Origin of the sequence: Streptomyces sp. NPDC046931 (genome assembly GCF_040644655.1) — a bacterium.
In the GTDB taxonomy this organism is placed as follows: domain Bacteria; phylum Actinomycetota; class Actinomycetes; order Streptomycetales; family Streptomycetaceae; genus Streptomyces.
Map to the genome: position 1 here is coordinate 226,797 of NZ_JBEYWX010000009.1, position 55,922 is coordinate 282,718.

The 55,922-nt window shown below is 71.9% G+C and carries 54 protein-coding genes and 2 pseudogenes (2 of these 56 cut by a window edge); 15 read left to right on the forward strand and 41 right to left on the reverse strand.

Going from position 1 to position 55,922, the window contains the following annotated elements; translation table 11 throughout:
* Window positions 1-38, reverse strand: partial view of an N-acetyl-gamma-glutamyl-phosphate reductase gene (argC, locus tag ABZ876_RS18835; RefSeq protein WP_361781906.1) — the 5' portion only. Its footprint begins 991 nt before the window's first position; 38 of the gene's 1,029 nt are visible here — the first part of the coding sequence; the start codon lies at window positions 36-38; its stop codon lies off the left edge, out of view.
* A 44-nt stretch (window positions 39-82) separates the two neighbouring features.
* Window positions 83-555: pseudogene (locus ABZ876_RS18840) on the reverse strand (GtrA family protein).
* Window positions 556-975: 420 nt separating this feature from the next.
* On the opposite strand from ABZ876_RS18840, the gene ABZ876_RS18845 reads away from it, so the two are divergent.
* Window positions 976-1,494, forward strand: coding sequence for a DUF6314 family protein (locus ABZ876_RS18845; protein ID WP_361781909.1), 519 nt, complete (start codon window positions 976-978; stop codon window positions 1,492-1,494).
* Here ABZ876_RS18845 and ABZ876_RS18850 read toward each other — a convergent pair.
* Window positions 1,427-2,014: a histidine phosphatase family protein gene (locus ABZ876_RS18850; protein ID WP_361781912.1), complete on the reverse strand. Its 588-nt coding sequence runs from the start codon at window positions 2,012-2,014 to the stop codon at window positions 1,427-1,429. The two genes, ABZ876_RS18845 and ABZ876_RS18850, sit on opposite strands and share 68 nt — an antisense overlap.
* A gap of 66 nt (window positions 2,015-2,080) precedes the next feature.
* Window positions 2,081-3,586, reverse strand: a complete 1,506-nt coding sequence (locus ABZ876_RS18855) for a PLP-dependent aminotransferase family protein (protein ID WP_361781915.1) — start codon at window positions 3,584-3,586, stop codon at window positions 2,081-2,083.
* Between ABZ876_RS18855 and ABZ876_RS18860 the strand changes: the two genes are divergently transcribed.
* Both ABZ876_RS18860 and ABZ876_RS18865 read left to right on the forward strand, forming a co-directional pair.
* Window positions 3,585-4,517 carry a DMT family transporter gene (locus ABZ876_RS18860; RefSeq protein WP_361781918.1) on the forward strand — a complete coding sequence of 311 codons (933 nt, stop codon included), beginning with the start codon at window positions 3,585-3,587 and terminating at the stop codon, window positions 4,515-4,517. The two genes, ABZ876_RS18855 and ABZ876_RS18860, sit on opposite strands and share 2 nt — an antisense overlap.
* 93 nt (window positions 4,518-4,610) lie before the next feature.
* The gene (locus ABZ876_RS18865; RefSeq protein WP_361781921.1) at window positions 4,611-4,817 is read left to right on the forward strand and encodes a DUF1918 domain-containing protein; all 207 of its coding nucleotides are present in this window, start codon (window positions 4,611-4,613) and stop codon (window positions 4,815-4,817) included.
* 71 nt (window positions 4,818-4,888) lie between these two features.
* Here ABZ876_RS18865 and ABZ876_RS18870 read toward each other — a convergent pair whose 3' ends face one another.
* Window positions 4,889-6,109 (reverse strand): family 10 glycosylhydrolase, encoded by a 1,221-nt coding sequence (locus ABZ876_RS18870; protein WP_361781924.1) that lies wholly within the window; start codon window positions 6,107-6,109, stop codon window positions 4,889-4,891.
* A gap of 219 nt (window positions 6,110-6,328) precedes the next feature.
* Between ABZ876_RS18870 and ABZ876_RS18875 the strand changes: the two genes are divergently transcribed.
* A complete protein-coding gene (locus ABZ876_RS18875; protein WP_361781927.1) occupies window positions 6,329-7,189 on the forward strand; it encodes a 3-hydroxybutyryl-CoA dehydrogenase in 861 nt (286 codons plus the stop codon).
* 200 nt (window positions 7,190-7,389) lie between these two features.
* A complete protein-coding gene (locus tag ABZ876_RS18880) occupies window positions 7,390-7,647 on the forward strand; it encodes a hypothetical protein (RefSeq protein WP_234517192.1) in 258 nt (85 codons plus the stop codon).
* Here ABZ876_RS18880 and ABZ876_RS18885 read toward each other — a convergent pair.
* The 10 genes from ABZ876_RS18885 to infC all read right to left on the reverse strand — a co-directional run bounded on the left by ABZ876_RS18885 (window position 7,644) and on the right by infC (window position 18,966).
* The gene (locus tag ABZ876_RS18885) at window positions 7,644-8,210 is read right to left on the reverse strand and encodes an NUDIX domain-containing protein (RefSeq protein WP_361781931.1); all 567 of its coding nucleotides are present in this window, start codon (window positions 8,208-8,210) and stop codon (window positions 7,644-7,646) included. The two genes, ABZ876_RS18880 and ABZ876_RS18885, sit on opposite strands and share 4 nt — an antisense overlap.
* A gap of 160 nt (window positions 8,211-8,370) precedes the next feature.
* Window positions 8,371-9,711 (reverse strand): transcriptional regulator, encoded by a 1,341-nt coding sequence (locus ABZ876_RS18890; RefSeq protein ID WP_361781934.1) that lies wholly within the window; start codon window positions 9,709-9,711, stop codon window positions 8,371-8,373.
* 272 nt (window positions 9,712-9,983) lie between these two features.
* A complete protein-coding gene (locus ABZ876_RS18895) occupies window positions 9,984-11,006 on the reverse strand; it encodes a PP2C family protein-serine/threonine phosphatase (RefSeq protein WP_361781937.1) in 1,023 nt (340 codons plus the stop codon).
* Between the two features lie 387 nt (window positions 11,007-11,393).
* Window positions 11,394-13,913 carry a phenylalanine--tRNA ligase subunit beta gene (gene pheT, locus ABZ876_RS18900; RefSeq protein WP_361781940.1) on the reverse strand — a complete coding sequence of 840 codons (2,520 nt, stop codon included), beginning with the start codon at window positions 13,911-13,913 and terminating at the stop codon, window positions 11,394-11,396.
* Window positions 13,913-15,034 carry a phenylalanine--tRNA ligase subunit alpha gene (pheS, locus tag ABZ876_RS18905; protein WP_361781943.1) on the reverse strand — a complete coding sequence of 374 codons (1,122 nt, stop codon included), beginning with the start codon at window positions 15,032-15,034 and terminating at the stop codon, window positions 13,913-13,915. The genes pheT and pheS overlap by 1 nt, the downstream gene beginning before the upstream one ends.
* 148 nt (window positions 15,035-15,182) lie before the next feature.
* The gene (locus tag ABZ876_RS18910) at window positions 15,183-16,337 is read right to left on the reverse strand and encodes an ATP-binding protein (protein ID WP_361781946.1); all 1,155 of its coding nucleotides are present in this window, start codon (window positions 16,335-16,337) and stop codon (window positions 15,183-15,185) included.
* Window positions 16,338-16,428: 91 nt separating this feature from the next.
* A complete protein-coding gene (locus tag ABZ876_RS18915) occupies window positions 16,429-17,289 on the reverse strand; it encodes an RNA methyltransferase (protein ID WP_361781949.1) in 861 nt (286 codons plus the stop codon).
* A gap of 102 nt (window positions 17,290-17,391) precedes the next feature.
* The gene (gene rplT / locus ABZ876_RS18920) at window positions 17,392-17,775 is read right to left on the reverse strand and encodes a 50S ribosomal protein L20 (protein WP_003977226.1); all 384 of its coding nucleotides are present in this window, start codon (window positions 17,773-17,775) and stop codon (window positions 17,392-17,394) included.
* 98 nt (window positions 17,776-17,873) lie between these two features.
* On the reverse strand, window positions 17,874-18,068 hold the full coding sequence (gene rpmI / locus ABZ876_RS18925) for a 50S ribosomal protein L35 (protein ID WP_059125647.1): 195 nt from the start codon (window positions 18,066-18,068) through the stop codon (window positions 17,874-17,876).
* A gap of 187 nt (window positions 18,069-18,255) precedes the next feature.
* Complete coding sequence (gene infC, locus ABZ876_RS18930) at window positions 18,256-18,966, reverse strand: translation initiation factor IF-3 (protein ID WP_234517184.1); 711 nt, start codon at window positions 18,964-18,966, stop codon at window positions 18,256-18,258.
* A 349-nt stretch (window positions 18,967-19,315) separates the two neighbouring features.
* Between infC and ABZ876_RS18935 the strand changes: the two genes are divergently transcribed.
* Window positions 19,316-19,729: a DUF1844 domain-containing protein gene (locus tag ABZ876_RS18935; protein WP_361781953.1), complete on the forward strand. Its 414-nt coding sequence runs from the start codon at window positions 19,316-19,318 to the stop codon at window positions 19,727-19,729.
* Window positions 19,730-19,754: 25 nt separating this feature from the next.
* Here ABZ876_RS18935 and ABZ876_RS18940 read toward each other — a convergent pair whose 3' ends face one another.
* Window positions 19,755-20,486, reverse strand: coding sequence for an SseB family protein (locus tag ABZ876_RS18940; protein ID WP_361781955.1), 732 nt, complete (start codon window positions 20,484-20,486; stop codon window positions 19,755-19,757).
* A 150-nt stretch (window positions 20,487-20,636) separates the two neighbouring features.
* Between ABZ876_RS18940 and ABZ876_RS18945 the strand changes: the two genes are divergently transcribed.
* Window positions 20,637-21,599 (forward strand): serine hydrolase, encoded by a 963-nt coding sequence (locus tag ABZ876_RS18945; RefSeq protein WP_361781958.1) that lies wholly within the window; start codon window positions 20,637-20,639, stop codon window positions 21,597-21,599.
* Window positions 21,600-21,652: 53 nt separating this feature from the next.
* On the opposite strand, the gene mycP is transcribed toward ABZ876_RS18945, so the two are convergent.
* Window positions 21,653-22,828 carry a type VII secretion-associated serine protease mycosin gene (mycP, locus tag ABZ876_RS18950; protein ID WP_361781961.1) on the reverse strand — a complete coding sequence of 392 codons (1,176 nt, stop codon included), beginning with the start codon at window positions 22,826-22,828 and terminating at the stop codon, window positions 21,653-21,655.
* Window positions 22,825-23,760: a hypothetical protein gene (locus ABZ876_RS18955; protein ID WP_361781964.1), complete on the reverse strand. Its 936-nt coding sequence runs from the start codon at window positions 23,758-23,760 to the stop codon at window positions 22,825-22,827. Before ABZ876_RS18955 ends, mycP begins: the two co-directional genes overlap by 4 nt.
* Window positions 23,761-24,764: 1,004 nt before the next feature.
* On the opposite strand from ABZ876_RS18955, the gene ABZ876_RS18960 reads away from it, so the two are divergent.
* Window positions 24,765-25,967, forward strand: coding sequence for an amino acid deaminase/aldolase (locus ABZ876_RS18960; protein WP_361781967.1), 1,203 nt, complete (start codon window positions 24,765-24,767; stop codon window positions 25,965-25,967).
* 99 nt (window positions 25,968-26,066) lie between these two features.
* Here the strand turns inward: ABZ876_RS18960 and ABZ876_RS18965 are convergent, their stop codons facing one another.
* Genes ABZ876_RS18965 through ABZ876_RS18975 form a run of 3 tightly spaced genes read right to left on the reverse strand, consistent with a single transcriptional unit; the run spans window position 26,067 to window position 29,616 of the window.
* Window positions 26,067-26,858, reverse strand: a complete 792-nt coding sequence (locus ABZ876_RS18965) for a 3-oxoacyl-ACP reductase (protein WP_361781970.1) — start codon at window positions 26,856-26,858, stop codon at window positions 26,067-26,069.
* Window positions 26,855-28,234, reverse strand: a complete 1,380-nt coding sequence (locus tag ABZ876_RS18970) for an aldehyde dehydrogenase family protein (RefSeq protein ID WP_361781973.1) — start codon at window positions 28,232-28,234, stop codon at window positions 26,855-26,857. Before ABZ876_RS18970 ends, ABZ876_RS18965 begins: the two co-directional genes overlap by 4 nt.
* 11 nt (window positions 28,235-28,245) lie before the next feature.
* Window positions 28,246-29,616 carry a glutamine synthetase family protein gene (locus tag ABZ876_RS18975; protein ID WP_361781976.1) on the reverse strand — a complete coding sequence of 457 codons (1,371 nt, stop codon included), beginning with the start codon at window positions 29,614-29,616 and terminating at the stop codon, window positions 28,246-28,248.
* Between the two features lie 75 nt (window positions 29,617-29,691).
* Between ABZ876_RS18975 and ABZ876_RS18980 the strand changes: the two genes are divergently transcribed.
* Both ABZ876_RS18980 and ABZ876_RS18985 read left to right on the forward strand, forming a co-directional pair.
* Entirely contained in the window at window positions 29,692-30,429 is a 738-nt protein-coding gene (locus ABZ876_RS18980; RefSeq protein ID WP_361781983.1) for an FCD domain-containing protein, read from the forward strand.
* 89 nt (window positions 30,430-30,518) lie between these two features.
* Complete coding sequence (locus tag ABZ876_RS18985; RefSeq protein ID WP_361781986.1) at window positions 30,519-31,208, forward strand: gamma-glutamyl-gamma-aminobutyrate hydrolase family protein; 690 nt, start codon at window positions 30,519-30,521, stop codon at window positions 31,206-31,208.
* Between the two features lie 26 nt (window positions 31,209-31,234).
* Here ABZ876_RS18985 and ABZ876_RS18990 read toward each other — a convergent pair whose 3' ends face one another.
* A complete protein-coding gene (locus ABZ876_RS18990) occupies window positions 31,235-32,158 on the reverse strand; it encodes a LysR family transcriptional regulator (RefSeq protein ID WP_361781989.1) in 924 nt (307 codons plus the stop codon).
* A gap of 70 nt (window positions 32,159-32,228) precedes the next feature.
* On the opposite strand from ABZ876_RS18990, the gene ABZ876_RS18995 reads away from it, so the two are divergent.
* Window positions 32,229-33,392, forward strand: a complete 1,164-nt coding sequence (locus ABZ876_RS18995) for a TDT family transporter (protein WP_361781992.1) — start codon at window positions 32,229-32,231, stop codon at window positions 33,390-33,392.
* Here ABZ876_RS18995 and ABZ876_RS19000 read toward each other — a convergent pair.
* A complete protein-coding gene (locus tag ABZ876_RS19000; protein WP_361781995.1) occupies window positions 33,319-34,038 on the reverse strand; it encodes a helical backbone metal receptor in 720 nt (239 codons plus the stop codon). The genes ABZ876_RS18995 and ABZ876_RS19000 overlap by 74 nt on opposite strands.
* 45 nt (window positions 34,039-34,083) lie before the next feature.
* Entirely contained in the window at window positions 34,084-34,662 is a 579-nt protein-coding gene (locus tag ABZ876_RS19005) for an XRE family transcriptional regulator (protein WP_361781998.1), read from the reverse strand.
* Between the two features lie 509 nt (window positions 34,663-35,171).
* On the opposite strand from ABZ876_RS19005, the gene ABZ876_RS19010 reads away from it, so the two are divergent.
* Together ABZ876_RS19010 and ABZ876_RS19015 are read left to right on the forward strand one after the other, a co-directional pair.
* Entirely contained in the window at window positions 35,172-36,101 is a 930-nt protein-coding gene (locus ABZ876_RS19010) for a 5'-3' exonuclease (protein ID WP_361782084.1), read from the forward strand.
* A gap of 109 nt (window positions 36,102-36,210) precedes the next feature.
* Window positions 36,211-37,053 carry a siderophore-interacting protein gene (locus ABZ876_RS19015; RefSeq protein WP_361782001.1) on the forward strand — a complete coding sequence of 281 codons (843 nt, stop codon included), beginning with the start codon at window positions 36,211-36,213 and terminating at the stop codon, window positions 37,051-37,053.
* 93 nt (window positions 37,054-37,146) lie between these two features.
* Here the strand turns inward: ABZ876_RS19015 and ABZ876_RS19020 are convergent.
* Window positions 37,147-37,476, reverse strand: a pseudogene (locus tag ABZ876_RS19020) (ABC transporter permease); the annotation flags it as partial.
* A gap of 164 nt (window positions 37,477-37,640) precedes the next feature.
* On the opposite strand from ABZ876_RS19020, the gene ABZ876_RS19025 reads away from it, so the two are divergent.
* Window positions 37,641-38,582, forward strand: coding sequence for an RluA family pseudouridine synthase (locus ABZ876_RS19025; RefSeq protein WP_361782004.1), 942 nt, complete (start codon window positions 37,641-37,643; stop codon window positions 38,580-38,582).
* A gap of 4 nt (window positions 38,583-38,586) precedes the next feature.
* Here ABZ876_RS19025 and ABZ876_RS19030 read toward each other — a convergent pair whose 3' ends face one another.
* From ABZ876_RS19030 to ABZ876_RS19105, 16 genes are all read right to left on the reverse strand, one after another.
* Entirely contained in the window at window positions 38,587-40,092 is a 1,506-nt protein-coding gene (locus ABZ876_RS19030) for a cytochrome P450 (RefSeq protein ID WP_361782007.1), read from the reverse strand.
* Window positions 40,093-40,236: 144 nt separating this feature from the next.
* Entirely contained in the window at window positions 40,237-40,857 is a 621-nt protein-coding gene (locus ABZ876_RS19035; protein ID WP_361782010.1) for an ATP/GTP-binding protein, read from the reverse strand.
* Window positions 40,838-41,254 (reverse strand): DUF742 domain-containing protein, encoded by a 417-nt coding sequence (locus tag ABZ876_RS19040; protein WP_361782013.1) that lies wholly within the window; start codon window positions 41,252-41,254, stop codon window positions 40,838-40,840. The genes ABZ876_RS19035 and ABZ876_RS19040 overlap by 20 nt, the downstream gene beginning before the upstream one ends.
* Window positions 41,251-41,658 carry a roadblock/LC7 domain-containing protein gene (locus ABZ876_RS19045; protein ID WP_361782016.1) on the reverse strand — a complete coding sequence of 136 codons (408 nt, stop codon included), beginning with the start codon at window positions 41,656-41,658 and terminating at the stop codon, window positions 41,251-41,253. The genes ABZ876_RS19040 and ABZ876_RS19045 overlap by 4 nt, the downstream gene beginning before the upstream one ends.
* On the reverse strand, window positions 41,655-43,277 hold the full coding sequence (locus ABZ876_RS19050) for an ATP-binding protein (RefSeq protein ID WP_361782019.1): 1,623 nt from the start codon (window positions 43,275-43,277) through the stop codon (window positions 41,655-41,657). The genes ABZ876_RS19045 and ABZ876_RS19050 overlap by 4 nt, the downstream gene beginning before the upstream one ends.
* A 633-nt stretch (window positions 43,278-43,910) precedes the next feature.
* Entirely contained in the window at window positions 43,911-46,763 is a 2,853-nt protein-coding gene (locus ABZ876_RS19055; protein WP_361782022.1) for a DEAD/DEAH box helicase, read from the reverse strand.
* Between the two features lie 87 nt (window positions 46,764-46,850).
* Window positions 46,851-47,801, reverse strand: coding sequence for a twin-arginine translocase subunit TatC (gene tatC / locus ABZ876_RS19060; protein WP_361782025.1), 951 nt, complete (start codon window positions 47,799-47,801; stop codon window positions 46,851-46,853).
* Window positions 47,802-47,849: 48 nt separating this feature from the next.
* Window positions 47,850-48,131, reverse strand: a complete 282-nt coding sequence (gene tatA / locus ABZ876_RS19065; protein ID WP_361655157.1) for a Sec-independent protein translocase subunit TatA — start codon at window positions 48,129-48,131, stop codon at window positions 47,850-47,852.
* A 231-nt stretch (window positions 48,132-48,362) separates the two neighbouring features.
* Entirely contained in the window at window positions 48,363-48,557 is a 195-nt protein-coding gene (locus ABZ876_RS19070; RefSeq protein WP_361782029.1) for a hypothetical protein, read from the reverse strand.
* A 10-nt stretch (window positions 48,558-48,567) separates the two neighbouring features.
* On the reverse strand, window positions 48,568-48,828 hold the full coding sequence (locus tag ABZ876_RS19075; protein WP_361782087.1) for a hypothetical protein: 261 nt from the start codon (window positions 48,826-48,828) through the stop codon (window positions 48,568-48,570).
* Between the two features lie 77 nt (window positions 48,829-48,905).
* A complete protein-coding gene (locus ABZ876_RS19080; protein WP_361782031.1) occupies window positions 48,906-49,934 on the reverse strand; it encodes a WYL domain-containing protein in 1,029 nt (342 codons plus the stop codon).
* A gap of 17 nt (window positions 49,935-49,951) precedes the next feature.
* Window positions 49,952-50,905, reverse strand: a complete 954-nt coding sequence (locus tag ABZ876_RS19085; protein WP_361782034.1) for a WYL domain-containing protein — start codon at window positions 50,903-50,905, stop codon at window positions 49,952-49,954.
* A gap of 215 nt (window positions 50,906-51,120) precedes the next feature.
* The gene (locus ABZ876_RS19090) at window positions 51,121-51,492 is read right to left on the reverse strand and encodes an FKBP-type peptidyl-prolyl cis-trans isomerase (RefSeq protein WP_361782037.1); all 372 of its coding nucleotides are present in this window, start codon (window positions 51,490-51,492) and stop codon (window positions 51,121-51,123) included.
* A 71-nt stretch (window positions 51,493-51,563) separates the two neighbouring features.
* Window positions 51,564-52,568: an FKBP-type peptidyl-prolyl cis-trans isomerase gene (locus ABZ876_RS19095; protein WP_361782040.1), complete on the reverse strand. Its 1,005-nt coding sequence runs from the start codon at window positions 52,566-52,568 to the stop codon at window positions 51,564-51,566.
* Window positions 52,569-52,697: 129 nt separating this feature from the next.
* Entirely contained in the window at window positions 52,698-54,059 is a 1,362-nt protein-coding gene (gene pafA / locus ABZ876_RS19100; RefSeq protein ID WP_019754142.1) for a Pup--protein ligase, read from the reverse strand.
* 9 nt (window positions 54,060-54,068) lie between these two features.
* Window positions 54,069-55,328, reverse strand: coding sequence for an MFS transporter (locus tag ABZ876_RS19105; protein WP_361782043.1), 1,260 nt, complete (start codon window positions 55,326-55,328; stop codon window positions 54,069-54,071).
* 116 nt (window positions 55,329-55,444) lie between these two features.
* Between ABZ876_RS19105 and ABZ876_RS19110 the strand changes: the two genes are divergently transcribed.
* Window positions 55,445-55,922 carry the 5' end (the start) of a LacI family DNA-binding transcriptional regulator gene (locus ABZ876_RS19110; protein WP_361782046.1) on the forward strand. The gene runs 536 nt beyond the window's last position, so 478 of the gene's 1,014 nt are visible here — the first part of the coding sequence; it begins with the start codon at window positions 55,445-55,447; the stop codon falls past the right edge of the window.

Sequence of the window (55,922 nt, forward strand, 5' to 3'; positions counted from 1 at the left end):
TATCCGCTCGCTCCGGCGACCGCCGCACGTACCCTCATGGAACCTCCTCCTGGATGGCATGACTATACGTATCGCTGCACGTTTATGCAATCCTGAAGGCCGAGCCTCTCTCTCGATGGTGACGGCCGGAACGCGTCACCGCAGAGGAGCACGTGCGGGGGGCATCCCCGTCCTTGGGGAACATGATCGTGCGGGAGACGGCGAAGGTCGCGGGAATCGCGGCGGCGGAGGCGAGCAGCGGGGCGAACGTGCTCCCGGCGTGGAGGACGTCGACCACAACGCACATGCCTGCCGTCGTGACCAGGAAATTGGTGGCATTCGTCAGCGGGAACAGCAGGAATTTCCGCCAGGTAGGCCGCGTCCGGTAGGTGAACCGCGCGTTGAGGAAAAGGATCCGATCATACTGAAGACGAACGCGAGGACATGCGCGGCGAGATAGGTAGAACGGACGGGAAAGAGGAGGTAGGGTCCGTAATAGGTGAGCGTGTTGATCACGCCGACGATGGCGAATGTGAAGAGCCGCCTCGCCATCGGACGCGCGAGTAGGGTGCGCATCAGGGGATGAGGCCCTTCGCCGTGCCGTGCGCCGGGCAGTCGTCCGCTCGGTCCACGCTGGTCGCCTTCACCAGGAAGTGCGGGCGCCGTTTGGCCTCGTGGTCCGCGGTCGGATGAATCGACCGTGGACAGGGCCGGACAAAGCATTGCCGGCAGCCCCTCCCAGAGATTCCCCTCGTTTTCCTTGTTCCGCCCACATGGACAGGCGGTTCTTCCCGATGGTTGTGCCGCCTCCGAAAAGTGATGCGATTAATTCCGAATACAGAGCGGGTAGCGCCAGGGATTTCCGTGGCCATACGGGAAACAGAATTCGAACGACAGGTGACACGCGGCTGTCCTCGCCGAGGGTGCGCTGCCGCCCCTGGCGCGGCGGCCAGTGACCGGAACGCCGCCTCCGTCCGATCGCCTAGGCTCGCACGCATGGATCCCCGGTTCTGGCCCGTGCAGGACGTGCTCGCCCATCTCGCCGGGCGGTGGAACGTGGAGCGTGCCGTCCGCGACCTCGCGAGCGGTGAGGAAGGGCGTTTCACCGGGACGACGGTGTTCTCGCCGCTGGAGGACGGCGGCGACGGGCTTCTGCACCACGAGTCGGGCACGTTCCTCTGGCGGGGCACGCCGCGTCCCGCCGAGCGGACGCTGTGGTTCCTGCCCGGGGACTCCGCCGGCACGGCGCGGGTGCGGTTCGCCGACGGCCGCCCGTTCCACGACCTCGATCTGACCACCGGCCGCCATGTCGCCGACCATCCGTGCGCCGCGGACCTGTACCGGGGCGAGTTCACGGTCCAGGACGCGCACCACTGGCGCACGGTGTGGCGTGTCGGCGGGCCCGCCAAGGACCTGGTCCTGACGACCGACTACACGCGCGCCGGCGTTACCCCCGGGGGGCCGCCGCCTGCTCCAGGCGGAGGTTCCAGCGCCCGTCACGTCCGGCGAGCGTGAGCGTCGACAGGGGACGGACGTCGATGTTCCAGTACGACGACGGCTGGGCCCTCAGCGCGTACACCAGGGCGGCCCGCACCACCGACGGCTCCGCCACGGCCACGACGCGGCTGCCGTCGTCCACCGGGCGCGTCTCCAGCCAGCCGCCCACCCGCGAGATGAACGAGGCCAGCGACTCGCCACCGTGCGGCGTGGAGCGGGGGTCGGCGAGCCAGGCGTCCACCGCTGACGGCTCCCGGGCCATCGCCTCGCCCAGGGTGAACCCGCGCCAGCGGCCCATGTCGCAGTCCCGCAGCGCGAGCTGCACCAGCGGGGCGTACCCGAGCGCGTCCCCGGTCGCCCGGCTCCGCGGCGTCGGCGAGCAGTAGCGCAGCTCGGCCGCCGCCAGCGGCACCAGATCCCCGGCGGCCCGCTGTACCTCGTCCCAGCCCGCCTGGTCCAGCGGGTGGTCGTCCTGGAAACGCTCCGCGAGCAGCGAGGAGCTGCGCGCGGCGGCGACGAACGTGACCCGAACATGCACAGGCCGATCGTTCAACTCACAAGTACGCAGGTCAAGAGGCCGTTACGGAGGAGTTACCAAGGGTATTCAGCGCGCATCACCCGGGGCGTGAGGCAGCGCGTTGCCCGGCGCACGACCGCGGACCTCGTCCTTGCGGGGCCCGAACACCTCGTCGCATGCGGTACGCAGTCGCCGTACGCCCTCCATGATCTCCCCTGCCCCGGCGACGGCCGCGAAGCTCAGCCGCAGGTGGGCGGCGGGGGGTTCGGCGCTGAAGTAGGGGCGTCCGGGGGTGACCGCGACGCCCGCGCGCAGGGCGCCCGCGACGAGGGACGGCTCGTCGGTGCCGTCGGGCAGGCGCGTCCATAGGTGGTAGCCGCCGGAGGGAATGTGCGGCAGGGCGAGTTCGGGCAGGTGCAGGCGGAGGGCGGCGGTCATGGTGTCCCGGCGGTGCCTCAGCTCGGCGGCGACGGCACGCAGATGGCGGGGCCAGGCGGGCGAGCCGACGAGTTCGAGCGCGGCCTCCTGCAACGGACGGGGCACGAAGAAGGTGTCGACGACCTGGATTGCTCGCAGCCGCTCCAGGACCGGGCCGCGTGCGGCCAGCGCGCTGACCCGGAAGCTGGGCGAGGTGGCCTTGGTGAGCGAGGAGACGTGCACGACGACACCGTCGGGGTCCTCGGCGACCAGGGGGGCCTGCAGCGGACCGGCGTCCTCGTGCGCCAGCCGCCGTACGAAGTCGTCCTCGATGACGAACGCGCCGGACTCGCGCGCGATGTGCAGCACCTCGCGCCGGCGCTCCGGGGCGAGGACGGCGCCGGTCGGGTTCTGGAACAGCGGCTGACAGACGACGACACGGGCCCCGCTCGCCCGGAAGGCGTCCGCGAGCAGGGCCGGTTTCATCCCGTCCGCGTCGACCGGGACGGGCACGGGCCGCAGGCCCGCCGCGCGGGCGATGGCCAGCATGCCGGGGTAGGTGGGCGACTCGACCAGCACCGGCGCGCCGGGCGGTGCCAGTGCCCTCAGCGCGGTGGTCAGTGCGGACTGGCCGCCCGCCGTGATCAGTACGTCGGCTGCGGTGATCGCGCCGCCGATGCCGCGGGCGAACCACTCGCGCAGCTCGGCGACTCCCTCCAGGGGCGGCCGGGCCCACACACCGGGGCGACGCCCGGCCCGGGAAAGGGCCGCGCCCATCGCACGTTCCGGTTGCAGGGCCGGATGCAGATAGCCGCCGTTGAACTCGACCACGCCGGCCGGCGGGGCGGCCAGGGAGTCCAGCACGCCGGAGGCATCCACGCTCCTGGGCACGAGTTCGGCGGCGGCCTCCGCGCTGAGGGCGACCTCCTGCCAGGCGGTGTCACCCGCCGTCGGGGCGGCCGCACGCGGCTCGGCCCGGAAGGCGCCGGCTCCGGGCCGCGTCACCACGAGCCCCTCGGAGGCCAGCTGCGCGAGTACGCGCGACACGGTCACCGGGCTGACCCGGAACCGCTCGACGAGCGTCCGACTCGACGGCAGCTTCTCCCCCACGGAGTAGCGCTTCACTTCCGACCGCAGTATGCGAGCCAGATCGCCGACACTGCTACGCTCTTGCATGAGAGCACAGGATAGCGCTACCGGCCCGGCGACGATAGCGGCCACACAGACGGACGGTGGAAAGGCCCCGGCCCCCCGGTCCGCGGGCACGATCCTGGCCGCCCTCGGGGTCGTCGCCTTCTCCCTCACGTTTCCCGCCACCGCCTGGGGGCTGGAGGGTTTCGGGCCCTGGTCGCTCGTGGCGGTGCGCAGTGCGCTGGCCGCGATCATCGCCGGCGGCTGTCTGCTCGCGCTGCGGGTCCCGCTGCCCGCGCCGCCGCATTGGGCGGGTCTCGCCGTGGTCGCGGGCGGAGTCGTGCTGGGTTTCCCGCTGCTGACCACCCTGGCCCTGCGGAGCTCGACCACCGCGCACGCGGCGGTGGTCGTCGGACTGCTTCCGCTCACGACGGCCGTCTTCTCCGCCCTGCGCGTCGGCGTCCGCCCCTCCCGTACGTTCTGGCTGGCCGCGCTGGCCGGCGCCGCGGCCGTGCTCGCGTTCACCGTGCAGCAGAGCGGCGGCGCGCTGACCGGCGCGGACGCCTACCTCTTCGGGGCGCTGCTGGTCTGCGCCGCGGGCTACACCGAGGGCGGCCGGCTGGCCCGCGTGATGCCCGGCTGGCAGGTGATCGCATGGGCCCTGGTGCTGTGTCTGCCGCTGAGCGTGCCGGCCTCGCTCATCGCCCTCTCCTACGAGCCGGTCCACCTGACGGCGCACGCGGTGGCGGGACTGCTGTGGGTGGCGGCCGGCTCCCAGTTCCTCGGACTGGTCGTCTGGTACCGGGGCATGGCAGCCGTGGGAATCCCCCGTGCCAGCCAGTTGCAGCTGGCACAGCCGCTGCTCACACTGGTGTGGTCGGTACTGCTCCTCGGCGAGCAGCTCACCCCGGCCGCACCGCTGACGGCCGCCGCGGTGCTGGTGTGCATCGTGGTCACTCAGCGGGCGCGGGGCTGACCGGGGCGGGGCGCGCGGAGCAGGTCGGCCGGCGCCACGGGCCGTGGATCGCGGCCACGGACCGATACCGCATGTGACGAGGAGGCCCCCCAGATGCGCGCAACCGTGGGCGACAAGCTGGTGCAGCACGGCAGGACCGTCGGGCAGCACGACAAGATCGGTGAGATCGTCGAAGTCATGGGCACGGACGGCAACCCGCCGTACCGCGTCCGCTTCCAGGACGGGCACGAAGGTGTGTGCTCCCCCGGACCCGACACCGAGATCCGTCACAAGGAAATGGGTCAGCAGGTCGGGCCGTAGGGCGAATCGGGCAAAGGCCCGGGCCGGAGCGGGCCCGCCCCTCGGACCGCGCACGGCGGCCGGGCGCGGGCTCAGCGCGGAGGCTGCGCCGGCTGCCCGTAGTGGTCGGCGACGACGCGGGCCATCGCCCCGGCCGGGTCCGCCCCCACCTCCTTGGCGGCGAAGAAGACATGTCCCCGCGCCTGCGGGTATCGCTTGGCGAGGGTGAGGTGGCGCGAGAGTTCCGCCGGGTCCCGCCAGGCGGCGGGCTGCGCCGGGTCACCGGCCCTGTAGAGCGCCTCACCCACGTACAGCTGTGTGCGCGTGCCCTGGGTGACCCCCGCCCACCAGGGCAGGAGTGTGGCGTAGTCGGCGGCGCGGAAGCCGATGTGCCAGTAGATCTGCGGGCAGATGTAGTCCAGCCAGCCGGACCTCACCCATTTCCTGGTGTCCGCGTAGAGGTCGTCGTACGTCTGCACCCCGGCCCGGGTGTCCGAGCCGCGGGGGTCGGTCTCGGCGTTGCGCCACACCCCGAAGGGGCTGACGCCGAAGCGCGCGGCCGGCCGGAGCATGCGCAGGCGCGCCGCGGTCTCCTGCACCAGGAGGTCGATGTTGTGCCGCCGCCAGGCGGCCCGGCTGGTGAACCCTCCGCCGTGGGCCGCGTACGCCTGGTCGTCGTCGAAGAGGCCGCCCTCGACGGGATACGGGTAGAAGTAGTCGTCGAAGTGGACGCCGTCGACCGGATACCGGCGTACGGCGTCCAGGATCGCGTCCTCGACGAACGCGCGCACCTGAGGCAGTCCGGGGTTGTAGAAGAGCCTGCCGCCGTAGGGCACCACCCAGTCCGGGTTCAGGCGGGCGGGATGCCGGGCGGCGAGCCGTGTCAGGTCGGTGTGGGAGGCCACCCGGTACGGGTTGAACCAGGCATGCAGCTCGAGTCCCCGGGCATGCGCCTCCTGCACCGCCGTGCCGAGCGGGTCCCAGCCCGGGTCCTGCCCCTGGATGCCGGTCAGGAACTGGGACCACGGCTCGTAGGGCGAGGGCCAGAACGCGTCGGCCGACGGGCGCACCTGGAAGAAGACGGTGTTCAGCCGGCGCCGCACCGCGGTGTCGAGGTGGGCGCACAGCTCGGCGCGCTGCGCGGCGGCCGGAAGGCCGGCCCGGGAGGGCCAGTCGCGGAGGAACACGGTCGCCAGCCACATTCCCCGCATCTCCCCGGCCGCCACGCGGCGCGGCCGGGCGGCGGCGCCGGCCGCCGGCACCAGGGTCGACAGGGCGGCCACCGTGAACGCCCGGCGTGACACTCGTCGCATGCACTCGTCCCCATACGGTCCGGATTCCTACGGTCACGGATCGTATCCCCTGGGAGCGGGCCCGACCCGGATGATCGATCACCGGCACGCCGGGGGTAACGTGCAGGGTCGAGAGCAGGCACCGAACCACGGTGGGACCTGCAGGGGGCGTCCTGTGATCGCGCGAGCCGGTGTGGTGAGCGGACCTCCCCAGGCCCGATGATCAGCGAAGGGGACGATGTGACCGACATCGAACGCGTCGGAGTGGTGGGCTGCGGCCAGATGGGAGCGGGCATCGCCGAGGTGTGCGCTCGCGCCGGGCTCGACGTGAAGGTCGCCGAGACCACCGGCGAGGCCCTGGAGATCGGCCGGACCCGTCTGTTCGGCTCCCTGGCCAAGGCGGCGGAGCGAGGCAAGATCTCCGAGGAGGAGCGGGACGCGACGCTGGCGCGCCTCACCTTCACCACCGACCTCGGGGAGTTCGCGGACCGCGACCTGGTGATCGAGGCCGTCGTCGAGAACGAGCAGGTGAAGACGGAGATCTTCCAGGTGCTCGACCAGGTGGTGACCCGCCCCGACGCCATCCTCGCCTCCAACACCTCCTCGATCCCGCTGGTGAAGCTCGCGGTCGCCACCTCGCGGCCGGACCATGTGGTGGGCATCCACTTCTTCAACCCGGCGCCGGTGCAGAAGCTCGTCGAGCTGATCCCTGCGCTGACCACCTCCGAGGGCACGCTCAGCCGGGCGCAGCTGTTCACGGAGAAGCTCCTCGGCAAGCACGCGATCCGTGCCCAGGACCGCTCCGGTTTCGTGGTGAACGCGCTGCTCGTGCCCTATCTGCTCTCGGCCATCCGGATGTTCGAGTCGGGCATCGCGGGCCGTGATGACATCGACAACGGCATGGAACTGGGCTGCGCCCACCCGATGGGCCCGCTGAAGCTCTCCGACCTGATCGGCCTGGACACCATCGCGTCCATCGCCCACTCGATGTACGAGGAGTACAAGGAACCCCTGTACGCCGCTCCCCCGCTGCTCCAGCGCATGGTGGAGGCGGGCCGGCTCGGCCGCAAGACGGGTTCCGGCTTCTACACCTACAGCTGATCCCGGTCCCTCACGGACCGTGAGTTCTGGGCCGGAACGGGCCCGGCGCCGTTTCCGGTGCCGGGCCCGTGGCATTCACACACCGTGTGCGACGGGGACACGCATATGCCTTTCGCACACGCTCCCCACGCGTCCACCAGCCGAGTTGACTCTTCATGCGCATTGCAAGGGATGTGACGACTACGGAAAGGAGCGGACCCGTGACCGCCGACCCCGAGCATCCCGTGGTCCATGGAGAAGTCGCAGAGTTACGCCGTCGCCTCGATGTGGCGCACGCCCGGGTCGAGGGAGGGCTGGCGCTGCTCGGTCATCGAGCCGAACAGACCGCCAAGGATCTCGACGAACTGAGCCTGCGCGTGGTGGCGCTGGAGCACACACGCTGGCCGCTGCCCGCGGTGGCCGCCCTCACGGCGGTGGGCGCACTCGTCGTGGCGATCTGGCAGGCCCTGGGCCGCTAGCCCACCGGACCAGGCGGTGAGGGCAGCGCGTCCTGCCCGAGCCTGAGGTGGTGCAGCAGGAGTAACGCGGCCGCCATGTTGGCGGCCGGGACCTCTCCGCGGGCGACCAGGTCGGGGACGAGCTTGAGGGGAACCCATTCCCGACGGTCCGACTCGAAGTCGTCCACGGGGTGTCCGACGTACTCTCCCTCGTCGGCCCAGTAGACGTGGTGCCGGGCGTCGGTGAGTCCGTTGGAGGGCTCGACGCTCATGAGATGGCGGAGAGGTCCCGGCCGCCAGCCGGTCTCCTCCTCGAGTTCGCGGGCCGCCGCGGCGACGATGTCCTCGCCGTCGTCCACGACCCCCGCCGGGAGCTCCCACCCCCAGCTGTCGGTGATGAAACGATGCCGCCACAGCAGCAGTACTTCGTTGGCCTCGTTCACGACGGTGGCCACGGCGACGGGCCGCAGCCGTATCAGGAAGTGGTCGAGGTGCCGGCCGTCCGGCAACTCCACATCCGCCAGATTGACCCTGAACCAGCGGTTTGCATACACAGTTTGTTCGTTCAGTTTCGTCCACTGCACGGTTCTGCCACCTTCCGCTGAGTAAGTGGCAATATCGCAGCAGGAGCGGTGACCCAGCAGGCTCACAGTGGCGCATGCGCGGCGCAGCGGCGGGCGCAGCGGTGCGCGCCGACGGGACGCCCGGCGGGCCGAGGCGGCCCTCGGGCAGCGGCCGGCCGCTCTACAGCGGTACGCGCAGGGCGCCGTCGATGAGTTCGGCTGCCTCGGCCGTTCCGGCGCAGCCGCTGCGCACCAGGTGTTCGCGTACCGCCCGCAGTCTGTCGCGCAGCCGCATGGACTCCATTCCCCGCGCCCGCTCCGCCATTTCGACCGCCGTGGCCACCGCCTTGTCGGCGTTGCCCTGCCGCAGTTCGATCTGGCTGAGCATCGCGAGCCGGTGCACCCGGCCACGGTCGTGCGCGGGCGTGTCCACGGCGGCCGCGGCATGCTCCCCCGCCGCCGTCAGATCGCCGAGGCTGAGCAGCGCCTCCGCGACCTGGACGTTGACCAGGCCGGGCTGGACATAACCGGTCTCGTCCGGTTCACGGCCGCGCCGGATGCGCTCGGCGGCCGACTCGGCCCGCCGTATGCAGGACAGCGCGCTGGTCGCGTCGCCGAGATGCGCGTACGCCTTCGCCTGCATCGCGTAGAGGTCGGAGGCGAGGGCCGGGGTGATGTGCTTGCCCGCGGCCCGCAGCGCGGCCTCGGCGAAGGCGACGGCCTGCCGGTGCTCCCTCATGAACAGCGACTGGTTGACCAGCAGCGCTATCACATATGCGCCGAGTCCGCGGTCCCCGCTGGCCTTCGCCAGGCGCAGGGCCTGGTGGAAGTAGCGCTGGGCCAGACCCTGGGCGTCCGAGTCGTAGGCGCAGATGCCGGCGACGGCCACCAGACCGCCGGTGGCACGGTGCAGCTGGCGGCCCATGGCGTCGGTGTAGCCGCCGCGCAGCAGCGGCGCCGTCTCGGAGTTGAGAAAGCCGACGATCCGGCTGCGGGTCGCGATGCCGCCCGCCTTGCGGTACATCTGCTCGTAGTGGGCCCGGGCGGCGCGCAGCATCTCGACGTCGGCGGGGGTGACCCGGTGCCGCCCGCCCCGCGAGACATCGACGTCCTCGGGCGGGTTCTCCCACTCCCACACCGGCATCACTGCGGGTGTGCCCGTGACCGCGGGGGCCCCGAGGATGTGCGGGCGCTGCTGTTCGTCGGAGCGCCACAGCGCCGTGGCCCGTTCGACGAAGCCCGAGAGGCTGGAACCGTGCGGGGCGGCCGGTTCGCCGGGCACGCCGAGGCCGATGTCGTCGAGGGTCACCGGGCGGTGCAGCCGGGCGGCGAACACCTCGCAGATCAGGTCGGGCACCTGGCCGCGCGGACGCTGGCCCTTCAACCACCGTGCCACGGCGGTGTGTTCGTACCTGAGCGCGAGTCCGCGCGCCCGCCCCGCCTGGTTGACGTGCGCGGCGAGTCCCGCGTGGGAGATCCCGGCCTCGTCGAGGATCGCGTCGAGCAGGGTGTTGGGCTGCATGGAAGGCCCTCCGGTGGCTCGGTGCGGACAGCGTAGTGCGGACGGGTTCACACGGGGTGTGAACGGAGTGCGCGCATCCGAGCTGTGCGTGCGCTGTTGCGGAGAGTTTCCGGCCGGTTGACTGAAACCCCTCGCAAGAGGCCGGCGGGCCGCCGGCTCCCCCTCGTACAGTGCGGCGGCCCGATTCCGCGCCGTCCGCCCAGCTGCCTGCCCGACACTCCGTGGCGGGGCGGACGGCGCGACGGCGCTCCGCGGGGCACGCCGGCCGGCTGCTACCGGTGGTTCGTCGGGTGCGGATCCGTCGTGGCCGGTCGTGCGGTTCCCCGCGCGCCGGACGGGGCGCCCCCGCGGCGGTCGTTGCGCACGACCAGGAGGGCCACGTCGTCGGTGAGGCGTGCGCCGGTGTGGCGGAGCAGGGCGGCGAAGACGGTGCGCAGCACGTTCTGGGGTACGACGTCGTCGCGGACGGCCTCGGTCAGGGCCGAGGACAAGGGGAAGAAACGCCCGTGTGCGTCTCGGGCGTCCTCGGCCCCGTCGGTGTGCAGGAACAATGCCTGTCCGGGCAGCAGTCGCCCGCAGTCGGTGGCGGGCAGATCCTCCGGGAGGGGGAACGGCCCGAGCGGGGGCAGGGGTTCCGCTCGGTCGAGGGGGACGGCTCCGCCCCGCTTCAGCAGATACGGCCACGGGTGGCCGCAGTTGAGGGCCCGCAGCTCGCCCTCACGGCCGACCTCCAGCAGCAGGAGGGTCACGAACTCCTCCGCGACCGGGCTGTCCGGGTCCCGGCCGGACGAGGGGTGTTCCGCCCGGAGCCGCTCACGCAGGTGCCGGGCCAGCGCCCGGTCCAGTCGGCGCAGCACCGGCGCGAGTTCGGGCTCGTCGTGCACGGCCTCGCGGAAGCTGCCGAGCACGGCGGCGGCGGTGGCGAGCGCCGCGAGTCCATGGCCGCGCACATCGCCCATCACTATGCGGACGCCGTGCTCGGTGGCGATCACCTCGTACAGGTCGCCGCCGACGGTGGCCCCGCGGTCCGCGGACGCCTGGGCGGCGGCCACGCGCAGCCCGTCGATCCACGGAGGCAGCGGGCGCAGCAGCACGCTCTGGGCGGCGCCCGCGACCTTCCGGGCCTGTCTCAGTTCGCGCAGATACGCGTGCCGGACGTGCAGGAACAGTCCCGCGCCGGCCGCCAGGAACACCGCGCTGCCCACGATCCGTGTACCGAGGGCGTGCTGCTGGGCGAGCGGACAGGCCAGCTTGTACGTGATCGCGGTCGCGCCCCATACGGTGGGCAGTCCCACCGTGAACGCCCGCCTCAGACGCCGGGAGCCCCGGCCGCCGTGCCCGGCACCTCGGGCGACGACGGAGCCCAGCCGGCCGCGGGAAGATACACCGGGCCGCGGCCCGCGAGGGGGCCCAGCCTTGATTCGGATCATGTCGGCCCCCCATGAGAGCCCCGAGTGCGCAGAACCGGCCCACGGAGTCCCACCTCACGCCCCCGGGCCGGTCCGATTCTGTCGACCGGGCCGCCCGCCCGTAGGGATCGCTCGGACTTGCCACCCTAACGAGTGAGGTGGCCGACGGGATGAGTGAGGTGCCCGAGGAGCACGGACGCCCCCCGGGCATGGGCGAGGGGAGCCGCGCGGCCGGAGAACGGCCCGCGGCTCCCCTCGATCGGGTCCGGTCGACTAGCTGCGCAGCGCCGCTCCGGTGCGCTCGGCCGCCAGCGCGACCGCCGCGTCACGGGCCGCGGAGGCCTCGTCGACGGTCAGAGTGCGGTCGGGGGCGCGGAAGCGCAGCGCGTACGCCAGCGACTTCTTGTCCTCGCCGAGCTGCGCGCTCTCGTAGACGTCGAACAGCCGGATCGCCTCCAGCAGCTCGCCGGCGCCCTCGCGCAGCGCGGACTCGACGTCCGCGTGCGGAACCGCCTTGTCCACGACCAGGGCGACGTCCTGCGTGGCGACCGGGAAGGCGGAGATGCGCGGTGCCTGCGGGGTGGCGTCGCCCATCTGCTCCAGGACGTCCAGGTCGAGCTCCATGGCGCAGGTGCGCTCCGGCAGACCCAGTGCCTTCACCACGCGCGGGTGCAGCTCGCCCGCGTGGCCCACGACCCGCTCGGTGCCGTCCACGGCGACCGCCAGCTCGGCACAGCGGCCCGGGTGCCAGGGCCCGTACTGGCCCTTGCGGACGATCAGCTCGGCCCCGGTCTCGCGGGCCACGGTCCGCGCCGCCTCGACGGCGTCGGCCCAGTCGGCCGGGCGGCCCCTGCCCCACCAGCCGGCCTGCTCCCGTGCGCCCGCGAGGACGACGGCGACATGGCGCGGCTGCTCGGGCAGCCCCGCGTTCAGCTCCGCGATCTCCTCGTCGGTGGGGCGCCGGCCGACGGACAGGTGGACGGCCGCCTTCCGCTGGTCGGCTGCCTGGGGACGGAAGACGAGGCCGGTCTCGAACAGCGCCAGGTCGTGGTTGCCGCGGCCGTCGTTGCGGCGCAGCGCGCCGAGCAGGCCCGGCAGCAGCGTCGTGCGGAGCGCGGGCTCCTCGTCGTTGAGCGGATTGACCAGCTTGACGACCCGGCGGGCCGGGTCGTCGGCCTCCAGGCCGAACTGGTCGAAGACCTGCTCGCTGACGAACGGGTAGTTCGGCGCCTCGACGTAGCCCTCTCCGGCGAGCACGCGGCCGACCCGGCGGTGCAGCCGCTGCCGGTGGGTCAGCCCGCGGCCCGAGGGGAGCCTGGGCAGCGTCGAGGGCAGGTTCTCGTAACCCTCCAGCCGGATGACCTCTTCGGCCAGGTCGTTGGGGTCGGCGAGGTCGGGCCGCCAGGACGGGACGGTGACGACCAGCTCGTCCTGCCCGTACACGTCGCAGCCGACCTCCTGGAGGCGGCGGACGACGGCCTCACGGCCGTACTCGACGCCCGCGACCCTGTCCGGGTGGTCGGCGGGCATCGTGATGGTGTGCGGCGCGGACGGCGCGACGACCTCGGTCACCCCGGCGTCGGCCGTGCCCCCCGCGAGCAGCACGAGCAGGTCGACGGTGCGCTGGGCCGCCGCCGAGGCGGCCTGCGGGTCGACGCCGCGCTCGAAGCGGCGGGACGCCTCCGAGAGCAGCTTGTGACGGCGGGCGGTGCGCGCGACGGAGATCTGGTCGAAGTGGGCGGCCTCGATGACGACCTCGGTCGTGGCGTTCTCCGGGTCCTCTGCGTGATCGGCGATCTCGGTGTTGGCGCCGCCCATGACGCCCGCGAGGCCGATGGGGCCGCGGTCGTCGGTGATCACGAGGTCCTCGGCGTGCAGAGTGCGCGTGACGCCGTCGAGGGTGGTGAGCTTCTCGCCCTCCTCGGCGCGGCGGACGCCGATCGCGCCCTGCACCAGCTTCCGGTCGTAGGCGTGCAGCGGCTGGCCCATCTCCATCATCACGTAGTTGGTGATGTCGACGGCGAGCGAGATCGGGCGCATGCCGACCTTCTGAAGCCGGCGCTGCAGCCAGATCGGGGAGTGTGCCTGGGGGTCGAGGCCGGTGACCGTGCGGGCGGTGAAGCGGTCGCAGCCGTGCGGCTCGGAGATCGTGACCGGGTGGCCGAAGGCGTTCGGGGCCGGGACGTCGAGCAGCGCCGGGTCGCGCAGCGGCAGACCGTAGGCGATGGCGGTCTCACGGGCGACACCGCGGATGGACAGGCAGTCGCCGCGGTTGGCGGTGACGGCGATGTCGAGCACCTCGTCGACCAGCTCGAGCAGCTCGATGGCGTCCTTGCCGACCTCGGTCTCCGGCGGCAGCACGATGATGCCCTTGGTGCCGTCCTCGCCCATGCCCAGCTCCTCGCTGGAGCAGATCATGCCGTGCGAGTTCCGGCCGTACGTCGTGCGCGCGGCGATCGCGAAGCCGCCGGGGAGCACGGCACCCGGCAGGACCACGACGACCTTGTCGCCGACGGAGAAGTTGCGGGCGCCGCAGACGATCTCCTGGGGCTCGCCGGTGCCGTTGGCCCGGCCCACGTCGACGGTGCAGAAGCGGATCGGCTTCTTGAAGCCCTCCAGCTCCTCGATGGTCAGCACCTGGCCGACGACCAGCGGCCCCTTGAGGTCGGCGCCGAGCTGCTCGACGGTCTCGACCTCGAGGCCTGCCGAAATGAGCTTGGCCTGCACGTCGCGCCCGGTCTCAGTCGCCGGCAGCTCGACGTACTCCCGCAGCCAAGAAAGCGGGACCCGCATCAGATCTCCATCCCGAACGGCCGGGTGAACCGGACGTCACCCTCGACCATGTCTCGCATGTCTTCGACGTTGTGGCGGAACATCAGCATCCGCTCGATGCCGAACCCGAAGGCGAAGCCGCTGTACTTCTCCGGGTCGACGCCGCAGGCGGCGAGCACCCGCGGGTTGACCATGCCGCAGCCGCCGAGCTCGATCCAGCCCTCGGACGAGCAGGTACGGCAGGGCCGGTCGGGGTTGCCGACGGACTCGCCCTTGCAGACGTAGCAGAGCATGTCCATCTCGGCGCTCGGCTCGGTGAAGGGGAAGAAGTTCGGCCGCAGCCGGGTCTTCATGCCCTCGCCGAACAGCGACTGGACCATGTGGTCCAGGGTGCCCTTGAGGTCGGCCATGGTCAGGCCCTCGTCCACGGCGAGCAGCTCGACCTGGTGGAAGACCGGGGTGTGGGTGGCGTCCAGCTCGTCGGTGCGGTACACGCGGCCGGGACAGATCACGTAGACCGGCAGCTCGCGGTCGAGCAGGGAGCGGATCTGGACCGGCGAGGTGTGGGTGCGCAGCACGACGCCGGACTCGGTGCCGCCGTCGGGGCCCTGCACGAAGAAGGTGTCGGCCTCGCCGCGGGCCGGGTGGTCCGGGCCGATGTTGAGGGCGTCGAAGTTGAACCACTCGGCCTCGACCTCGGGGCCCTCGGCGACCTCGTAGCCCATGGCCACGAAGATGTCCTCGATGCGCTCCGAGAGCGTGGTCAGCGGGTGGCGGGCGCCGGCCGGGACGCGGTCGTGTGGCAGCGTGACGTCCACCGACTCCTCGACCAGCACGCGAGCGTCCCGCTCGGCCTCCAGCTCGGCCTGGCGGGCGGCGAGGGCCTTGTTCACGGCGCCGCGGGCCATGCCGACGCGCTTGCCGGCCTCGGCCTTGGCGTGCGGGGGCAGGGCGCCGATCTCGCGGTTGGCAAGGGCCAGCGGCGAGGCGGGGCCGGTGTGGGCGACCTTGGCCTCGTGGAGGGCGTCGAGAGAGTCCGCGGCGGTGAAGGCGGCGAGCGCCTCGTCCCGCATACGCTCGATCTCTTCCGGTTTCAAGGCCTCGACCTCGACAGGGTCGTACGACTTATTGGGTGCCGACATCTCTTCCCGTGCTTCCGATTGGCTGGCTGAGGGTCCCCGTCACCGAGTCGTGGGTGAATCGTCTCCGTCTTCGGGACGCAAAGGTGCCAAAGGCCGAGTCTAACGGTGCTGGGGAAAGCGAACGCGCCCGTGGGTGCTGGGCCGGCTCCTACAAGAGGTGCGCCGGGGTCCCCACGGGCAGGGTAAATCGGAACTCCGCGCCGCCGCCGTGGGCGCGGCCGACCGTGATGGTGCCGCCGTGGGCCTCGACGATGCCCTTGACGATATAGAGCCCGAGGCCCGTGCCGCCGCGCTTGCTGCCCCGCCAGAAGCGGGTGAAGACGCGGTTCATGGATTCCTCCGGGATGCCGGGACCCTCGTCGCTCACGGTGACCGACGTGGCAGTGTTCTCGTCGTGCCCCCCGGGGCCCCCTTCACGGGGGGACACCGCGGGTGTGACATCGATCGTGACGGTTCCCTCGCCGTGGCGCACGGCATTTTCGATGAGGTTGCTGAGCACCTGGTCGATCTTGTCGGGGTCGGCCCACAGGGCGGGCAGGGGCTGCTCGATGCGCAGCAGAAAGCGGTCCGCGGGCTGGCCCGCGGCGACGTACGCCTGAATGTGCCGCCCGACCGCCGCGCCCATGTCGACGGGCTGCCGTCGCACCTCCAGTCGCCCGGAGTCGATGCGGGAGATGTCGAGGAGTTCGGCGATGAGCCGGGTGACCCGGTTGGCGTCGGCGTCGACGGTCTCCAGCATCAGGCGTTTCTGGTCGTCGGTGAAGCGTTCCCACTTGGCGAGCAGGGTGGCCGTGAAGCCCTTGACGGAGGTGAGGGGCGAGCGCAGCTCATGGGCCACGGTGGCGATCAGCTCGGCGTGGCTGCGCTCGGTGCGGCGCCGCGCCTCGGTGTCGCGCAGGGAGACGACGACCCGGCGGATCGGGCCGGCCGGGTACGCGCGCACATACTGCGCGGAGACGAGGACCTCACGTCCCCCGGGCAGCAGCAGATTGCGCTCGGGCTGCCGGACACGGATCGTAAGCCCGCCGTACGGATCGGTCAGCTGCCACCAGCGCCGCCCCTCCAGGTCCTCCAGCGGCAGCGCGTGCTCGAGGCGTCTGCCCAGGGCCTTGGCGGCGGGGACGGCGGTGATACGGGCGGCCGCGGCGTTGAAGCAGATCACATGGCCGTACTCGTCGGCGACGACGAGTCCGTCGGGGAGTTCATCGGGGTCGATGCCGAGTTCGGCGAGATCACCGCGCCGGGGCGCGGGCGCGCGCTGCGCGTCCCGTGCCCCCGGTGCTCTGCTCGTGCCGACACCCATATCCCCGTACCCCACCTCTCGTCTGGCGTGGGGAACCTGCCTCCCTGCTCAAGCCGAGAGCTGGGGGGAGGCCCCCGAGCCCGCCACCCTACTAGCCGGGGGTGACGGAGCGGCACCCTCCGACGGCGCGCTGTGCCCGGGCGGACGCATAGAGACATACGGCTGCGGCGGTCGCGAGGTTCAGGCTCTCGGCCTTTCCGTGGATGGGCACCCGCACCACCGCGTCCGCCAGGGCGCGTGTCTCCTGCGGGAGCCCCCAGGCCTCGTTGCCGAACACCCAGGCGGTCGGGCCGCCCATGGTGCCCTCGTCGAGTTCGTCGTCGAGGTCGCGGTCTCCGGCCCCGTCGGCGGCCAGGATCCGCACGCCGGCCTCCTTCAGGCCCGCCACGGCGCGCTCGACGGGAACGCCGACGGCGACGGGGAGGTGGAAGAGGGACCCCACCGAGGCCCGGACGGCCTTGGGGTTGTAGAGGTCGACGGAGGCGTCGGTGAGGACGACGGCCTCGGCCCCGGCGGCATCGGCGCACCGCAGCACCGTTCCGGCGTTGCCGGGGTCGCGGACGTGGGCGAGGACCGCGACGAGGCGGGGGGCGGCGTCGAGGATCTCGTCGAACGGGGTGTCGAGGAAGCGGCAGACGCCGACCAGTCCCTGCGGGGTGACGGTGGTGGAGATGTCGGCGATGACGTCCTCGTCCGCGAGGTGGACACGGGCACCGGCGTCCCGGGCCTGCCCCACGATGTCGGCGTAGCGCTTGGCGGCGTCCGGGGTGGCGAACAGCTCCACGAGGGTGGCCCCGTCGGCGGCCCGGTGCCCGGCGGCCTCGCGTACCGCCTGCGGCCCCTCCGCGAGGAACAGCCGGTCCTTGCCGCGGAAGTTCCGCTTGGCAAGCCGCCGCGCCGCGCTGACGCGGGGCGAGCGGGGGGAGATCGGCTCGGGGGCGGCGGGCGTCATGTGTTTCACCTTCGAAAGTTCAGGAGTCCGAACACAGTCGGACCCGCAGGCTGCGTCAGCCTGCGGGTCCGTTCAGTCACGTCGGCTGGGCCGGCGAGGCGTTCAGGCCGCCTTCGGGGCGTTCACGTCCGACGGCAGCGCCTTCTGGGCGACCTCGACGAGCGCGGCGAACGCGTTCGGGTCGTTGACGGCCAGCTCCGCGAGGATCTTGCGGTCGACCTCGACGTTGGCGGCCTTCAGACCCTGGATGAAGCGGTTGTAGGTGATGCCGTTGGCGCGGGCAGCGGCGTTGATGCGCTGGATCCACAGCTGACGGAAGTCGCCCTTGCGCTTCTTGCGGTCGTTGTAGTTGTAGACCAGCGAGTGGGTGACCTGCTCCTTGGCCTTGCGGTACAGGCGCGAACGCTGACCGCGGTAGCCGGAGGCCTGCTCGAGGATCGCCCGGCGCTTCTTGTGGGCGTTGACTGCCCGCTTGACGCGTGCCACTTGTTAACTCCTTGTAGCGGGGCCGCGGTGGAACTCACACGGCCCGGAAACGATATGGGTCCCGGTTCGGACGTTCGGCGCTCGCAAGCGCCGCCGCGTCACTTGCCGAGAAGCTTCTTGATCTTCTTGGCGTCGGCCGGGGCCATCTCGGCGTTGCCGGTGAGGCGACGCGTCAGACGGGACGACTTGTGCTCGAGCAGGTGGCGCTTGCCGGCGCGCTCGCGGAGCACCTTGCCGGAGCCGGTGATCTTGAAGCGCTTGCTGGCACCGCTGTGCGACTTGTTCTTCGGCATAGCGCCGTTCTCTCCTCGTCGGTGGCGCTCCGGTGCCCGGTCGTGAGAACCGGGCACATGGAGCGTCGCTCTTCTATCGGTTACATCCTGAGACTGGCGTCCCGGGCTTTGCGGGGTCCGTACGTCCGCCGTGCGGCGGTCGTACGTCCGTACGTCCGGCGTTCCCCCCGGGACCTTCGTCCCGGGATCAGGCCTCGGCGGAAGCCTCGGCCGGGGCCTCGGCGGTCTCGGCGTCGGCGGCGTTCTGCGAGCGGCCGGGATTGGCCTTCGCCTCCGCCTTGCGGGCCTCCTGCGCCTGACGAGCCTCGGCCATCGCCTCGGTCTTCTTCTTGTGCGGACCGAGAACCATGATCATGTTGCGGCCGTCCTGCTTCGGGTTCGACTCGACGAAACCGAGGTCCTGGACATCCTCCGCGAGGCGCTGCAGCAGTCGGTAGCCCAGCTCGGGCCGGGACTGCTCGCGACCACGGAACATGATCGTGATCTTGACCTTGTCGCCCTGCTTGAGGAACCGAACGACGTGACCCTTCTTGGTGTCATAGTCGTGCGGGTCGATCTTCGGCCGGAGCTTCATCTCCTTGATGACCGTGTGCGCCTGGTTCTTGCGCGCCTCACGGGCCTTCATGGCCGACTCGTACTTGAACTTCCCGTAGTCCATGAGCTTGCACACGGGCGGACGGGCGTTCGCCGCGACCTCGACCAGGTCCAGGTCGTACTCCTGAGCAAGCTCCAGTGCCTTGGCAAGCGGCACGATGCCGACCTGCTCGCCACTGGGACCGACAAGTCGCACCTCGGGAACGCGAATCCGGTCGTTGATGCGGGGCTCGGTGCTGATGGATCCTCCTCGGTAGCACCATACGGCCGCCTGGCAGACAGCCGCGTATGTCTGGATTGACATAGGAACCAACCGTCGCGGCGCATCAAAAATGCCCCGGACGGTGCACAGGCGGACTCCGAACTTTCCGGAGCACCGCCGCGGTGACCGCGGGGCGCGCTTCGGGCGACTCCACCGTCCGTACGGAACGGTGGTGGCCGCCTGACCGGTGACCCGCCGCCCCGGAGGACGGCCAGGTGGGAGATCGGAGCCTCCACTTGTGGGCCGGGCACAGCCGTGCTCGGCCGGTCGTCACACAAGGTTAGCAGCTCCCCGGGAGAGGTGCGAACCGGCGTGCACCGGGCATCCGCGGCCCCGGCCCGCGGGCCTCCCGCGCGTGGGCGTGGGCGCCCCGGGGCCTATGGTGTGGGACATGAGTGACACCTCCCCCGAGGAATCCCGGGCTTTCGCACAGTCTCCGGCCGCCGCAGAGTCCCCGGCCTCCGCCGGGAGCTCCGACTTCGACGCCATGACCCGTGACATCGCGGAGGTGCCCGCGGTCGAGGTGATCGTGACGGTCGCCGTCAATCTCATGAGCGCCGCCGCCGTGAAACTCGGTCTCACCGAGGAGGGCGACACGTACAAGGACCTGGACGAGGCCCGCAAGCTGGTGCACGCCCTCGCCGGTCTGCTCGACGCGAGCGCGACGGAGATCAGTTCCTTCCACGCGGCTCCGCTGCGCGACGGCCTGAAGTCGCTCCAGCTGGCGTTCCGCGAGGCGTCGATCGTCCCGGACGAGCCGGGCCAGGGACCGGGCGAGAAGTACACCGGGCCCGTCTACGGCTGACCCGGCCCCCGTCGGCGCGGCCGATTCACCCGCGTACGTACAAGGGCTCGCCCGGAGGCGTCACCCCGGCCGGCAGCAGTGCCAGGTCGAGACCGCGCACCAGGCGGGCCCTCAGCGTTTCGTCGGCCGCCAGCCGACCGGCGAGGGCGCGGGCGGCCTCAGCCGGTGCCGCCGACGGGTCGAGGACGAGCGCCAGGGTGCCGTCGGCCTGGCCGGGGCCCAGATGGGCACGGACCACCGAGGGTTCCGCGGCGACGGCCGAGCGTACGGCCTCGACCACCGCGGGGTCCGCCAGCGGATCGGCACTGGTGCGGCCCTCGGCGAGCGCCAGCAGCGCGGGGCCCGTGAGCTCGAAGGGCACCGGCCCGGACACGTCCAGCACGATCGTGTCGGCCTTCTCGTGCGCCGCCGCCTGCAAGGCCCGGTGCAGCGGTACGGCGACGGGGCGGGCGCCCGGGTCCCAGCGTGCCAGCGCCTCCGTGGACGTGAAGGCGGGCAGCGCCGTACGGCCTGCGGCCCGGAGCGTCGGTACGGCCATGTCGCTGGTCTTCTCGCGGCGCAAGCCGTTCTCGTCCTGCTCCACTTCCCCGAGGACCGCGACCACGGGCACGAGAAGCCGTGCGTCCTTCAGCGCCTGAAGGACGGGCCCCACGGCACCGCGGTCCTCGGCCCACCCGGCGAGCGCCGCGCTCAGCCGGGGGTCGGCCGCACCGTCGTCGCCGGAGAAGCCGGAGTCGGGAATGTTCTTGTTCGCCACGGTCACCGACCCTATCGGGCGGTCTTCGCCGGGCCGGTGCCGACCCTGGAACACGGCGGTCACCCGTCTCACGGGTTTCTCAGACGGCGCTGACACGGATTTCACGTCCGTCAAACGGCGCGCACAGCGGCCGCCCCGAGCATCGCGGGCATGGAGTCCCGCAGAGCCCCCCGTCGCCGCCGTGCCCGCCCCTCGCGGCGCCGTCCACTGCTCTGCACGGTGCTGGCGTCGGCCGTCATCGTCGGCGGTGCGGCCGTCGCGACCGCGTATGTGAGAGCGCAGGCGCACGCGGACGGAGGCGCCGTATCGTCGCAGCCGTCCGCGACGCCACCGGCGTCGGCCACGGTGAGCGAGGAGGCATCGGTGGAACCTGCGGCGAAGTCGTCGGCGGACCGGGACTCTCTGCTGGCGAAGGCCATGAAGGCGGTGGCCGTCGAGGACGGCGCGGACGTGGCGGTGGCGGTGCTGGAGACGGACTCCGGTGAGAGCGCCGGGTACGGCGACGGCTCCTTCGACACGGCGAGCATCGTGAAGGTCGACATCCTGGCGACGCTGCTGCTCCAGGCACAGGACGCGGACCGGCACCTGACCGAGCGGGAGCGGACGTACGCCACCGCGATGATCGAGAACAGCGACAACGCCTCCGCCTCGGCGCTGTGGACGGCGATCGGGCGGGCGGACGGCCTCGACACCGCGAACAAGCGTTTCGGCCTCACGGACACCGCGGGCGGCGACGGCGCGCAGTGGGGGCTGACCCAGACCACGGCGGCCGATCAGCTCACCCTGCTCCGGCAGGTGTTCGGCGACGCGTCGGAGCTGAGCGAGGCGTCGCGGACGTATCTGCGGGGGCTCATGGGCGACATCGCCGAGGACCAGCGCTGGGGGGTGTCGGCGGCCGCGGACGGCGCGCAGTGGGCCCTGAAGAACGGCTGGCTGCCGCGCAGCACGACCGGACTGTGGGACATCAACAGCATCGGGCGTATCACGGCCGGCGGACACGACTACCTGGTGGCGGCGCTGTCGAACGGCAACTCCACGAAGGCTAAGGGCATTTCGCTGGTGGAGGCGGCCGCGCGAGCGGCGGTTTCCGCGTTCACGGACGACCCGGCCTGAGAGCCGGGGCGGAAGGCGGGAGCGCCTGTCCGGGTCAGGGGTGCAGGCGTGCCTCAGAACCCCGCGGAGCGTGCTCTGCCACGGCCTCGCCACAGCACCACGGACACGGCCAGCAGCACCGCGCCCAGTCCGCCCGCCAGCAGACCCGCCCAGTCCGGGGGCCCGCTGCCGTCGCCGGCCGTGTCGGGGCCCGGGCCGAAGTACTTCCTGTCGTACTCCGCCGGCCGGGCGTCCTCCGGCTTGAGATTCGCCGCCGCCGTGACGGCCGCCGCGGGATCCACGAAGCCGAAGCCGCGGGAGTCGTCGCGGCCGCCGGTGGGGGCGTCATGAGCCGTCTTCTCCAGGAGCCGCTTGATCTGGGCCGGGCTGAGGCCCGGACGGGCCGCCTTGATCAGCGCGACGACGCCCGAGACGAACGCGGAGGCCGCGCTCGTGCCCCAGCCTTCGTAGTACTTGCGGTCGGGGTCGGCGATGACGACGTCGTCGCCGGGCGCGCTGACCGTGGCGTACCAGTGGCGGGTGGAGAAGGAGGCGCGGGTGCCGTTGCGGTCGACGGCGGTCGCGGCGATGACACCCGGGTAGGCGGCCGGGTACGAGATGTGGTCGCCCTTGTCGCCGCCGTTGCCCGCCGAGGCGACGACGACGGCGCCCTTCTTCAGGGCGTACTGCACCGCCTCGTCCTCGGCCGCTTCGGGGTGCGCCGAGTCGGAATCGTCCCCCAGGGAGAGGTTGATGACGTCGGCGCCGTGGTCCGTGGCCCAGCGGATGCCGTCGGCGAGGGCGTTGCCCCGGGTGTTGCGGGCCTTCGAGCGGGCCGGGTCGCCCTCCTCGAGGATGACGCGGACCGGGAGGATCTTCGCCTCGGGGGCGATGCCCATGACGCCGTCCGAGTCGCCGATGCCATGGCCGTGACCGGCGATGAGGCCGGCCATGGCGGTGCCGTGCCGGGCCCAGGGACGGTCGCCGCGCCGGGCGCCGAAGCCCACCATGTCCTTGTCGGCGAGCACGTTGCCCGCCAGGTCGGGGTGGCTCGCGTCCACGCCGGTGTCGAGGACGGCGACGGTCACGCCCCGGCCCTTGGTGGTCTGCCAGACCTCCTGGGCGTGCAGGGCGTCCAGGGCCCACTCCTGGGCGCGGATGCTGTCGGCGTGCGCGGCGGTGGACGGCCCCAGGGCCAGTGAGCCGGCGAGCAGGACGGTCAGCAGGCGGGCGGTCTTACGGGAGTTCATGACGGCTTCTCCGTGGCCCCGGTGACGGACTTGCGGAGGGCGGCTCCGATGCGCTCGGCGAGGCCCCTCGCCTCGTTGCCGAGGCCCGCCTGGGCGGCGGCGGTGGTCGCGCCGGCCTTCACGGCTTCCTCCGCGGGCTGCGGTTCGGTGACGGTGCGGCCGTCGGCGAAGCCGGAGACGGCGTAGGCGACGACGGGGAGGTCGGTGCGGACCGAGATGGTCCAGGAGGCGCGCTGAGCGTCGCCGAAGCCCGCCGCGACGGTGCCCTCGGCCGCGTACGGGCGGGGCATCAGGTCGGTGCGCCGGCCGAGGCCCTCCTTCTTGAAGCGGCCCGCCACGGCACTCATGGCGGCGGAGTCCGCGCGCGTGAACAGCAGGCCGACGGTGGTGACCTGGCTGCGGGTGGCGTCTGTGTAGGTGGCACGCAGCAGCCGCAGACAGCCGGCGGGGGCGAGGGCCTTGCGCAGCAGCGGGTCGAAGGCGTCCTTGCAGCCGCTGTCGGGGGCGACGGCGACGCGTGTCCAGGTGCGGTCGGCGCCGCCGGGGCCCGCGCCCGGGCCGTGGACGGTGGGCGGGAAGAGCTGGTCGACGGGCACGTCGTGCCAGAGGCTTCCGGCCACGGCATACGCCCCTTGCGCGCCCTCGCCCGGACCGTCGCCGATGAGCCAACTGCCGGTGACGGCACCGCCGATGAGTCCGATCCCGAGGACCACGCAGACGGCGGCCGCGGCGGTGCGGGGGCCCGTCAGGGCGCCGAGAAGCCGTGGGCGCGCCGTGTCGGCGTCACGGGTGTCGGGCCGGGCGAAGGTGACGATGGGGCGGGACGCGGTGAGGGGGCGGGCCTGGTCGGGGACGGGCCGCAGGCGCGCGGTGGTCTCCACGATGCCGTCGACGGGCAACGCGGCTGCGACGTCCGCCGCGTCACCCGCCATGGACGCGCCGACGGCGGGCGGCGTATCGGGAAAACGCGCGGAGGCCGCCGGCGGGGGCGGGGTGCCGAGACGAGGGTCCGAGGGCCCGTGGCGGCCGGCGGGAGCGCCCGCGTAGGCCTCGGGGTCTTTACCGGGGGCCGGGGCGGAAGCGGGGGCGGGACGCCGGGGGTCGGGCACGGGGGGAGGCGGGGCGGTCGCGGGAGCGGAAGCCGGGGCGGTACGCCGAGGGTCGGACACACCGGAAGGCGAAGCTGCCGCAGGGCCGGAAGCCGGGGCCGCCGTGGCCCCCGAAGCCGGGGCGGGCTGCCGGGGGTCGGGCACGCCGATCCGGAAGGGCCGCGGGACCGCACCGGAGCGGGCAGACGCACCGGACCCGGAGGGCACGTCGAACCCGGAAGCCGCATCGGACCGAGGAGCGGTCGCCGGGCGGGACGCAGCCGCGCGCGAGGGGATCCCGCGCGGCGGCCCGCTCGGCCGGGGCGGAGTGGCGAGACCGGCGGGGGCGTCCTGCCCGGGTGCGCTCCCCGCCACGGGCGGCTGCTCGGGACGGGGCGCGACCGCGCCGCGGTCGCGCGGCGCCGGCACGGGCGGGCCCTGCGGAGCGGGAGGCGTACGGTCGGTCCCCGCGGGCGCTGTGCCCGGCGGGCTCGACGGGCGGGGCGGGTTCGTCGGACGCGGAGGGATGGAGGCGCGGCGCGCTTCCGTACTCATGCACCCCCCGTTTCGTCGTGGCCCGGCGGCCCCGGGGTCTGCCGGGGCGTTCGACCGCCCGTGGGGAGCGGTCCCTACGTGCGGTGCGGGCCGCGCCGCCCGTCCCTGGGCAGGCCTACCCGCGCGGGCGGACGCCCATCCCCGGCATACGCGCCCGGGCCGGGCCGTCACTTCCCGCGTGCGCGTCACTCTACGGGTTGATCCCCCTCGAACGGGAACCAGACGGCGGCACCGGGGCATCTGCCCGGATCGTCCCTCTACCCTGCGGAATTGGCATCTGGCAGGCTTCGTTCATGACTGCCCGCGCCGCAGACCGGGTCCGCTACGACCGGGCCACCGCCCCTCTCGACGCACCCGTCGCGATCGTGGATCTGGAGGCGTTCGACGCCAACGCCGACGATCTTGTGCGCAGGGCCGGCGGCAAGCCGATCCGGGTCGCCAGCAAGTCCCTGCGGTGCCGTGCCCTGCTCGAGCGTGTCCTGTCCCGGGAGGGTTTCGCGGGCGTCATGTCCTTCACGCTCGCCGAGTCGCTGTGGCTGGCCCGGTCCGGCTTCGACGACGTGCTGCTCGCCTATCCGTCGGCCGACCGCCGGGGATTCGCCGAACTGGCGGCCGACCCGAAGCTCGCCGCCTCCGTCACGGTGATGATCGACGATCCGGCCCAGCTTCGCCTTATCGACGAGGCCCGCGACGGCGGCCGCGAAGTGGTGCGTGTCTGCCTGGAGTTGGACACCTCGCTGAAGCTGCTCGGCGGGCGGGTGCGCGTCGGCGCGCGGCGCTCGCCGCTGTACTCGCCCGCCCAGGTCGCGCGGATGGCACGGGTGGTGGCGCGCACCCCCGGTTTCCGGCTGGTGGGCCTCATGGCGTACGAGGGCCATATCGCCGGTGTGGGCGACGCGGTGGCGGGCCGGCCGGTGCGGTCGCGGGCCATCCGGCTGATGCAGGCCACGGCGCGCAGGGAGCTGGCCCGGCGGCGTGCCGAAGTGGTGCGTGCCGTGCGGGCCGTGGCGCCGGACCTGGAGTTCGTCAACGGCGGTGGAACGGGCAGCGTGCAGTACACGGCCGCCGAGGACGCGGTGACCGAGATAGCGGCGGGCTCGGGGCTGTATGTGCCGCGGCTGTTCGACAACTACACCTCCTTCCGCGGGCGCCCGGCCGCGCTGTTCGCGCTGCCGGTCGTGCGTCGCCCGGGGGTGGGGGTGGTGACCGTGCTGGGCGGCGGCTACCCCGCCTCCGGAGCCGCGGGACGCGACCGGCTGCCCGTCCCGTATCTGCCCGAGGGGCTCGTCTACGACCCCCAGGAGGGCCCGGGCGAGGTGCAGACACCGCTGCTGGGCGCACCCGCCGACGACCTCCTCCTCGGCGACAAGGTGTGGTTCCGGCACGCCAAGGCGGGCGAGCTGTGCGAGCGGTTCGACGTGCTGCACCTGGTGGAGGGCGCCGAGGTCACGGCGACCGTGCCGACCTACCGCGGCGAGGGACACACCTTCCTGTAGGCGGCGGGAGGCACGGGCCGTGCGGCCGCCGGGGCGGCGGCCGCGACCAGGGTCCACACAAGAGGATGTCTCCTATGACGTGGCCCGTACCCCTTGCCCCTAGAGCGGTGTGACGTACGCGCCCGAGATGCCGCCGTCCACCAGGAAGTCGGTGGCGTTGACGAAGGAGGAGTCGTCGCTGGCGAGGAACGCGACGGCGGCGGCGATCTCCTCGGCCTCCGCGAACCGCCCGAGCGGGATGTGGACCAGTCGGCGCGCGGCTCGCTCCGGATCCTTGGCGAAGAGTTCCTGCAACAGCGGGGTGTTGACCGGTCCGGGACACAGGGCGTTGACCCGAATGCCCTCGCGGGCGAACTGCACGCCCAGTTCCCGGGACATGGCGAGCACGCCGCCCTTGGAGGCGGTGTACGAGATCTGCGAGGTGGCCGCGCCCATGCGGGCGACGAACGACGCCGTGTTGATGATGGACCCCTTGCCCTGGCGCCGCATGTAGGGGATCGCGGCCTTGCAGCACAGGTAGACGGAGGTCAGGTTGACTTCCTGCACCCGCTTCCAGGCCTCCAGGCCGGTCTCCAGGATGGAGTCGTCGTCGGGCGGGGAGATCCCGGCGTTGTTGAAGGCGATGTCGACGCTGCCATAGGTGTCGTACGCCGCCTCGAAGAGTGCCTCGACCTGCTCGGCGTCGGTGACGTCGACCTTCACGAACAGCCCGTCGACCTCGTCGGCGGCGGCCTTGCCACGGGTCTCGTCGATGTCGCCGCAGACGACGTGGGCGCCCTCGGCGGCGAGCCGGCGCGTGGCGGCGAGACCGATGCCGCTGCCGGCTCCGGTGACGACGGCGGTCCGGCCGACCAGGCGGCGGCAGATGGTGTCCGGTGTCTGCGAGGTCACTGTGCGGGGCCCTCCGTGCTGATGAAGACGTTCTTGGTTTCGGTGAAGGCGCTCAGGGCATCCGGGCCGAGTTCACGGCCGATCCCCGACTGCTTGAAGCCGCCGAAGGGGGTCCAGTAGCGGACGCTGGAGTGGGAGTTGACGGACAGGTTGCCCGCACGGACGGCCTGGGAGACGCGCAGCGCGCGGCCGACGTCCCGGGTCCAGACGGAGCCCGAGAGACCGTAGGGGGTGTCGTTGGCGAGGCGGATCGCGTCGGCCTCGTCATCGAAGGGAAGCACGACGGCGACCGGCCCGAAGACCTCCTCGACGGCCACGCGCGCGTGCGGCTCGACCTCGGTGAGGACGGTGGGCGGGAACCAGAAGCCGGGGCCTTCGGGGGCCTTGCCGCGGATGCCGGGCGCGTCGGGGTCGACGTAACCGCGGACGCGTTCCAGTTGGGCTCTGGAGATCAGCGGGCCCATCTGGGTGCTCTCCTCGGCCGGATCGCCGACGACGACCGATTCGATCGCGGGGGCGAGGAGACCGAGGAAGCGGTCGTGGACGGAGCGCTGGACGAGGATGCGGGTACGCGCGCAGCAGTCCTGGCCGGCGTTGTCGAGGAAGGACATGGGGGCGCCGGCCGCGGCGGCGTCGAGGTCGGCGTCGGCGAAGACGATGTTGGGGCTCTTGCCGCCGAGTTCGAGCGTGACGCGCTTGAGGAGGGCGGAGCCCTTGGCCAGCACCTGCTTGCCCACGGCCGTCGACCCGGTGAAGACGATCTTCGCCACGCCCGGGTGCTCCACAAGCGCCCGGCCCGCTACCGGGCCGTGGCCGGGCAGCACCTGGAACAGGCCGTCCGGCAGCCCCGCCGCAAGGGCCAGTTCGGCCAGGCGCAGGGCCGTGAGCGGGGTCGTCTCGGCGGGTTTGAGGAGCACGGCGTTGCCGGCGGCGAGCGCCGGGGCCGTGCCCCACGCGGCGATCGGCATGGGAAAGTTCCAGGGCGCGATGACCCCTACGACACCGAGCGGCTCCAGGATGGTGACGTCCAGGCCGCCCGGGACCGGGATCTGACGGCCGGTGAGCCGCTCCACTCCCCCGGCCGCGTAGTCGAGCAGGTCGCGGACGTTGCCCGCCTCCCAGCGGGCGTTGCCGATCGTGTGTCCGGCTTCGCGGACCTCCAGCCGTGCGAGTTCTTCCAGGTGTTCGTCGACCGTCACGGCGAACCGGCGCAGCTGCCGGGCGCGGTCGCCGGGCGGGAGTGCCGCCCACCGGGACTGTGCCCGCGCGGCGCGTACGACGGCGGCGTCCACGTCGGCCGTGTCCGCGGCGGGGACGGTGGCGAGGACCTGCTCGGTGGCCGGGTTGAGTACCTGGAGTTCCAGCGGACTCGACAAGGAAGGACCTCCTACATGCGTTCGAAGGAGCGGCGCAGCTCCCAGTCGGTCACCGCGGCGTCGAAGGCGGTCAGCTCGACCCGGGCCATGTTGCGGTAGTGCGCCACCACTTCGTCACCGAAGGCGGCCTTGGCGATGGCGCTGTTCCCCCAGAGTTCGGCGGCCTCGCGCAGGGTGGTGGGCACGTGCTCGAAGTCGGCGGTGTAGGCGTTGCCGGGGCAGGGGTCGGGGAGTTCCAGCTTCTGCTCGATGCCGTGGAGGCCGGCCGCGACCATCCCGGCGACCGCGAGATGCGGGTTGACATCGCCGCCGGGCACCCGGTTCTCGAAGCGCAGCGAACGGCCGTGGCCGACCACCCTGAGGGCACAGGTGCGGTTGTCGTGTCCCCAGGCGACCGCGGTCGGGGCGAAGGAGCCGGGCTGGAACCGCTTGTAGGAGTTGATGCCGGGGGCGTACAGGAGCGAGAAGTCGCGCAGGGCGGCGAGCTGTCCCGCGAGGAAGTGCCGCATCACCTCGGACATCCCGCCGGGGTCCTCCGGCGCGCCGGGCATGACGGTGCGCCCGTGCTCGTCCGTGAGCGAGAGGTGGATGTGACAGGAGTTGCCCTCGCGCTCGTTGTACTTGGCCATGAAGGTGAGCGAGACGCCCTCCTGGGCCGCGATCTCCTTGGCGCCGGTCTTGTAGAGGGCATGCTGGTCGCAGGTGACCAGGGCCTCGTCGTACCGGAACGCGATCTCGTGCTGGCCGGGGTTGCACTCGCCCTTGGCGGACTCGACGGTGAGGCCGGCGCCCGCCATCTCGTTGCGGATGCGGCGCAGCAGGGGCTCGATGCGGCCCGTGCCGAGCACGGAGTAGTCGACGTTGTACTGGTTGACCGGGGTCAGCCCGCGGTAGTTCGCGTCCCACGCCTGCTCGTAGGTGTCCTTGAAGACGATGAACTCCAGTTCGGTGCCCACCTGGGCAGTGAGTCCCAGGGCCGCGAGGCGCTCCAGCTGCCGGCGCAGGATCTGCCGGGGCGCGGCGGCCACGGGGGCCCCGTCGCCCCAGGCCAGGTCGGCGACGACGAGGGCCGTACCGTCGTGCCAGGGCACCCGGCGCAGGGTGCTCAGGTCGGGGCGGAGGGCGAAGTCGCCGTAGCCGCGGTCCCAGGAGGACATCTCGTACCCGTCGACCGTGTTCATCTCGGTGTCGACGGCGAGGAGGTAGTTGCAGCCCTCCGTCCCGTGCTCCAGTACCTCGTCGAGGAAGAATCGGGCGGCGAACCGCTTGCCCTGGAGGCGCCCTTGCATGTCGGGGAAGGCGAGGACGACGGTGTCGATCTCGCCGCCCGCGACGAGAGCGTGCAGCTCCTCGACACCGAGCGGGGGTGTGCGGTGTGCCACGGGAAGTCTCCTTCGGTCCGCCGAGAGTCATAAGGTATTTCCGAGAACCATTTTTTGGGAAGGGGGCGCGGCCATATGTCGCAGGCGGAGTCCGGCGGCGGCCCGCGGGACCGGCTGACACCGGTGCTGCGGCCCGTACGGGCGGGCAACGGCTTCGAGGAGGCGCTGGAGCAGATCCTCCAGGTCGTCCGTCTCGGGCTGGTGCCCGGTGGTGAACGGCTGCCCGCCGAGCGGGAGTTGGCGGAACGTCTCGGGATCAGCCGGGTGACGCTGCGCGAGGTGCTGAAGGTGCTCCAGGACCAGGGTCTGGTGGAGTCGCGGCGCGGGCGCTACGGCGGCACGTTCGTGCGCCCGCGCGCCGACGTGGGCGGCGAGGACGAGCTGCGCCGGCGCGTCGAGCGAACCGACATCGAGGACGTGCTGCGGTTCCGCGAGGTGCTGGAGGTGGGGGCGGCGGGCCTGTGTGCGGCGCACGGCCTCACCGGGGAGCAGGCCGAGCGGCTGCGGGAGGCGCTGGCGCGGACGCAGGACGCCCCTCTCGCCGAGTACCGGCGGCTGGACACGCTGCTGCACCTCACGCTGGCCGAGTTGTGCGGCTCGCCCTCGCTGACGGCGCAGTACGCGGCCGTCCGGGCGACGGTCAACGACCTGCTCGACTGCATCCCGCTGCTGGTGCGGAACCTGGAGCACTCGCAGCGGCAGCACGAGGCGCTGGTGGAGGCGGTGCTCGACGGTGACGCGGACGGCGCGCGGGAGATGACGCGGGAGCACTGCGCGGGGACGGCGGCGCTGCTGCGGGGTTTCCTGGCGTGAGCGCGCCGGTACGCGACCCCGGACTCACGGTCCGTGCACGTCCCGATAAAGGTATACATTCATTCCATTGGATCCCCGGGGAGGCCCATGTGACCGGACGACCGCTGATCGGCGTGAGCACGTATCTCGAGGCCGGCACCCGCTGGGGCCGGTGGGAGCTGGACGCGGCGCTGCTGCCGGCGGGCTATCCGGTACTGGTGCAGCGGGCCGGCGGACTGGCCGCCATGCTGCCGCCGGACGATCCGGCGCACGCGGCGGCCACGGTGGCCCGGCTGGACGGTGTGGTGATCTCGGGCGGCCCGGACGTCGACCCGTCCCGCTACGGCGCCGAGCGCTCCGCGCGGACCGGTTCGCCGGCGCCCGAGCGGGACGCCTGGGAACTCGCCCTGATCGAGGCGGCACTGGCGTCCGGCACCCCCCTGCTCGGTATCTGCCGCGGGATGCAGCTGCTGAACGTGGCCCTGGGCGGCACGCTCGTGCAGCACATCGAGGGGCATGTCGAGCGGGTGGGGGTGTTCGGACGGCACACGGTCAAGCCGGTGCCGGGCACACGGTACGCGGAGGTGGCGCCGGAGTCGGTGTCCGTGCCGACGCACCACCATCAGGCGGTGGAACGGCTCGGCCAGGGGCTGGTGGTGTCGGCGTACGCCGAGGACGGCACCGTCGAGGCGGTGGAGCGGCCGGGGCCCGGGTGGGTGGTGGGGGTCCAGTGGCATCCGGAGATGGGCGAGGACCTGCGGGTGATGGGGGCGCTGGTGCGGGCCGCGTCGTCCACGTGACCGCGCCCGGGGCCGCCACCCCGCAATCAGTCCCGGGTCAGTCCCAGCAGGTCCCGTCCCGGACCCGTCGGCCGGTGCCCCGTGCGCCATACCGCCCGCAGCGCCCGGTCCAGCCGTACGCCCTCCACGGGAACGCTCACCAGGCGGCGGGCCGAGAGCTCCTCCCCGACGGCGAGTTCGCTCAGCACCGCCGGGCCCGCGCCGCTGATCGCGGACGCCTTGACCGCCGTCGTGGAGGACAGCTCCAGCAGGGGGCGGGCCAGGCCGCCCAGGGCCGCCTGGAGTACCTGGCGGGTGCCCGAGCCCTCCTCCCGCAGGATCAGCGGGGTCAAGGCCAGTTCCCCGGCGGACAGCGGCACACGGCGGCGCGCCCAGGGGTGCCCCGGTGCCGTCACCACGATGAGCCGGTCATGGGCGACGACCACCTCGTCCAGGCCGGCCGGCACGGTCAGGCCCTCCACGAAACCCAGGTCCGCCTCGTCCGCGAGCAAGCGCCCGGCGACCGCCGCCGAGTTCCCGGCCAGCAGCGACACCGCCGTGTCCGGCCGTTGCGCCCGCAGCGCGATCAGCCAGCCGGGCAGCAGATACTCCGCGATCGTCATGCTCGCGGCCACCCGCAGCCGTGAGTCCCGCCGGCCGCGCAGCGCCTGTGCCCCCGCGTCGAACGCCTCCGCTGCCTCCACGATCCGCCGCGCCCAGTCGGTGACCAGTGCCCCGGCGTCGGTCAACCGTGAGCCGCGCGGCGAGCGGTCCACCAGCGCCACGCCCAGCTGCCGCTCCATGGACCGGATCCGGCTGCTGGCCGCGGGCTGGGTGATCCCCAGCTCCCGCGCCGCGCGCCCGAGGCTCCCCAGCCGGGCGACGGCGAGCAGCAGCTCCAGGGCGCCCAGGTCCGGCACCCGGTGCGCCAGAGGGGCCACCGGGGTCGCTGTGTCCTCGCCCGTACTCATAAGCACAGCTTATGTCCTCATAGAGACGTGGTCCCTGGTCGGCAGCGTGGCCGCGGGGGACCGTGCAGACATGGTCACCGCAGCCCCGCCCCTCGTCCTGCCCGGCGTCCCCCGACGGCGCGCCACCGCCGTACGGCAGCTCGGCCCGAACTGGTACGCCTCCGTCATGGGCACCGCGATCGTGGCGACGGCCGGTGCAGGTCTGCCCGCTGCCGGGCACGTGCCGGGACTGCGAGCCGCCTGCACGGCCGTATGGGCGTTCTCCCTGGTCCTGCTCGTGGTGCTGCTGTGCGCCCGCGCCCTGCACTGGATCCACCATCGCGACCGGGCCCGCGCCCAGCTCCTCGACCCTGCCGTGGCCCCCTTCCACGGTTGCTTCGCCATGGCCCTGCTCGCCGTGGGCGGCGGTGCCGTGGTGGTGGGCCGCGACTGGACCGGGCCGGGCCTCGCCGTCGCCCTGGACGCCGTCCTGTTCACGGCGGGCAGCGTCGCGGGCCTGGTCATCGCCGTGGCGGTGCCGTATCTGATGGTGGCCCGGCACCGCATCGAGCCGGACCAGGCCGGTCCCGTCTGGCTGCTGCCCCTGGTCGCCCCCATGGTCTCCGCGGCCCAGGGGCCGCCGCTGGTTTCACATCTGCCCGCGGGGCAGGGACGGGAGACCGTGCTGCTGGGCTGCCTGGCGATGGCCGGGCTGAGCCTGCTGGCCACGTTCGCGATGCTGCCGCTCATCCTCGCCCGGCTCGTCATCCGGGGGCCGCTGCCGCTCGCCTCGACTCCGACCCTGTTCCTGGTCCTCGGTCCGCTCGGCCAGTCCGTCACCGCCGCGGGCGCGCTGGCGGCCGGCGCGCCGGAGGTCGTGCCGTCGCCGTACGCCCGGGGCTTCGACGTCCTCGCTCTGCTCTACGGCGTTCCCGTGCTGGGCTTCGCCCTGCTGTGGCTGGCCCTCGCCGGCACGCTGGTGGTGCGTGCGCTGCGGCGGGGCATGGGGTTCACCATGACGTGGTGGGCGTTCACGTTTCCGGTCGGCACCTGTGTCACCGGGGCGGAGGCGCTGGCGCGGCGCACCGGGCTCGCCGTCCTCGACACGCTCGCCACCGGACTCTATGTGCTGCTCGTCGCCGCCTGGGCCGTCGCCGCCGTCCGTACGGCCCGGGGCGTCGTCAGCGGCGAGCTGCTCGCAGCGCCTCGGCGACGACCCGCGGAGCCTCGGTCAGGGACGGGCCGTACCAGGTGAGGTGCCGCCCGCCGACCAGCGCGCACGGCGTCCCGGGGAACGCCTCCGGGCCGTCCTCGGCCGTGAACCGGTACGGCTCGTCGGGCAGCACCACGAGTCCGGGGGCCGCGGCGCGCAGGTCCTCCAGGGGGATCCGGGGATAGCGCTCGGGGTGCGCCGCGTACACGTTGTCCACGCCGAGCCGGGCCAGGACGTCCCCGGCGAAGGTGTCGCGGCCCAGCACCATCCAGGGCCGTCGCCACACGGGCACCACGGCGGTCGTCCGGCCCTGGGGCACCGGCGGCCGCGCCCATGCGGCGCGGGCCTCGTCCAGCCAGCCCGGCGGGGCGGGCGCCCCGCACGCGGCCACGACCCGCTCCAGCTCACGGAACGCCGCCGGTACATCCCGCACCTCGGTGACGAGGACCTCCAGGCCCGCCTCCCGCAGGGCGGTGAGGTCCGGCTCCCGGTTCTCCTCCTCGTTGGCGAGCACCAGGTCGGGGGCGAGCCGGACGATCTGCTCGACCTTCGGGTTCTTGGTGCCGCCGATCCGGACGACGTCGAGGTCCGCGGGGTGACTGCACCAGTCGGTCGCACCGACCAGTGCGCCCGGCACGGAGGCGGCCACCGCCTCGGTCAGCGACGGCACGAGCGAGACGACACGCATCCCGGCCTCCTCGGGCATGTGGGCGGCGACAGGGTGTCCGGCAGGTCAGCGGCGCCGGCGCGACGGATCCTCGACCGCCTCGACATGGTCCGAGACCGCGACCACGATGACCCGGGTGTCCGGCACGGTCGCCCGCCAGCGGTGGCGCACTCCCCCGCTCAGGTACAGGGTGTCGCCGCGTCCGAGCCGGTGCGCCCGGCCCTCCGCCTCCACCTCGACGCCGCCCTCGACGACGTACATCAACTCGTCGTTGCGGTGCTGGAGTTCGCGGCCCTCGTCGTGGTCCCCGATGAACTCCATCGCGTGCAGCTGGTGGTGGCCGCGCACCAGCGGGCGCACCAGGGCCCGTCCCGGCTCCACGGCCTCGTCGTCGGCGCGCAGGACGTCCACGCTGCACGCCGGGTCGGCCGCCGCGAGCAGTTCGACGGCGGTGGTGCCGAGCGCGTCGGCAATCCGCTCCAGGGAAGGACGGCTGGGACGCGCCCGCTCGTTCTCGACCTGGCTCAGGAAGGGGACCGACAGGCCGCTGCGCTGGGCCACGACGGCGAGGGTGAGCTCCAGCGTCCGGCGTCGCCGCCGGACGGCGGCGCCCACCCGAAGGGGCTGCTCTTTGTGGTCGCCCATCGCTCCGGCTCCCTCCCTCACTCGTCGGTCCGCCTGCCGCGCCCGGCGGATGCCGCCACTGCCCGGTGGTGCGTCGGTGCACTGCCTCTGTGAGTTCTGTCTGCACCCTACGCATGTTCGGCAAACCGTTTCATGCGCCCGTCACATCGGTGTCACATACAAGAGTGGTGCGGGTCCACGTTCGCGCCACCGTACGAGCCATTCCGCCACCCCGCGCACACCGCTCCCGCCCCAGACGAAAGAGCTGATCAGAGGTGGCACAGGCGTCCCAGCAGCCCCTGCGCCCGGGTGCGGGGCGGGGCGCGCGGCCGGGACCGGGGGAGGCCGAAGCGAGCGGTCCCGCCGGTCGGGGGTCCGCGAAGGGGCCGCCGGCGGCGCCCCGGAGCCGATCGGGTTGTCCGGATCTTTCTCGTACGCCCGTACGGACGTTCTCATACGCCCGTACGCGGACCGAACGCCCCGGCGGCCTCCACAGGAGCCTTCGGGCCCTGTCCGTGCCGTACGGCATGATGCGGCAGGTGACCCGACGCCTGATGCTCCTCGATGCCGCCTCGCTCTACTTCCGCGCCTATTTCGGCGTCCCTGAGTCCGTGAAGGCCCCGGACGGCACGCCCGTGAACGCCGTGCGCGGCCTGCTCGACTTCATCGACCGACTGGTCCGGGACCACCGCCCGGACGACCTGGTCGCCTGTATGGACGCGGACTGGCGCCCGCAGTGGCGGGTGGAGCTGATCCCCTCCTACAAGGCGCACCGGGTGGCCGAGGAACACACGGCGGGCCCGGACGAGGAGATGGTGCCGGACACGCTCTCCCCGCAGGTCCCGGTCATCGAGGAGGTGCTGGACGCGCTGGGCATCGCACGCGTCGGCGTGGCGGGGTACGAGGCGGACGACGTGATCGGCACGTTCACGGCCCGCGCGCAGGGGCCGGTGGACATCGTGACCGGCGACCGCGATCTGTACCAGCTGGTCGACGACGCGCGCGGGGTACGCGTGCTGTATCCGCTCAAGGGCGTCGGCACGCTCCAGCTCACCGACGAGGCGGTGCTGCGCGGGAAGTACGGCGTCGACGGCCCCGGTTACGCGGATCTGGCGCTGCTGCGCGGCGATCCGAGCGACGGGCTGCCGGGCGTCGCCGGCATCGGCGAGAAGACCGCGGCGAAGCTGCTCGCGGAGTTCGGGGACCTGGAGGGAATCATGGCCGCGGTGGACGACCCGGCGTCCCGGCTCAGTCCGGCCCAGCGCAAGCGGCTCGACGAGGCACGGCCGTACGTGGCGGTCGCACCGAGGGTCGTACGGGTCGCCGGGGACGTCCCGCTGCCGCAGGTCGACACGTCCCTGCCGCGCGCTCCGCGTCACCCCGTGGCACTGGATGCGCTGGCGGCCCGCTGGGGCCTGGGCAGCTCACTGCAGCGCCTGCTGACCACGCTCGGCACCTGACATTGCCCGACACGCCTCCGCCCCGGGCATCGACTCTTCACGGAGGAGGTGTTAACTGAGAGGAGATGCTAACTTAGGTAAGCCTAAGCAAGGGATGGGGGAGAGCGTCATGGCAGAGCGCCCGGCAGGCAGGGCACGCAAGGCCCACTCCGCACAGGTCGTCCGCACGGAGCGGCTGACCCCGCATATGCAGCGGGTGGTGCTGGGCGGCGAGGGTCTCGCCGAGTTCGCGACGGGCGGCTGCACGGACCACTACGTGAAGCTGGTGTTCCCGGCCGACGGCGTCACCTACCCCGAGCCCTTCGACATGCAGCGCATCCGCGAGGAGTTCCCGCGCGAGCAGTGGCCCGTGACGCGGACGTACACGGTACGCGCCTGGGACCCCGAACACCGGGAACTGACCCTGGACTTCGTCATCCACGGCGACGAGGGCCTCGCCGGCCCCTGGGCTCTGCGCGTGCAGCCGGGCGAGACCGTGCGGTTCATGGGTCCCGGCGGCGCCTACGCCCCGGACACCGGCGCCGACTGGCATCTGCTCGCCGGGGACGAGAGCGCGCTGCCGGCGATCGCGGCCGCCCTGGAGGCACTGCCCGAGGGCGCCGAGACATACGCCTTCGTGGAGGTCGGGGGCCCCGAGGACGAGCTGAAGATCGACTCCGATGTGGAGGTCGTCTGGCTGCACCGCGGCGGCCGACCGGTCGGCGAGGCGCTGGTCGAGGCGGTGCGGGCGCTCGAGTTCCCGGCGGGCCGGGTGCACGCGTTCGTTCACGGCGAGGCCGGTTGCGTGAAGGAGCTGCGCCGGCTGCTGCGCATCGAGTACCGCATTCCGCGCGAGGACCTCTCGATCTCGGGCTACTGGCGCCTCGGTCACAACGAGGACGGCTGGCAGGCGTCCAAGCGGGAATGGAACGCGCGCATCGAGGCGGAGCAGGAGGACGCGTCCGCCGCGTGAGAACGGGCGGGAGGACGGACAGGGGCGGCACCGAAGCGGTGCCGCCCCTTCACCGTATGACGCCGTGTGACGCCATGTGATGCCGTGTGATGCTCACACCGACCGCTGGTAGGACCGGAACGTCCGGACGGACAGCCAGAGCGCCGCGACCGCCGGTCCCGGCAGCGCCCCGCCGCGGCCGAGCACATCCCCCCGGTCCGGGTGCGCGGACATCGCCGAACGGCCCGCGACCATCGCCCAGTCGAGCGGGTTGAAGTCGGCGATGTGCCGTATCCAGGAGGGCATCTGCGACGGCGCCATGAAGGCGGAGGCCAGGAAGGTCAGCGGAAGCGGCAGAAAGGTGTTGATCCCGATGATCGATTCCCTCTCCCGCACCAGCATGCCGAGTGCGTTGGAGAGCGCCCCGAAGACGGTGCCCAGGAGCCGCCTGAGGCAATACACACGACATATCGCGAATGGACGGGCCTCCGCAAGGGGCGCGAGGACGTGTGACCCGGCCTGGCTGCGCGCGGCACCGCACGACGCGGCCGGCGGCCACCGGCACTCCCACGTCACCCACTCCCCGGCACCTCGTACGCTTGGCCGTGATGCGACGCAAGACCCGGATCCCGCCCTCTCCCCTGCCCCAGCGCGACGGGGTCGACGCGGTACGGGTGAGGCTGCCGTTCGGGCAGGGCTGGGTCACCGTGCGGGACCACCTCGTGGCGCGGCTCGCGGCCGGGGACGGGGTGATCGACGGGATGCTGGACTCGGGGCTGATCGTCGGGGCCGACGGGCGACCGGTCACGCGCGACGCGGCGTATGTGCCGGGCATGTACGTGTGGTTCCACCGGGAGCTGCCCGAGGAGCATCCCGTGCCGTTCCCGGTCGAGGTGGTGTATCGCGACGAGCGCATCGTCGTCGCCGACAAGCCGCACTTCCTCGCCACGACCCCGCGCGGCAGTCATGTCGCCGAGACCACGCTCGCCCGGCTCCGGCGCGACCTCGGGATCCCCGCGCTGACCGCCGCTCACCGGCTGGACCTGCTCACCGCGGGCCTCGTGCTGTTCACCGTGCGGCCCGAGGACCGGGGCAGCTACCAGACGCTGTTCCGCGACCGACGCGTCACCAAGGAGTACGAGGCCGTCGCCCCGTACGACCCAGAGGTGGCCCTGCCGCGCACCGTGCGCAGCCGGATCGTGAAGGAACGGGGGGTCCTCGCGGCCGGGGAGGTGCCCGGCGAGCCCAACGCGATCAGCCGGATCGAGCTGCTGGAACACCGTGCAGGCCATGGCCGGTACCGGCTGCTCCCCGCCACCGGGCAGACCCATCAGCTGCGGGTGCACATGGCCGCGTCGGGGCTGCCGATCCTCGGCGATCCGCTCTACCCCGTGGTGACCGGCCCCCGGCCGGCCGGTGACTTCCGGCGCCCGCTCCAACTGCTGGCGCGGGTCCTGGAGTTCACCGATCCGGTCACGGGGGAAGCACACCGCTTCGTCAGCGGGCGGGTGCTCGAGGCATGGTCGGCGTACGAGACCTGGGCCGGGTAGCGGCTCAGTCCCCCCGCCACCACCGCAGCACCCGCCGCCACAGGCCGGGCCGGCGCTGCGGCGCCGCGGCCGGTTCCGGCACAACCGACCAGGCGGCGACCGTGTCCGGCGTGGCGGGCCGGTCGGCCGTCGGCTCCGTGCTCTGCGGCCCGGCGGTCGTGATCAGCCAGCCGGGGCGTTGCACCGGCAGCGGGCGCAGGGCGGGCCGTTGCCTCACGTCCTGCGGTGGCCTGGGCTCGAACCGCACCGGCAGCTCCACCAGGTGCCGTGACGCGATGGACGCCGTCCAGCGCAACTCGTCCTCCGCGCAGTCGAGCTGAATGTCCGGCAACCGGGTCAGCAGCGCGTCGATGCCGGTGTCGGCGATGGCGCGGCCGATGTCCTGGCCCGGGCACTCGTGCGGGCCGCCGCCGAAGGCGAGGTGGGAGCGGTTGCCCTGCATGCCGGCGGAGAGGTCCGGCCGTACCCGCGGGTCGACGTTCCCCGGCGCGATGCCGAAGAGCAGTCCGTCGCCCTTGCGGATGCGCTGGCCGCCCAGTTCGGTGTCCTGTTTGGCGAAGTAGCCGAGAATGCTGCTGAACGGCGGCTCGTCCCACAGCGACTGCTCGACCGCCTCGGGGACCGTCATCTGCCCGCCGTTGAGCTGGGCCCTGAAGCGGGGGTCGGTGAGGATCACGCGCAGCACGTTGGCGATGAGGTTGGCCGTGGCCTCGTAGGCGGCGATCAGGACCAGCCGCAGATGCTCCCTGATCTCGTCGTCGGTCAGCCGTGCCGGGTGGTTGACGAGGTGGGTGGTGAAGTCGTCCTCGGGCTGGGTGCGGCGGCGGGCGGTGAGCCGGGTCAGGGCGTCCACGATGTACTGGTTGCTGGCGATCGCGGTCTCGGTGCCCTTGAGCATGTCGCGGGCGGCGTGCACGATCCGGTCGTTGTACTCGTCGGGCATGCCGAGGACCTCGCACATCACCGCCATCGGCAGGTGGTCGGCGAACCGGCCCACCAGATCGGCGCGGCCCTCCTCGCAGAACCGGTTGACGAGGGCCTGCGTCGTGCGGTTGATGTACCGGCGCAGTCCCCGGTAGTCGATGGTCGACATGGCGCCGGTGACCGCGCCGCGCAGCCGCAGGTGCTCGTCGCCCTCGGCGTAGGAGCAGATCGGCTGCCAGGCGAAGTGCGGGGTCAGCGGGTGGTCCGGCTTGATCCGGCCGGACCTCAGCGGGGCCCAGATGCGGCTGTCCCGTGTGAACTGCGAGGGGGAGCGCACCATGTGCAGGTTCTCGCTGTGGCCGAGCACCACCCACATCGGCACGTCGTCGTGGATCAGCACCGGGGCCACGGCGCCGTGCTCGGCACGGAGTTTCTCGTACAGGGCTCTCCGGTCTTCCGCCTCGGGACCGTAGAGCCGGCGCACTCCGCCGGGGCCGAGGCCGTGGGCCGGACAGCCGGGCGGCGGGACGGGCGTGTCGTCGGAGGTGAGGTCCCTGTCGGTCAGGGAGTGGGATTCAGGCGTCACGATGGTCGCTCCGAAACGTCGGGGGCATCCGGTGTCTGGGGTGGGGTCGGGCATCGCCGGGGCGTGCCCCGGTCAGGCGGGGGCGTGTGCCACAGGTCAGGCGGGGGCGTGTGCCACAGGTCAGGCGGGGGCGTGTGCCACAGGTCAGGCGGGGGCGTGTGCCACCGCCAGGGAGTGCAGGAAGCGCATCAGCGTCATCAGGACCTCACGGCTGGAGGCCCGGCGCCGTGCGTCGCACTCGACGATCGGGATCTCCTCGGGCAGATCGAGGGCTCCGCGCAGCTCCTCGACGGGGTAACGGGGCGCGTCGGGGAAGGAGTTGACGGCGACCACGAAGGGCACGCCGCGCTCCTCCAGACGGCCGATGACATCGAAGCTGACCTCGAGCCGACGGGTGTCGAGCAGCACCACCGCACCGAGCGCGCCCTCGAACAGGCCGTTCCACAGGAACCAGAACCGTTCCTGACCCGGGGTGCCGAACAGGTAGAGCACCAGCTGCTCGGTGACGCTGATCCGGCCGAAGTCCATGGCCACGGTGGTGGCCGTCTTGGTGTCGGAGCCGTAGTTGTCGTCGACCCCGATGCCTGCCTGGGTCATGGTCTCCTCGGTCGTCAGCGGCCTGATCTCGCTGACGGAACCGACCATGGTGGTCTTGCCGACCCCGAAGCCGCCCACGATCACGATCTTCACCGCGGCCTGTGTGGTGTGCGGCAGGTGGTCCTGGGCCCGTGGACCGGGGACGGCGTCAGAGCTTTTGAAGTCCATGCATCACCGCTTCGAGAAGGGATCGGTCGGGCACCGCCTGGCGGACGATCGGGGCGCGTGCCTGGACCAGTTCGGCCGTCAGCAGGTCGGTGAGCAGGAACGTCACCACGCCGAACGGCAGACTGAGATAGGCCGAGATCTCGGCCACGGACAGGGGGGCACGGCACAGCCGCAGCAGCGCCGACTGTTCCGGCGTGGCGGTGGGCGGTGGGTCGGCGCTCGTCACGATCAGGGTGACGAGGTCGATGGGGGCGCGCTCGCCCCCGGCGGCCGCTCCGGTGAGGATGTACAGCCGCTCGGGGTTCTTCTGCTCGCCCTCCTTGGGGCCGCCTGCCGCGACGGGCTCCGGCGGGTGCTGTTCCCTGGGTTGACGCCGGCGGCGTTGCGGAGGAGTCATACGGTCTGCCCGTTGCGCCGCGGCGGGCTCGTCAGATGGGAACCGATGCGAAGGACGAGGTCGCGCATGCGGTTGCTCATCAGTCCGGCCTCGGCGACCGTGTCGGCGAGGACCGCGAGGTAGGCGTTGGGGCCGGCCGCCATCATGTAGAAATAGCCGCCGTCGATCTCGATGATGACCATGCGCATCCGGCCGTCGCTGTCCGGGATCTCGCCCGCGACCGCTCCGGCCAGGCTCTGGAGCCCGGCGCAGGCCGCGGCGATGCGGTCGGCCGCGTCCGGGTCACCGCCGTAGCGGGCGATGCGCAGACCGTCGGCGGACAGCACCACGACCTGGTGGATGCCCGGCACGCCGTCGGCGAGTTCCTTCAGCAACCAGTCGAAATTTCCTCGCTGCTGGATCACTTGTGGTCCCCCTCGTCGTCGGCCTGGGCAGGGGCCGGCTCGTCGTTGCTGGTGAATGCGTGCGGGTCGGCGGCCGGGGGCCCGGCGGAGAAGGCGTTCGGGTCCGGGGCGGTCTTGAGCCCGTTCATGAACGCCTCGACCCACAGACCGGGAGCGGGCTCTTCCTTCTCCGGTTCGGGCTCCGGCGTCCAGGGGGCGTGCGTCGCGGCCTCGACGGCCTGGGCGGCGGCCTCCGCGGCGGCGGCCTCGGCCATGCGCCGGCTGAGCGGGGTCTTCACCCGGCTACGGCGCTGCGGCAGACCGTTCGGGGTCCACTCGGTCACCACCGGGGCGTCGTCATCGGTGGCGAACTGCTCCGGGACGCGCGGCCCGGTGGTCGGACGGCGCCTCTTCTGCACCCGGTCGGGTCCCTTGACCCCTTCGTTGTCCAGGGTCGGCACGGAGGTGGCGCCGATGCCGTGCGCGAACCCCGGGGCGGGGTCGGTGGTCAGCATGTCGTTCGGGATCACGAGGATCGCGCGGACGCCGCCGTACGCCGACTGCCGCAGCGAGATGTGCATGTTGAACATCGTCGACAGGCGTCCCACGACGGCGAGGCCGAGTCGCGGCGCCTCACCGATCTCCTGGACGTCCACACCGGCCTGGGCCTCGGCGAGCATCCGCTCGACCTTGGCGCGGTTCTCCTCGCTGAGGCTGATCCCGCCGTCCTCGATCTCGACGGCGATGCCGGTCTGCACCTCGGTGGCGGTGATGTGCACCTTGGTCTGGGGCGGGGAGTAGCGCGTGGCGTTGTCGAGCAGCTCGGCCGCGGCGTGGATGATCGGCTCGACGGAGGTGCCCTTGATATTGACCTTGGCGATGGAGTGCAGCTCGATGCGGGTGTACTCCAGGATGCGGGACATCGCTCCGCGCAGCACGCTGTAGAGCGGCACCGGCTGGGGCCACTGGCGGCCGGGCCGGCCGCCGCCGATGACGGCGATGGAGTCGGCGAGGCGGCCGATCAGCGCGGTGCCGTGGTCGATGCGCAGCAGGTCGTCGAAGACCTCGGGATTGCGGCCGTGGTCCTCCTCCATCTCCCTGAGTTCCTTGGCCTGCTGGTGGACGAGCGCCTGGACCCGGCGGGCGATGTTGACGAAGGCACGCAGCGCGGAGTCGCGCCGCGCGATCTCGCGGTCGACGATCTGGAGCACGGTACGCAGCAACTGGCGCTGGGGATGCGGCAGTCCGCGGAAATGAGGGTTCTCGTCGACGACCGTTCGGATGACCTCCGCGGGGGAGATTCCGTCCCGGACCGTGTCCAGGGCCCTGGGCACGATCTCGGTGCGGAAGAACTCGAGGTCGTCGTCCTGGGCGGCGATGCGCTGTTCGAGGTAGGCGGCCCGCTGTGCGAAGTCGGCGCGCAGCGAACGCAGTGCGCGGTCCCGGCGGGCCGCCAGGACCGAGACGGCGGTGACGAGGAGCGTGGCGACGGCGCCGAACCAGCCGACGGCGGACCGGGCGGGGGCCGTCACCACGACGACGGCGGTCCCGGTGGCCGCGGCCATCAGTATGGCGGGCAGCAACAGCGCGGGTGCGTAGGGAAGTTCACGGCCACCGGGAGGCGATGGAACACTCACCATGTATGCCCTCTGAGACGAATCGGCTGGATCGGGTGCTTGCCTGACAAAAGCGGGGTAGATACCGGAAAGGAATCCGGCATCGAAGGATCTTCCATATATCGGGGAACAAGCGCACGATTACGCCTCAACTCGGTGCGCCGCGGGCGAGCTTAGTCCGACCGGATCATCGCCATGTCATATTCAGCAAGCACCTGAAATGCCCATGGGGGCAGGAGTACGCTCGACTCCTTTTGCACACAGAGGCTCTGTTCGCACACGTTGTGTGACGGGGAACAGGCGTCGGCAACAAGCCACCCGCGCGGGTGACGTTCCCCCTTCACGGATGACGTGAGCGCCCTTCAGGGACGAGGGTCGCCCGGGCTCGATCCGACCACCGCCCGGGCTCGATCCGACCATCGGCAGTGCAAGCCGGCTGCGCCCGCGTACGCGGGGGCGTCACGACGTACGCGGGGCGTCACGACGTACGCGGGGGCGTCACGGCGTACGGGGAGGGCGTCACGGCGTACGAGGGCCGGCGGGGCACACCCCCACCGCTGACCGCTCCGGCCACCCGGGCCGGTGCGGGCGCGCGCCTTCCCGGACCGTCTCGCGGGACGGTCCGGGAACCCGGTCACGACTTGGAGGAGCGGTGGGTCAGCCCACCGAGGAGTAGGCGACCACGCCGCGCAGCAGGCCGTCCACCGCCTTGCGCGCGTTCTTCACCACCGTGGAGCCCTCGGCGGGAGCCGCCGCCGCGATCTGGCCGAGGACGTCGATGACCTGCTTGGTCCAGCGGACGAAGTCCCCGGCCGGCATCTCTGCCTCGCGCAGGACCTCGTCGAGGCTCTTGCCCTCCGCCCACATGTACGCCGCCCAGGCGAAGCCCAGGTCGGGCTCGCGCTGGCCCACGCCCTCGGTCTGGGTGATGCGGAAATCCTCCTCCAGGGCGTCGAGCCTGCCCCAGATCCGCACCATCTCGCCGAGCGCGGCCTTCGCCTTGCCCGACGGCAGCTTCGGCGCCATCGCGTCGTCCCCCACCCGGGCCTCGTACACCAACGCCGAGACACACGCGGCCAGTTCGGCCGGGGCGAGCCCCTCCCAGACGCCCTCGCGCAGGCATTCGCTGGCCAGCAGGTCCAGCTCGCCGTACAGCCGCGCGAGGCGTTTTCCGTGTTCGGTCACCTCGTCGCCGCGCAGGTAGTCCAGCTCGGTGAGCAGGGCGACGATGCGGTCGAAGGTGCGGGCGATGGTGTTCGTCCGGCCTTCGATGCGGCGCTCCAGCTGGGAGGTGTCGCGCATCAGGCGGTGGTAGCGCTCCGCCCAACGGGCGTGGTCCTCGCGGTCGCTGCACCCGTGGCAGGGGTGGGCGCGAAGGGCCGTGCGCAGCCGGGCGATCTCACGGTCGTCGGCGGCGGGGGAGCGCTTCTTGCGGTGCCGGTCCGGCGGGATGTGCCCGGCCTTGGTGCGCAGGGCGGAGGCGAGATCGCGACGGGACTGCGGCGAGCGGGGGTTGAACGACTTCGGGATGCGCATTCGCTCCAGCGCCTCCACGGGCACCGGGAAGTCGATGGACGCCAGCCGCTTGACCTGCCGCTCGGCGGTGAGGACCAGCGGGCGCGGGCCGTCGTGGTACTCCAGGCCTCGGTGGCCGCCCGCACGGCCTGCGGACAGCCCGGGGTCCAGCACCAGGGCCAGGCCCGCGTACTTGCCGGTCGGCACGTGGATGACGTCACCGGGCTTGAGGCGCTCCAGGGCGACGGCGGCCTCGGCGCGGCGCTGGGCCGCGCCCTCGCGGGCCAACTCCGTTTCACGGTCCTTGAGTTCGCGGCGCAGCCGCGCGTACTCCTCGAAGTCACCGAGGTGGCAGGTCATGGCCTCCCTGTAGCCGGTCAGGCCCTCCTCGTTGCGCTGCACCTGGCGTGAGATGCCCACGACCGACTTGTCGGCCTGGAACTGCGCGAAGGACGTCTCCAGCAGTTCGCGGGACCGGTGCCGGCCGAACTGCTCGACCAGGTTCACGGCCATGTTGTACGACGGCTTGAAGCTGGAGCGCAGCGGATACGTCCGGGTGCCCGCCAGGCCCGCGAGGTGCTCGGGGCTCATCCCGCGCTGCCAGAGCACGACCGCATGGCCCTCGACGTCGATCCCGCGACGGCCGGCGCGCCCGGTGAGCTGGGTGTACTCACCGGGGGTGATGTCGGCGTGCTGCTCGCCGTTCCACTTGACGAGCTTCTCCAGCACCACGGAACGGGCGGGCATGTTGATGCCGAGCGCGAGGGTCTCGGTGGCGAACACCGCCTTCACCAGGCCCCGCACGAACAGCTCCTCGACGACCTCCTTGAACGTCGGCAGCATGCCCGCGTGGTGGGCGGCGATACCGCGCTCCAGGCCCTCCAGCCATTCGTAGTAGCCGAGCACATGCAGGTCCTCGGGAGGGAGGGAGGCGGTGCGCTCCTCGACGAGCGACCGCACCTGTTCCCGCTCCTCCTCGTCGTTGAGCCTGAGGCCCGCGTACAGGCACTGCTCGACGGCGGCCTCGCAGGCGGCCCGGCTGAAGATGAACGTGATCGCCGGCAGCAGGCCCTCGGCGTCGAGGCGCTCGATCACCTCGGGGCGGCCCGGTGTCCACACCCGGGAGCGCTGTCTGCGCTCCCGCTCACGGTCGGCCTCGCGCATGGCGCGGCCCCGCCTGCGGTCCTGGTAGGACGGGCGGGTGGCCTCCATCCTGGCCAGGCGCGTCAGGTCGGGGTTGACGGCCTTCTTGTGGCCCTCGCCCTCCTCGAACAGGTCGTACATCCGGCGGCCCGCCAGCACATGCTGGAACAGCGGAACGGGCCGGTGCTCGGAGACGATCACCTCGGTGTCGCCGCGGACGGTGTCGAGCCAGTCGCCGAACTCCTCGGCGTTCGAGACGGTCGCCGACAGGGACACCAGCGTCACCGACTCAGGCAGGTGGATGATCACTTCCTCCCAGACGGCGCCGCGGAAGCGGTCGGAGAGGTAGTGCACCTCGTCCATCACCACATAACCGAGGCCGAGGAGGGTCCGAGAGCCCGCGTACAGCATGTTCCGCAGGACCTCGGTGGTCATCACGACGATCGGGGCGTCGGAGTTGACGCTGTTGTCGCCGGTGAGGAGACCGACCTTCGCCGCGCCGTAACGACGGCACAGGTCGGAGTACTTCTGGTTCGACAGCGCCTTGATGGGTGTCGTGTAGAAGCATTTCCTGCCCTGCTGGAGGGCGAGGTGGACGGCGAACTCGCCCACGATCGTCTTGCCGGAGCCGGTGGGCGCGGCCACCAGCACGCCCTTCCCCGCCTCGAGCGCCTGGCAGGCCTCGATCTGGAAGGGGTCGAGGCCGAAGTCGTACATCTCGCGGAAGGAGGCGAGCGCGGTGGCCTGCTCCGCGGCGCGCCTGCGTGCTGCCGCGTATCGCTCGGCCGGTGAGAGGTCCTCTGTCATCGTGCTTTCGAGCGTACCGGGCACCGCTGACAACACGACGATCATTATCCGGATCCCCCACGGCAGTGGGCCCCGCCGTCGAAGCCGGTGGGGCCCACTGGGTCGTTCACCTCACGGAGTGCGTCCGCCGGCTCACGTCACGTCGTCGTAGCCGTTCACCCCGTCGCGGTCCGCGCCGCCGCGCTCCGGCAGGGCGCGGGAGGCAGGCACCGGCTCGACCTCGTCGATGTCCGCGGGGGTGAGGTCCAGCTCCGAGGCCTCGTCGTCGCCCGGCCCCTGCGCCTCGCGCAGGCGCTTGCGCCGGTCGTTGAGCAGCGCGAAGCCCGTGGCCATGAAGTAGAGCAGGACGATCGGCGTCGCGAGCGACAGCATCGAGATCGGGTCGACGGTCGGCGTGGCGAAGGCCGCGAAGACGGTGACACCCATGATCATGCCCCGCCACCAGCCGAGCATCCGGCGACCGGTGACCAGCCCGGTGAGGTTGAGCATGACCAGCAGCAGTGGCAGCTCGAAGGAGAGACCGAAGACGATCACCATGCGGGTGACGAGGTCCAGCAGATCGTCCAGCGGAAGCAGGTTCACCGCGCCGACGGGCGTGAACTCGATCAGAACGCTGGCCGCGGCCGGCAGCACATGGTAAGAGAACCAGGCACCCGCCATGAAAAGCGGGAAGCCGGCCCCGACGAAGGCGATGGAGTACCGCTTCTCGTGCTTGTGCAGTCCGGGCGCGATGAAAGCCCAGAGCTGGTACAGCCACACCGGGCTGGCGATGACGACACCCGCCGTCAGCGCGACCTTGATCATGAGGGTGAACGGACCCAGCAGGCCCTCCACGGTGATGTTGCCGCAGGCACCCTTGCTCTGGTTGGCCAGCTCGGTGAACGACTTCGAACATCCCACCGAGTGCTGGATCGGCTCGGTGAGCAAGTTGATGATGTCCCGGTAGTACATCGCCGCGAGGATCGCGCCGACGATGATGGCCAGGACCGACTTGCCGAGCCGGTTGCGCAGCTCACGAAGGTGCTCCACCAGGGGCATACGCCCCTCGGGATCCTTCTCCTTCTTGCGGGCAGACTTGAGCAACCCACATCCTCATCTCGTGCAGTGGCCCGGGAGTCCCCGGACCGTGCTTCAGCGCTGGGTCGTGTCCGTGGGCTCGTTGACCGGGCGGGAGCTGGTCACATCGCCGGGCGCGGCCTGGATCGTGCGCTGAGCCGAGGGCTGCTCGTCGTTCGGCGGGCCGGCCGGGGCGGACGGCTTGCCGTCCTCCTTCATGGCCTTGGCCTCGCTCTTCAGGATGCGCGCGGACTTGCCGAGGGAGCGCGCCATGTCCGGAAGCTTCTTCGCGCCGAACAGCAGAATGATGACGACGAGGATGAGAATGATCTCGGGAGCTCCGAGCCTTCCGAACATAAGTCTTTACCTTCTCACCGAGGCGGCATGGGTGGGGGTACTGTCCGATCAGTCGGACATGCGTCCGACTTCCGTCAGCGATCGTAACGCTCAGGGGTGAACGCGGGGCAATCCCTGTGCATACTCCCGGTCTGCGGACCGCGCCTCGTTCCGGGCCGCGATCAGCAGGGTACCTGCCCGCGGTGACACGGAGACAGGTCGAAGCGGCTCATTGCGCGTCAATGGGACGTCTCATACCTGCTCCGCAGCCTGCGCGGCACTCAGCGCCGCCCGCTCCAGGTCCTCCGCGGCGCGGTTGACACGACGTGCGGAATCCGCGACCTGCCGCCCGAGGCGCTGCGCCTCCAGGAAGACCCGGACCCCGAGCACACCCAGAACGGCGAGGCCCAGGAACCCCAGGGCGATCGCCAGCATCGGCCAGAACATGACCCCGAGCCTAGAGGGTCGAGTGCAGCCGCAGCGTCCGCACCCCGCCCCCGGTGAGCAGTTCGACGATGCGCTCCCCCGCCGGCTTGCGCACGGACGCGCCGCACTCGGGGCAGGTGAAGGAGTAGAACGTCGTCCTGCTGCTGCCCCCGATCGCCAGTCGCAGCGCGCTCGCACCCAGTTCGAAACGGGCCCGGCAGTCGGGGCAGCCGGCTCTGAACACCACGTCGGCCACCCGCCGCATGCCGGCGAACGCCGTCCGTACCGACATCTCCGCCACCGGGTGCGCCTGCGGCGCACCGGCCGAGGCACCCGACTGCTCCGACGCACCAGACATCGCCGACGTGCTCACAGCCCCTGCTCCTGCCTGTCGTACAGCCCGTCCTCAACTCCGTCCGGCCCGTCGTACGCCGCGAGCGCCTCGCGGGCCGCCCGGCGGGCGCTCTCCGCGAGGTCCTGCGGCGACACGATCCGGCCGTCGCGCCCGAGCCGCAGCGCCAGCCGTCGCAGCGACGCCGGGTCCGGGGTCCGCAAGGAGATACGCAGCCCGCCGTCCGGCAGCTCATCCGCGCTGTCGTGCGGGTAGTACTCGGCGACCCAGCGTCCGCCGGGTCCGACCTCGACGACCACCTCGGGGTCCTCTGCGGCGGGCTGGACGAGCCCCTCCGACAGATCCCGCAGCTCGACCTCCGGCGGCGCCGACGGCTCGTCGAGGATCTTGATCTCGGCGACCCGGTCGAGCCGGAAGGTGCGGCGCGCCTCCGAGCGGCGGCACCACGCCTCGACATAGGTGTGCCCGACGCTGACCAGGCGGATCGGGTCGATCTCACGCTCGGTGACCTCGTCACGGGCCGGTGAGTAGTAGCGGATCCACAGCCGGCGGCGCTCGGAGATCGCACGGTCGACGTCCGCGAAGACACCGCCCTCCGACTCGAACGTCACCGACAGGCGGGAGCTGGCGCCCGCGGCCTCACCGGCGGCGGTCTCCACCTTGGCGGTGGCGCGCAGCAGCGCCTGCCGGTCGCTCTCGCGCAGTCCCGGCAGGGTGGCCACGGCCCGGGCGGCGACGAGGAGCGCGGTCGCCTCGTCGGCGGCCAGACGCAGGGGCTCGGCGGCGTCCGCGCCGAGGGCGGCCGGGTTGTGCCACCAGATGCGCTCGCCGTCGGTGTCGATGTCGAGCAGGTCGCCCCCGCGGAAGCTGGTGCCGCACATGGGCAGTACATCGAGGTCCGAGACCAGCTCGTCCTCGGTGATCCCGAAGGCCCGGGCGACGTCCTCGATGCGCGCACCGGGGCGCTCCCGCAGATACGTCACCAGGGAGAGCATCCGCCGGGTCTGGTCGATGGCGTTGGCGGGTCTGACCGGCTTGGCTGCCACTGTGATCCGTCTCCCCCTCAGCCCTGGGCCACGGCACGCAGCCGGTCCACCACGTCGGCCCGCAGCTCGGCGGGCTCCAGGACGACGACATCGGGCCCGAACTCGACCAGCCAGGCGTCCAGACCGTGCCCGTACGGAATCTCCAACTCGTCCCAGCCGTCGCCGAGTTCCCGTACGGCGGTGGCCTTCGCCCGAAGGGGGTACCCCGCGCCCGTACGCAGCCGGATCCGGGCCGAGCGGTCCGCGGTCTCCCCCGCCCAGCCGGCGACGGTCTCCCGGACGGTCACCACGTCCGGCACCGGTGCGGTGAAGCCGCCGCCGCGGCTGCGCACCTTGCCGGTGATCCGGGACAGCCGGAAGACACGCTCCGCGCCCCGGTCGCGGTCCCAGCCGGCCAGGTACCAGTGGCCGCGCCAGCACTCCAGCGCCCAGGGCTCGACATGCCGCGGCTCGGGGCGGGCTGCGGTGGCCTTGCGGTAGTCGAAGAAGACGGGGCGGCGGTCGCGGCAGGCCAGCATCAGCGGCTCGAACGCGGCCTCGTGCACCGGGATACGGGGCTCCAGGGCGCCATGGGCCTCGTAGGGGTCGACGTCCTCGGGCAGGCCCGCGGCGCGCAGCTTCTGCAGGGCACCGCTCGCCGCACCGGCGAGCCGGACCTGCTGCCACACCTTGGCGGCGAGGCCGAGCGCGGCGGCCTCCTCGGCGTCGAGGGTGATGGGCGGGAGGCGGTTGCTGTCGCGGCGGGCGAGATAGCCGATGTCGCCGTCCAGGTTCTCCACGGTCTCGATGACCAGACCCAGCTCGCGCAGATCGTCCTTGTCGCGCTCGAACATGCGGTTGAAGGAGTCGTCCGACCCCGCCTCGAGATAGGCCTCGATGGACTCGCGCAGCTCACGCTTGCTGAGCGGCCGCCGCGTCCCGAGCAGACACAGCGCCAGGTTCATCAGCCGCTCGGCCTTGGCAATGGCCATCGACGCCCTTCGCCTTCCCTATGGTGCTTACGATCGACGACCGTACCGCCCGCACGGGGCATGGCAAAAGCCGAGCGCCCATGCCCGCACGGGCATGGGCGCAACATGATCACTTCCGACCGCGTACGGCGCCCCACCACGCGACTTCCGGTCCGTCCCTCCCGGGCGCATGCGAAGCCCTCCGGGCGGTGCGGGGTGGGTGATCGGGGTCCGGGTCAGACCGAGACCAGGTCGCAGACGAAGATCAGCGTCTCGCCGGGCTTGATACGGGCACCGGCACCGCGGTCACCGTAGGCCAGGTGCGGAGGGATGACCAGCTGGCGGCGGCCGCCGACCTTCATGCCCTGCACACCCTGGTCCCAGCCCTTGATGACCTGGCCGACACCGAGCTGGAAGTTCAGCGGGGCGCCCCGGTTCCAGGACGCGTCGAACTCCTCGCCGGTGGAGAAGGCCACGCCCACGTAGTGGACGGAGACGGTGTCGCCCGCCTTGGCCTCCGGGCCGTCGCCCTCCCAGATGTCCTGGATCTCGAGGTCGGCCGGGGGCTCGCCGCCCGGGAAGTCGATCTCGGGCTTCTCGATGCTCACGTCAAAAGCTCCTGCTTGTTCGGGTTGAGGCCATTGCGGCGAGAACGACACTCTCACATCGCCGCGAGGGTTTACATCTTCGCCAGGATGTCCACCGAGAAGACCAGCGTGGAGTCCTTCTTGATGCCGCTGCCCTGGGGCGGGTTGTCGCCGTATCCCAGCTTCGGCGGTACGACGACCAGCACCCGGCTGCCCACCTTCTTGCCGGTGAGCCCCTGAGCCCAGCCCTTGACGACCTGCTGCAACGAGAACGAGGTCAGCTGCCCACGGCCGTAGGTGGAGTCGAACTCCTTGCCGGTGTCCCACAGCACGCCCTTGTACTGCACCAGCACGGTGCTGTCCGCCGCGACCGCGTCGCCGTTCCCCTCGATCACGTATTTGGCGACCAGCCCCGTCGGGGGCTTCACCTTGGGGACCTCGACGGACGGTGCCGAGCCGTCGGTGTTGGTGCCGACCTTCGGCAGTTTCGCGTCGTTCTGCGGGACGATCTTGCCCTTGGCCGAGCTCTTCGCGTTGAACGTGTTCTGGATGTCCACCACGAACACCAGCGTGTCGGTGCCCTTGATGCCCGCCTCGGGGTTGCCCTGCGAGCCATAGCCCCAGGTCGGAGGCACGGCCATCAGCACCCGGCTGCCCACCTTCCGGCCAGGGAGCGCATACCGCCAGCCGTCGATGATGCCGCCCTGGGCGAGCTGGATGACCAGCGGCGTCCTGCGGTCGTACGAATTGTCGAAGATCTTTGCCGTGTCCCAGATCTGGCCCAGGTAGTGCGCCTGGATGTAGTCGTTCTCCGCGACCGTCGGGCCACCGCCCGCGATCACCGTCTTGACCGCCAGATCCTTGGGCGGGGTGCCGGGTCCCTTGGCCACGGTCGGCTTCTCGCCGAACCTGGTCCCGGCAGTGATCGCCGGCAGCGGCCCCTCGACGATCTTCGGCGACGGGGCGGCGGACGGAGCCGAGGCCGAGGGTGACGGACTGGTGCCGGTCTTGCCCTTGCCGGCTTTGTTGTCACCGCATCCTGCGAGCGTGACCAGTCCGGCGGGCAGGGCGGCAAGAAGCAGCGAGCGTCGGCGCACGATGGGGCCTCGTATCGGTCGATCTTGACGGTTGGCGTGCGCGCAACTCTACGGCGTGCGAAGGGCGCCGTACGGCAAACGTACGACGCCCCGCGTTGCGTTCCGGCTCCCGACGGCCGAACGCGCCGCTCACATCCCCGCGATCAGCTTCTCCACCCGGTCGTCCACCGAGCGGAACGGGTCCTTGCACAACACGGTGCGCTGCGCCTGGTCGTTCAGCTTGAGGTGCACCCAGTCGACCGTGAAGTCACGGCGCTGTTCCTGCGCCCGCCGGATGAAGTCGCCGCGCAGCCGGGCCCGAGTGGTCTGCGGGGGAACCGACTTACCCTCGAAGATCTTCAAGTCGTTGCAGATCCGGGCGGCTTGCCCCTTCTTCTCCAGCAGGTAGTACAGGCCGCGGCGACGGTGGATGTCGTGATAGGCGAGGTCTATCTGGGCGACCCGCGGATGCGACATCGTCATGTTGTGCTTCGCCCGGTACCGCTCGATGAGCTTGTACTTCATCACCCAGTCGATTTCGGTACCGATCCGGTCCAGATCCTCCGACTCGATCGCGTCGAGCGTACGGCCCCACAGCTCCAGAACCTGCTCGACCGTGCCCGTACGAATACCGCGGCGCTCGCAGAAGTCCACGGCCTTCTCGTAGTACTCCCGCTGGACCTCCAGGGCGGAGGCCTCGCGGCCGCTCGCCAGGCGGACCTTGCGGCGGCCCGTGATGTCATGGCTGACCTCGCGGATGGCCCGGATCGGGTTCTCCAGGGTGAGGTCGCGCATCACCGTGCCCGCCTCGATCATGCGCAGCACCAGGTCCGTCGCGCCGACCTTCAGCAGCATCGTCGTCTCGGACATGTTCGAATCGCCGACGATCACATGCAGACGGCGGTAGCGCTCGGCGTCGGCGTGCGGCTCGTCCCGCGTGTTGATGATCGGCCTGGAACGCGTGGTCGCCGAGCTGACGCCCTCCCAGATGTGCTCGGCGCGCTGGCTCACGCAGTAGACCGCGCCCCGCGGGGTCTGCAGCACCTTGCCGGCGCCGCACAGCAGCTGCCGCGTGACCAGGAACGGAATCAGGATGTCCGCGAGCCGGGAGAACTCCCCGTGCCGCGCCACCAGATAGTTCTCGTGGCAACCATAGGAGTTGCCCGCCGAGTCCGTGTTGTTCTTGAAGAGGTATACGTCGCCCGCGATTCCCTCCTCGTGCAGGCGGCGTTCGGCGTCGACCAGCAGTCCCTCGAGAATGCGCTCGCCGGCCTTGTCGTGGGTGACCAGTTCGATCACATTGTCACACTCGGGTGTCGCGTATTCCGGATGTGAGCCCACGTCGAGATAGAGGCGGGCGCCGTTGCGCAGAAAGACATTGCTGCTCCGGCCCCATGACACGACACGGCGGAAGAGGTACCGCGCCACCTCGTCAGGAGACAGGCGGCGCTGTCCCCTGAACGTGCACGTGACGCCGTACTCGTTCTCCAGCCCGAAAATGCGGCGGTCCATGAGTGAACATTACGCCCGATCCTCCGAGCTGAAACGGGGTTCGACGGCACGGTTCGGATCATTTTCCGATGAAGCCGCAACCACCGCCCCCTCCGACGGAGCTGCGAGAACCCGTCCCGAGGCCAGCAGGACCAGCAACGACACCGCCCCCGCCGCGCCCGGCACCGCGAACCCCCACAGGGCACCACCCGCCTGCACCACCGGCCCCGCCACGCCCGTGCCGACCGACGCACCCACCGTGAACGTCGTCACCAGCCACGAGAACGCCTCCGTGACCGTACCCCTCGGCGCATGCCGGTCCACGATGATGAACGCGCAGGCGATACACGGCGCGAGAAAGACCCCCGCCAGCACCGTCAGCAGGACCATCGCCACCGCACCCGGTACCAGCATCAGCGGCAGGTAACACACCGCCAGAAGCCCCACCAGCACACGCAGGCGCCGCTCCGGCGCACCGCGCCACCGCCGCGCCCCGTACACCGAGCCGCCCACGAGCGCACCGAGCCCCACCCCCGCCATCAGCCACCCGTACACCGCGTCCCCACCGTGATCGTCGGCATACGACACCGCAGCCACCGTGATGGACCCCAGCGCGACCCCCACGAACAAAAACGCGCCGAGGAGCGCCAGCAGCCCCGGCGAGCGCAGGGCACCGAGCCAGTGCGCCGCACGGGGCGCCGACCGCCACGCACGCGACGGCGGCGAGATCACCACCGACAGCGCACCCAGCACCCCCACGGCGCTGAGCACGGCCAGCGCGGCCCGGGCCGACCACAGCGAGGCGCACAGCGTCACCAGCAACGGGCCGACGGTGAACATCACCTCCTGGGCCACCGCGTCCATCGCATACGCCGTGTGCACCTGTTCCTCCCGGCGCAGCACCTGCGGCCACAGAGCCCGCAGACCGCCCTCAAGAGGCGGTGTGAACAGCCCTGCGACCGCCATGGCCGCATACGCCACCGCCGGCGGCTCCACGCCCGTCAGGGCGAACACGGTCATGGCGAGGGCCGAGACCAGCGCCGCGGGCAACTGGATGCGAGGCTGGCCGTGCAGGTCGACCAGCCGGCCGAGCAGCGGCTGCCCCGCGGCGTTCGCCACCCCGTAGACCGCGGCGAGCGCGCCCGCGAGGCTGTATGTGCCGCCCTCGGCGCGCACGAAGAGCACCACCGCGATCGCCGCTGTGGCGTTCGGCAGCCTGCCCACGAGCGTCCCGACGAGCAGACGCGCCGCATGCTTGGCCCTCAGGATCTCCAGATAACCCGCGGCCATACCGCGCCCTCTCCTCGCTGTCACACTCACGTTTTACGTATAACGTCTTCCGTCATACGTACCATGTGCGCTGTCCAGGAGTCCAGACAGCCCAGACGAAAGAGCAGGCCCCCACGGTGGCACCAGGTAACGCGCGACCCACCAGCCGCGATGTCGCCCAGGCCGCTGGAGTCTCCCAGGCCGCCGTCTCCCTGGTCCTCGGCGACAAATGGCGCGGCCGCGTCTCCGCGGCCACCGCCGAACGCGTTCGCCAGGCCGCACGCGAACTCGGCTACCGGCCCAACCTCGCCGCACGAAACCTCCGCCTCGGCCGAACCCGCACCGTCCTCCTCGTCGTCCCCGCACTGACCACCGAGTTCTTCGCCGGCGTCTACACCGGCGCCGCCCGCGTCGCCGCCCGGCACGGCTTCGGTGTCGTCCTCTACCCCTCCCCCGAAGGCATCGGCCCCGCCAGAGACCCCTTCCACTCCGCCCAGGCGGCCCTCGACGGCGTGCTCGCCTCCTCCATGGCCGCCGACGCCCTCACCGCCATCCACGGCGACCAGCTTCCCCTCGTCATGCTCGACAGCGACCCGCACGGCAGCATCGGCGCCG

Bases quoted from the DNA above. Each gene is read 5' to 3' on its own strand.
- ABZ876_RS18845 (WP_361781909.1), top strand. From the start codon at position 976: ATGGATCCCCGGTTCTGGCCCGTGCAGGACGTGCTCGCCCATCTCGCC.
- ABZ876_RS18870 (WP_361781924.1), bottom strand. From the start codon at position 6,109: ATGCGACGAGTGTCACGCCGGGCGTTCACGGTGGCCGCCCTGTCGACC.
- ABZ876_RS18955 (WP_361781964.1), bottom strand. From the start codon at position 23,760: ATGGCGGGTGACGCGGCGGACGTCGCAGCCGCGTTGCCCGTCGACGGC.
- pheS (WP_361781943.1), bottom strand. From the start codon at position 15,034: ATGTCGGCACCCAATAAGTCGTACGACCCTGTCGAGGTCGAGGCCTTG.
- ABZ876_RS19000 (WP_361781995.1), bottom strand. From the start codon at position 34,038: ATGCGTGTCGTCTCGCTCGTGCCGTCGCTGACCGAGGCGGTGGCCGCC.
- ABZ876_RS18865 (WP_361781921.1), top strand. From the start codon at position 4,611: ATGCGCGCAACCGTGGGCGACAAGCTGGTGCAGCACGGCAGGACCGTC.
- ABZ876_RS19015 (WP_361782001.1), top strand. From the start codon at position 36,211: ATGGCAGAGCGCCCGGCAGGCAGGGCACGCAAGGCCCACTCCGCACAG.
- ABZ876_RS18915 (WP_361781949.1), bottom strand. From the start codon at position 17,289: ATGACGCCCGCCGCCCCCGAGCCGATCTCCCCCCGCTCGCCCCGCGTC.
- ABZ876_RS18960 (WP_361781967.1), top strand. From the start codon at position 24,765: ATGACTGCCCGCGCCGCAGACCGGGTCCGCTACGACCGGGCCACCGCC.
- infC (WP_234517184.1), bottom strand. From the start codon at position 18,966: ATGTCAATCCAGACATACGCGGCTGTCTGCCAGGCGGCCGTATGGTGC.
- rpmI (WP_059125647.1), bottom strand. From the start codon at position 18,068: ATGCCGAAGAACAAGTCGCACAGCGGTGCCAGCAAGCGCTTCAAGATC.
- ABZ876_RS18855 (WP_361781915.1), bottom strand. From the start codon at position 3,586: ATGCAAGAGCGTAGCAGTGTCGGCGATCTGGCTCGCATACTGCGGTCG.
- ABZ876_RS18890 (WP_361781934.1), bottom strand. From the start codon at position 9,711: ATGCAGCCCAACACCCTGCTCGACGCGATCCTCGACGAGGCCGGGATC.
- pafA (WP_019754142.1), bottom strand. From the start codon at position 54,059: ATGGACCGCCGCATTTTCGGGCTGGAGAACGAGTACGGCGTCACGTGC.
- ABZ876_RS19040 (WP_361782013.1), bottom strand. From the start codon at position 41,254: ATGACTCCTCCGCAACGCCGCCGGCGTCAACCCAGGGAACAGCACCCG.
- ABZ876_RS19075 (WP_361782087.1), bottom strand. From the start codon at position 48,828: ATGTCGGTACGGACGGCGTTCGCCGGCATGCGGCGGGTGGCCGACGTG.
- ABZ876_RS19055 (WP_361782022.1), bottom strand. From the start codon at position 46,763: ATGATCGTCGTGTTGTCAGCGGTGCCCGGTACGCTCGAAAGCACGATG.
- ABZ876_RS19005 (WP_361781998.1), bottom strand. From the start codon at position 34,662: ATGGGCGACCACAAAGAGCAGCCCCTTCGGGTGGGCGCCGCCGTCCGG.
- ABZ876_RS18910 (WP_361781946.1), bottom strand. From the start codon at position 16,337: ATGGGTGTCGGCACGAGCAGAGCACCGGGGGCACGGGACGCGCAGCGC.
- ABZ876_RS19070 (WP_361782029.1), bottom strand. From the start codon at position 48,557: ATGTTCTGGCCGATGCTGGCGATCGCCCTGGGGTTCCTGGGCCTCGCC.
- pheT (WP_361781940.1), bottom strand. From the start codon at position 13,913: ATGCGGGTCCCGCTTTCTTGGCTGCGGGAGTACGTCGAGCTGCCGGCG.
- ABZ876_RS18980 (WP_361781983.1), top strand. From the start codon at position 29,692: ATGTCGCAGGCGGAGTCCGGCGGCGGCCCGCGGGACCGGCTGACACCG.
- mycP (WP_361781961.1), bottom strand. From the start codon at position 22,828: ATGAACTCCCGTAAGACCGCCCGCCTGCTGACCGTCCTGCTCGCCGGC.
- ABZ876_RS18860 (WP_361781918.1), top strand. From the start codon at position 3,585: ATGAGAGCACAGGATAGCGCTACCGGCCCGGCGACGATAGCGGCCACA.
- ABZ876_RS18945 (WP_361781958.1), top strand. From the start codon at position 20,637: ATGGAGTCCCGCAGAGCCCCCCGTCGCCGCCGTGCCCGCCCCTCGCGG.
- ABZ876_RS19035 (WP_361782010.1), bottom strand. From the start codon at position 40,857: ATGGACTTCAAAAGCTCTGACGCCGTCCCCGGTCCACGGGCCCAGGAC.
- tatA (WP_361655157.1), bottom strand. From the start codon at position 48,131: ATGTTCGGAAGGCTCGGAGCTCCCGAGATCATTCTCATCCTCGTCGTC.
- ABZ876_RS19085 (WP_361782034.1), bottom strand. From the start codon at position 50,905: ATGGCCATTGCCAAGGCCGAGCGGCTGATGAACCTGGCGCTGTGTCTG.
- ABZ876_RS19025 (WP_361782004.1), top strand. From the start codon at position 37,641: ATGCGACGCAAGACCCGGATCCCGCCCTCTCCCCTGCCCCAGCGCGAC.
- ABZ876_RS18935 (WP_361781953.1), top strand. From the start codon at position 19,316: ATGAGTGACACCTCCCCCGAGGAATCCCGGGCTTTCGCACAGTCTCCG.
- ABZ876_RS18990 (WP_361781989.1), bottom strand. From the start codon at position 32,158: ATGAGTACGGGCGAGGACACAGCGACCCCGGTGGCCCCTCTGGCGCAC.
- ABZ876_RS18995 (WP_361781992.1), top strand. From the start codon at position 32,229: ATGGTCACCGCAGCCCCGCCCCTCGTCCTGCCCGGCGTCCCCCGACGG.
- ABZ876_RS19105 (WP_361782043.1), bottom strand. From the start codon at position 55,328: ATGGCCGCGGGTTATCTGGAGATCCTGAGGGCCAAGCATGCGGCGCGT.
- ABZ876_RS19050 (WP_361782019.1), bottom strand. From the start codon at position 43,277: ATGGTGAGTGTTCCATCGCCTCCCGGTGGCCGTGAACTTCCCTACGCA.
- ABZ876_RS19010 (WP_361782084.1), top strand. From the start codon at position 35,172: ATGCGGCAGGTGACCCGACGCCTGATGCTCCTCGATGCCGCCTCGCTC.